This window comes from Vibrio injensis (assembly GCF_001895205.1).
GTDB lineage: Bacteria > Pseudomonadota > Gammaproteobacteria > Enterobacterales > Vibrionaceae > Vibrio > Vibrio injensis.
This window is the reverse complement of the sequence record NZ_BDJF01000029.1, coordinates 1-46117: the sequence shown is the minus strand read 5'-3', so window position 1 is coordinate 46117 and position 46117 is coordinate 1. Positions and strand designations below refer to the sequence as shown.

The window sequence follows — 46117 nt, the reverse complement described above, 5'->3', positions numbered from 1 at the left end:
TGGCCGTACAGTAGGCGCTGGTGTTGTAGCTAAAGTTATCGCTTAATCACAGTTTCTGTGAAGAATGATTTGACTATCCAGTAGCAAAAAGGGCATCATTTGATGCCCTTTTTCTACGCAATTAGTCACTTTGTTTGTTTTATCATCAAGCGCTAGCATGAAATTTAGGGGCCGAGACTATTTCTTGGTCAAAATCAGTATATCAGCCGTGTAGCTGATGAAATGGATTTGCCCTGCAACAGCGGGGCTGTTGTCGTCTATAGTAAGACTTGTGACAGGTTGGTTTATGAAAGCTAATAATGCTGAAACTCCTGATAGCTCAAATGCGCTAGATACGGTGAAGTGGGTCATCACTTTCGTATTGCTGGCCGCTGCTGTTGTAGGTAATTACCTGTATGGTGAGTGGTCTGTAGTCGCACGTGCTGCAGGTGTCATTGTGTTAATTGCCGGCGCTCTTGGCGTCGCGGCAACCACAGTAAAAGGTCAAGCTGCGATTGTTTTTGCACGCGAATCTCGGATGGAAGTTCGTAAAGTGGTATGGCCTACGCGTCAAGAAACCATGCAAACAACATTAATCGTGTTAGCTGTAAGTATTGTAATGGCTTTAGCACTTTGGGGCATTGATGGAATTATGGTCCGTCTAGTGTCTTTTGTGACTGGAGTATAGAGGGTTTAATACATGAGTGAAGCTCCAAAAAAACGCTGGTATGTCGTTCAAGCCTTTTCTGGGTTTGAAGGTCGTGTCGCTCAATCGCTTCGTGAGCATATAAAAATGCATGCGATGGAAGAACACTTTGGTGAAGTGCTTGTTCCAACGGAAGAAGTGGTTGAGATGCGCGCAGGCCAACGTCGTAAGAGCGAACGTAAATTCTTCCCAGGTTACGTGCTGGTACAAATGGTTATGAATGACGAGTCATGGCATTTGGTACGTAGTGTTCCTCGTGTAATGGGCTTCATTGGTGGCACTTCGGATAGACCTGCACCCATTACTGATAAAGAAGCCGATGCGATCTTGAACCGTTTAGAAAAAGCGAGTGAAGCGCCACGTCCGAAAACGATGTTTGAGGTGGGTGAAGTGGTTCGCGTTACAGAAGGTCCGTTTGCTGACTTCAATGGTACGGTAGAAGAGACTGATTACGATAAAAGTCGCCTGAAAGTTTCTGTATCTATCTTCGGTCGTGCAACGCCTGTTGAACTCGAATTTGGTCAAGTCGAAAAACTTGACTAAAATAGCATCTATTTTAGTCTTGTGAAAAGCGTGAGATAAGATTATAATTTCGCGCCTTTTTGTGGGCATTATGTGAAACTGGGGAGCTGATAAATTTATTAGCGTTTGCACCCAATTATTAGGAAATATCATGGCTAAGAAAGTTGAAGCTTATATCAAGTTGCAAGTTGCAGCTGGTATGGCGAACCCAAGTCCACCAGTTGGTCCTGCGCTAGGTCAAAAAGGTGTTAACATCATGGAATTCTGTAAAGCGTTTAACGCAAAAACAGAATCAATGGAGAAAGGTCTACCGACTCCTGTTGTTATCACCGTATATAGCGACCGTTCTTTCACGTTCATCACTAAGACTCCTCCTGCAGCTGTTCTACTTAAGAAAGCGGCTGGCCTTAAGTCTGGTTCTGGTCGTCCAAACACTGAAAAAGTGGGCACGATCACTGACGCACAAATCCAAGAAATCGCAGAACTAAAAGCTGCTGATATGACTGGTGCTGATATTGAAGCGATGAAACGTTCTATTGCGGGTACTGCTCGTTCAATGGGCCTAGTGGTAGAGGGTTAAGATCATGGCAAAATTAACTAAGCGCATGCGTACAATTCGTGAAAAAGTTGACGCAACTAAAGAGTACGAAATCAACGAAGCCGTTGCACTTCTTAAAGAACTAGCAACTGCTAAATTTGTTGAGTCAGTTGATGTTGCAGTAAACCTTGGTATCGATGCTCGTAAATCTGATCAAAACGTACGTGGTGCAACTGTACTACCTCACGGTACTGGTCGTGATGTTCGCGTTGCAGTATTCACTCAAGGTGCTAATGCTGAAGCGGCTAAAGCTGCTGGTGCAGACCTAGTGGGTATGGAAGATCTTGCTGAGCAAGTGAAAAAAGGCGAAATGAACTTCGACGTTGTGATTGCTTCTCCAGATGCAATGCGTGTTGTTGGTCAATTGGGTACCATTCTTGGTCCTCGTGGCCTAATGCCAAACCCGAAAGTTGGCACTGTAACCCCTAACGTTGCTGAAGCAGTGAAAAATGCTAAAGCAGGTCAGGTTCGTTACCGTAACGACAAGAACGGCATCATCCACAGCACTATCGGCAAAGTAACTTTCGAAGCTAACCAACTGCAAGAGAACTTAGAAGCTCTGCTTGTTGCGCTTAAGAAAGCAAAACCATCATCAGCAAAAGGTACTTACGTGAAGAAAGTAAGCATCTCTACGACGATGGGTGCAGGTGTTGCTGTTGATCAGCTAACGCTGAACACTAAAATATAATTCCTTTGCTTAGGCGCGAAATTTATGTATAATTTTGCGCCTAATATTTGTGGTTGGGGCTGAACTTTGGTTCTTTGAACTATGACACAGTCTCCGTCCAAGACCGTAGGCGTTATCAATCAGATAACTTAATAAAACCTACGTAGATGGTGCCCGAACTGACAGAAAGCTCTAATTTTTATAAGTTACCTTTCTTCTGGGACTGCACCTAATAATCTCTCACTGTTGTGATAATAGTGAGTGGTGTAACGACAACCAGGAGCAATCCAAGATGGCTTTAAATCTTCAAGACAAAAAAGCAATTGTTGCTGAAGTCAACGAAGCGGCCAGTGGTGCACTTTCTGCAGTTGTTGCTGACTCTCGCGGCGTTCAAGTAGGCGCGATGACTTCTCTACGTAAACAAGCGCGTGAAGCGGGTGTTTACCTGAGAGTTGTTCGTAATACTCTAGCACGTCGCGCTGTAGAAGGCACAGCTTACGAATGTCTGAAAGACGTATTCGTAGGTCCTACTTTGATCGGTTTCTCTAACGAGCACCCAGGTGCTGCAGCGCGTCTTTTTAAAGACTTCGCTAAAGAGAATAAAGCTTTCGAGATCAAAGCAGCTGCATTTGAAGGTGTAATTACTGACGCTGAAGTACTAGCGACACTACCAACTTACGACGAAGCAATTGCACGCCTAATGATGTGCATGAAAGAAGCTTCTGCTGGCAAGCTGGCGCGTACTATCGCTGCAATCCGCGATCAAAAAGAAGCTACAGCGGCTTAATTGCCTTGCACTTCATTGGTTGCTAAATAAACTTATTGTTGACTTAAAAGAGAATTGTTATGTCTATTACTAACGAGCAAATCCTAGACGCTATTGCAGAAATGTCTGTAATGCAAGTTGTTGAACTTATCTCTGCTATGGAAGAGAAGTTCGGTGTTTCTGCTGCAGCTGCAGTAGTTTCTGGCGGCGCTGCTGCTGCTGAAGTTGAAGAGCAAACTGAATTCGACGTAATTCTAGCTGCTGCTGGCGCGAACAAAGTTGCTGTTATCAAAGCAGTACGTGGCGCAACTGGTCTTGGCCTAAAAGAAGCTAAAGCACTAGTTGACGGCGCTCCAGCACCTCTTAAAGAAGGCATCGACAAAGCTGAAGCTGAAGCTCTTAAAGCTCAGCTAGAAGAAGCTGGTGCAACTGTTGAAGTTAAGTAATTATTACTTAATTCCTTAGCCGAAAGGCTAATGGCTGGTGGTTTATTGACCACCAGCCTTTTTGCGCTGTAGGGTATGGGCGAATTTTCCCGCTGTTTAAGCGTTCCATATTCTTGCAAAAAGCATCTAAATCATAACGATACGAGATGCCACTACAGTAAACAGCGATTTAGTCACTGTCCTACCCCTTTATTAATTAAAGGCGGGCAGTTTGGGTCACTTATCAGCGAGCTGAGGAACCCCATGGTTTACTCTTATACCGAGAAAAAGCGCATCCGTAAGGACTTTGGTACTCGTCCACAAGTATTGGACATTCCATACCTGCTATCGATCCAGCTTGATTCGTTCGAAAAATTTATCGAACAGGATCCAGAAGGGCAATACGGTCTTGAAGCTGCTTTTCGTTCTGTATTTCCAATCCAGAGCTACAACGGCAATTCAGAGCTGCAATACGTTAGCTACCGTCTTGGTGAGCCAGTTTTTGACGTTAAAGAATGTCAAATCCGTGGTGTAACTTATTCTAAACCTCTACGCGTAAAACTACGCTTAGTGATCTTTGACAAAGACGCGCCGGCAGGCACGGTTAAAGATATTAAAGAACAAGAAGTCTACATGGGTGAAATTCCACTCATGACAGATAATGGTACCTTTGTCATTAATGGTACTGAGCGGGTTATCGTATCCCAGCTGCACCGAAGCCCAGGCGTGTTCTTCGACAGCGATAAGGGTAAAACCCACTCTTCTGGTAAAGTGCTTTATAACGCACGCGTGATCCCTTACCGTGGTTCATGGCTCGACTTTGAGTTCGATCCTAAAGATAACCTATACGTACGTATTGACCGTCGTCGTAAGCTACCTGCGTCAATTATTTTGCGTGCGCTAGGTAAAACCACAGAACAAGTTCTAGACATTTTCTTTGACAAAGTGAAGTTTGAAGTCAAAGACCAAACTCTGATGATGGAGTTGGTGCCTGAACGTTTACGTGGTGAAACGGCAACGTTTGATATTGAATCTAATGGTAAGGTTTATGTCGAAAAAGGTCGTCGTGTTACTGCGCGTCACATTCGTCAGCTAGAAAAAGATGAAGTGAGCTTTATTGAAGTCCCTGTTGACTATATTGTCGGCAAGATTTCAGCGAAAGACTACATCAACGAAGCAACGGGTGAAGTGATCCTTGCAGCTAACCAAGAAGTTACTTTGGAAGTACTCGCGAATTTATCTCAAGCGGGATACAAAAAGCTGGAAGTTCTCTTTACTAACGATCTCGATAACGGTCCGTTCATGTCTGAAACACTACGTGTTGACAGTACTTCTGACCGAATTTCAGCGTTAGTTGAAATCTACCGCATGATGCGCCCTGGCGAGCCGCCAACGAAAGAAGCGGCTGAAGCGCTATTTGAAAGTTTATTCTTCTCTCCTGAACGTTATGACTTATCAACGGTAGGTCGTATGAAGTTCAATAGTTCTATTGAACGTACAGACGCAGAAGAGCAAGGCACACTCGATGAAACTGATATCATTGAAGTGATGAAAAAGCTGATCGCGATCCGTAACGGTAAAGGGGAGGTTGATGATATTGACCACCTAGGTAACCGTCGTATTCGTAGTGTTGGCGAAATGGCAGAAAACCAATTCCGTGTTGGTTTAGTACGTGTTGAACGCGCAGTAAAAGAACGCCTAAGCTTAGGCGATCTCGATAACGTGATGCCACAAGACTTAATCAATGCGAAACCAATTTCTGCTGCTGTAAAAGAATTCTTTGGTTCTTCACAGCTGTCTCAGTTTATGGATCAGAACAACCCGTTATCAGAAGTTACGCATAAACGCCGTATTTCTGCTTTAGGTCCGGGTGGTTTGACTCGTGAACGTGCTGGTTTTGAAGTTCGTGACGTACACGTGACCCACTATGGCCGTTTATGTCCGATCGAAACACCTGAAGGTCCAAACATCGGTCTGATCAACTCTTTGTCGGCTTTTGCTCGTTGTAATGAATATGGCTTCCTTGAGACACCATACCGTCGAGTTGTTGATGGCATTGTGACTGATGAAGTCGATTATTTATCAGCGATTGAAGAAGGCCAATTTGTTATCGCTCAGGCAAACGCCAAGCTTACCGATGATAGCCGTTTTGCTGATGAACTGATCACTGCTCGTCAGAAAGGTGAATCTGGTCTTCACCCGCGTGAACATGTTGATTACATGGACGTTGCGACTAACCAAGTAGTATCGATAGCAGCCTCTTTGATTCCGTTCCTAGAACACGATGACGCGAACCGTGCTTTGATGGGTGCAAACATGCAACGTCAAGCAGTACCAACATTACGTGCTGAAAAGCCATTTGTCGGTACCGGTATTGAGCGCAACGTAGCCGTTGACTCAGGCGTAACCGTTGTCGCTAGCCGTGGCGGTATCATTCAGTCGGTTGATGCTTCTCGTATCGTGGTTAAGGTTAATGAAGAAGAGTTAATCCCTGGCGAAGCTGGTATTGATATCTATAACTTAACGAAATATACCCGTTCGAACCAAAACACCTGTATTAACCAGCGTCCTTGCGTGATGCCTGGTGAACCTGTGGGACGTGGCGATGTATTGGCAGATGGTCCATCTACGGATTTAGGTGAGCTAGCACTAGGCCAGAACATGCGTATCGCGTTCATGCCTTGGAACGGTTATAACTTCGAAGACTCAATCTTAGTTTCAGAGCGCGTTGTGCAAGATGACCGCTTTACCACTATCCACATTCAAGAACTGTCTTGTGTGGCTCGTGATACTAAGCTTGGTGCTGAAGAGATCACTGCAGATATTCCAAACGTTGGTGAAGCGGCATTATCTAAGCTTGATGAGTCAGGTATCGTTTATATCGGTGCAGAAGTTAAGGGTGGCGACATCCTTGTGGGTAAAGTAACACCAAAAGGTGAAACTCAGCTTACTCCAGAAGAGAAGCTATTACGCGCTATCTTTGGTGAGAAAGCTTCTGACGTTAAAGATACTTCATTACGTGTACCTAACTCGGTGGCTGGTACGGTTATTGACGTGCAAGTTTTCACTCGTGACGGTGTCGAGAAAGATAAGCGTGCGCTTGAAATTGAGCACATGCAATTGAAAGAAGCTAAAAAAGATCTGACTGAAGAATTCCAGATTCTTGAAGGTGGTCTATTAGCTCGTGTTCGCTCTGTATTGTTAGCCGGTGGTTACTCAGATGCGAGACTGGATTCTATTGAACGCAAGAAATGGTTAGAGCAAACCTTGGAAGACGAGGAGCTACAAAACCAACTTGAACAGCTTGCTGAACAGTGGGATGAGTTAAAAGCCGACTTTGATAAGAAGTTTGAAACTAAACGTCGTAAGATCACTCAAGGTGATGATTTAGCACCTGGTGTTCTTAAGATCGTGAAAGTTTACTTAGCGGTTAAGCGTCGTATCCAGCCGGGTGATAAGATGGCGGGTCGTCATGGTAACAAAGGTGTTATCTCGAAGATCAACCCTGTGGAAGACATGCCGTATGATGAGAATGGTCAGCCAGTCGATATCGTACTGAACCCACTAGGTGTACCATCGCGGATGAACATCGGTCAGATCTTAGAAGTTCACTTAGGTCTCGCGGCCAAAGGTATCGGCGATAAGATCAACCAGATGATCAAGGAACAACAAGAGCTAGCGAAGCTGCGTGAGTTCCTACAAAAGGTTTACGACCTTGGCGATACTCGTCAGTCGGTTGACATCGCAACGTTATCTGATGATGAAGTACGTACTTTAGCTAATAACCTACGCAATGGCCTAACGGTTGCAACTCCAGTCTTTGATGGTGCGAATGAAGCTTCCATTAAAGAGATGTTGCAATTGGCTGACCTGCCGACTTCTGGACAGTTAACTCTGTTTGATGGCCGCACGGGAGATGCCTTTGAGCGTCCGGTTACTGTTGGTTATATGTACATGCTGAAATTGAACCACTTAGTGGACGATAAGATGCATGCTCGTTCAACAGGTTCTTATAGCTTGGTGACTCAGCAACCTCTGGGTGGTAAAGCACAGTTCGGTGGTCAGCGTTTTGGTGAGATGGAAGTGTGGGCACTAGAAGCCTACGGTGCCGCTTACACGTTACAAGAAATGCTCACCGTTAAGTCTGATGACGTTAACGGCCGTACTAAGATGTATAAGAACATTGTAGACGGTAACCACGCGATGGAACCTGGTATGCCTGAATCGTTCAACGTATTGTTGAAAGAGATTCGCTCGCTAGGTATTAACATCGAGCTAGAAGACGAAGAGTAAACCTTAAGGTTCCCCTTTCGGGGAGCCTAACTGGTTTTCTGGTAGGAAGGTGCTCGTTACATTAAGCAGCGGGCCCTTTTAACTCCTTACAGGAGCTGATTGTGAAAGACTTATTAAACTTTCTAAAAGCACAGCATAAGACCGAAGAATTTGATGCAATCAAAATCGGTCTATCTTCTCCAGATATGATCCGTTCATGGTCATTTGGTGAAGTGAAAAAACCTGAGACCATCAACTATCGTACGTTCAAACCTGAGCGTGATGGTCTATTCTGTGCGCGTATTTTTGGTCCGGTAAAAGACTACGAGTGTCTTTGTGGCAAATATAAGCGTCTGAAACACCGTGGTGTGATTTGTGAGAAGTGTGGCGTTGAAGTAACCCAGACTAAAGTTCGTCGTGACCGTATGGGCCATATCGAACTTGCTTCTCCTGTTGCACACATCTGGTTCTTAAAATCACTACCGTCTCGTATCGGTTTGTTGATGGATATGCCATTGCGTGATATCGAACGTGTTCTTTACTTCGAAATGTACGTAGTGACTGAGCCAGGTATGACCGATCTTGAAAGAGGACAAATGCTCACTGAAGAAGAGTATTTGGATCGTCTTGAAGAGTGGGGTGATGAATTTACCGCTAAGATGGGTGCAGAAGCGATCAAAGATCTTTTGTCTTCAATGGATCTTCAGGTTGAAACTGAGCAAATGCGTGAAGAGTTAGAAACCACTAACTCTGAAACCAAGCGTAAGAAACTGACTAAACGTTTGAAGCTAGTTGAAGCCTTCCTTTCTTCAGGCAATAAGCCTGAATGGATGATCTTAACTGTTTTGCCTGTACTGCCGCCGGATCTTCGTCCTCTGGTTCCACTTGACGGTGGACGTTTTGCTACGTCGGATCTGAACGATCTGTATCGTCGAGTGATCAACCGTAACAACCGTTTGAAGCGCCTACTTGAGCTTGCTGCACCAGATATCATCGTACGTAACGAAAAACGTATGTTACAAGAGTCGGTGGATGCACTATTAGATAACGGTCGTCGTGGTCGCGCTATTACTGGTTCTAACAAGCGTCCTTTGAAATCTCTTGCTGATATGATCAAGGGTAAGCAAGGTCGTTTCCGTCAGAACCTACTGGGTAAACGTGTCGATTACTCTGGCCGTTCGGTTATTACCGTAGGTCCATACTTGCGTCTACACCAGTGTGGTCTTCCTAAGAAGATGGCACTTGAACTATTTAAACCATTTATCTACAGCAAACTTGAGACTCGTGGCCTAGCAACGACGATCAAAGCTGCGAAGAAAATGGTTGAGCGTGAAGAAGCGGTTGTTTGGGATATTTTGGATGAAGTGATCCGTGAACATCCAGTATTGCTTAACCGTGCACCAACACTGCACCGTTTAGGTATTCAAGCTTTTGAACCGGTTCTGATTGAAGGTAAGGCGATTCAGTTGCATCCACTCGTGTGTGCGGCGTATAACGCGGACTTCGATGGTGACCAAATGGCGGTACACGTGCCTCTAACTCTAGAAGCACAGCTTGAAGCACGTACGCTGATGATGTCGACCAACAACATTCTGTCACCTGCATCGGGTGATCCGATCATCGTTCCTTCTCAGGACGTTGTATTGGGTCTGTACTACATGACTCGTGAAAAGATCAATGCAAAAGGTGAAGGTATGTACCTTGCTGGCCCAGAAGAGGCTGAAAAGGCATACCGCACTAAAAATGCTGAATTGCATGCACGTGTTAAAGTACGTATTACCGAAACGGTAGTGGATGAAGATGGTCACAGCACCACTAATACCCAATTGGTCGATACAACGATTGGTCGTGCTATGTTGTGGCAGATCGTACCGACAGGTTTACCTTACAGCATCGTTAACCAAAAATTAGGTAAGAAACAAATTTCTAACCTACTTAACGAGGCATATCGTAAGCTGGGTCTGAAAGACACGGTTATTTTTGCTGACCAAATCATGTACACCGGCTTTGCTTATGCAGCACTCTCTGGCGTATCGGTTGGTATCGACGATATGGTCGTTCCTGCAGCTAAGTACACTGAAATTGCTGATGCAGAAGAAGAAGTGCGAGAAATTCAAGAGCAGTTCCAATCTGGTCTAGTTACTGCTGGTGAACGTTACAACAAAGTGATCGATATTTGGGCGTCAACCAATGATCGCGTTGCGAAAGCGATGATGGAAAACCTCTCTTCTGAGTTAGTCATTAACCGTGATGGTGAAGAAGAGCGTCAAGAGTCTTTCAACAGTATTTACATGATGGCCGACTCAGGTGCTCGTGGTTCTGCGGCTCAGATTCGTCAGTTAGCGGGTATGCGTGGTCTAATGGCTCGTCCAGATGGTTCGATCATTGAAACGCCAATCACCGCGAACTTTAAAGAAGGTCTGAACGTACTCCAGTACTTTATCTCAACCCACGGTGCGCGTAAGGGTCTAGCCGATACCGCATTGAAAACGGCAAACTCAGGTTATTTGACTCGTCGTTTGGTTGACGTAGCACAAGACGTTGTGGTTACAGAACACGACTGTGGCACCCATGAAGGCGTTGATATGATGCCTCATATCGAGGGTGGTGACGTTAAAGTTGCTCTGACTGAGTTAGCACTTGGACGTGTTGTTGCAGAAGATATTGTTAAGCCTGGTACTGAAGAAGTCTTGATTCCACGTAATACTTTACTGGATGAAAAATGGTGTCAGATCATTAACGATAACTCGGTTGACCGTATCCGCGTTCGTTCGGTAGTAACTTGTGATGCTGACTTTGGTTGTTGTGCATTGTGTTATGGCCGTGATTTGGCTCGTGGTCACTTGGTTAACCAAGGTGAAGCAGTCGGCGTTATTGCTGCTCAATCTATCGGTGAGCCAGGAACACAGTTAACGATGCGTACTTTCCACATCGGTGGTGCAGCATCAACAGCGGCAGCAGAGAACAGTATTCAAGCGAAGAATAAAGGTTCTGTGAAACTGCATAACGCTAAATTCGTAATCAATAAAGATCGTAAACTGGTGATCACTTCACGTGCATCAGAGATGACGATTATTGATGAATTTGGTCGCACCAAAGAGAAGCACAAACTGCCTTACGGTTCGTTATTAAGCAAAGCCGATGGCGATGCAGTTGACGCCGGTGAAGTGATTGCTAACTGGGAAGCGCATACACTGCCTATCATTACTGAAGTGGCTGGTCGTATCCAGTTCGTGGATATGATTGATGGTGTAACCGTTTCTCGTCAAACTGATGATCTAACGGGTCTATCTTCAAGTGAAGTGACTGATGCCGCCGCTCGTCCAGCTGCAGGTAAAGATATGCGTCCTGCGATTAAACTGGTTGATGCGAAAGGTAAAGATGTCTTGATCCCTGGTACTGATATGCCAGCGCAATACTTCTTACCTGGCAAGGCGATTGTAAACATCGAAGATGGAGCAGAAGTAAACATCGGTGACACGTTAGCACGTATTCCACAAAAATCTGGCGGTAACCGAGATATCACAGGTGGTCTACCACGCGTAGCTGATTTGTTTGAAGCGCGTAAGCCAAAAGAGCCAGCGATTCTTGCTGAGCACACGGGTACCGTTTCATTCGGTAAAGAGACTAAAGGTAAGCGTCGTCTACTGATCACTCGCGATAGCGGTGATGTGTATGAAGAGATGATTCCTAAGCATCGTCAGCTCAACGTGTTCGAAGGTGAGCGAATTGAACGTGGTGATGTCATTGCTGATGGCCCAGAGTCACCGCATGACATTCTGCGTCTACGTGGTATCCACGCCGTGACTTCATACATTGCTAACGAAGTTCAGGAAGTTTACCGTCTACAAGGCGTTAAGATAAACGATAAGCATATTGAAACGATTGTTCGTCAGATGCTACGTAAGTGTACCATCACCCATTCAGGTGATTCGGAATTCTTACCTGGTGAGCAAATTGAGTACGCTCAAGTTAAGATTGCTAACCGTTTATTGGAAGCTGATGGTAAAGAACCTGCTCGTTTCGAACGCGAACTATTAGGTATTACCAAAGCCTCTCTGGCAACCGAATCGTTTATTTCAGCGGCGTCGTTCCAAGAAACAACACGCGTACTGACAGAAGCGGCGGTATCGGGCAAACGCGATGATTTACGTGGTCTAAAAGAGAACGTAATCGTAGGTCGTTTGATCCCTGCCGGTACGGGTTTTGCGTATCATCAAGATCGTCAAGCGAAGCGTCTAGCTCAACAAGAAGGTACGTCAGCAGAACAAGCGACGGACAACCTTGCAGCGCTACTAAATGCTGGTTTTTCATCGGACGAGTAATCGTATCGCATGAGCAAAAAAGGCACCCTAGGGTGCCTTTTTTTAACGGTATTTTTTATGTCAGATTGCTTTTAAGTTGCTAATTTTGCAATAAAGAGCGAATGGTTATTTAAGCGCCTGGTGGAATAGCAAGGCTATCTGCAATTAACTGAATCAAGTAATCTTCAGACGCAAAGCGAGACTCAAGTACCTCACCCACCGTCGATAAATCATTATCGAGGTTTTCTAGGTCATCGTCGTCAGCTACGGTGGCGTAATTATCGGCAAAATCTAATAAGGCATCATTCGTGTTGACGATTTTGCCATAGGTTTGATTAATATCGTCCGTTGCTTTAAAACCGGTCGCTTGCCATTTTTGCATAACCATATCATAAATTTTGAAATGGCCTTCGGAGATATAATCAACCAGCTCCTGACTAAAGCGGTGCAATGCTTTTGGCGAGGGTAACTCATTCAGTGAGGACTCGGGAGTCAAAGGCTGTAGTGCTGCAAGCTTGCAGTACTCAATAATTAGGTGTTGACGGTTATCTAACCAGTGATCGATGACTTCGCTGGATCCGCCCCACTGCTCTTGTGTTTTCTTTAATTTATTTAGCATGACCATGCCCTCATGATCTCATCATCTTTTATCGATGATTTTCCTTGCACGCCCATTGTAGTGCTTTACTACAACCTGTTGTCCTAACGAGAATTTATAGGTTTGAAAATCAAATGACTACAAACTCTGGTATGAATTTAGATTGCCAGTAAAATGGTCGAACTGCAAGCAATCAGGAGTGAGTATGTTAGAAAACAGTGACACAAAAGCCGCTTATTGGTGTGTTGTTTCAGGAAGTGAGATCTGGACCATTGATGGGGATATCCCTTTTGGTTGTGCGCAGCAATGGCAATTACCGACGGAGCATGCGGTATTGATTGGTGATTACCATCAAGCGCCCGTTTATTGGATTAATGCTCAAGAGATAGACCATGACTTAGCGATGACAAATTTACGTACGCTATTATCGATAGATTCGGTGCTATTTTTACTCGCCAGTAAAGCCGTTCAATATGGATACATGAGTCAGACTCAGCGCTTTTGTTCACAATGTGGGGGGCGTAATCGGCTCAATCATCATCAGTTAGCAATGCAATGTCAGGAGTGTCGCACTTTACATTACCCGCGTATTTTTCCATGCATTATTGTTGCTGTTCGTAAAGAGGATCAGATTTTACTTGCCCAACATCCTCGTCATCGTGGTGGGATGTACACGGTGATTGCGGGTTTTTTAGAGGTAGGAGAAACCCTTGAGCAATGCGTCGCGCGTGAGGTGCAAGAGGAAACGGGGATTGCTATCGACAATATTCGTTATATTGGCAGCCAACCTTGGGCGTTTCCTTCTAGTATGATGATGGGTTTTTTAGCCGACTATGCCGGTGGTGAGCTAAAGCCTGATTACTCAGAACTGACCGATGCGCAGTGGTTTAGTGAACCTCATTTACCTGAGCTTGCTCCACACGGAACGATAGCACGAGCGTTGATTGAGCAAACTTTAGCCAATATACGAATCGGGCAAAGCACTATCGATTAGTGCAATAACCATAAAAAAACCCTCCGCAAGGGAGGGGGTAAGTAAGATGTCGTTATGAGATGCTAGACATTAAATGCCTAGCTATTATTATCGTTTTCGCTAGCGAATAAATTTGTAACAGTTAATGCTTTTGCACGCAATTTAAGCATTGATTTAAAAGTTAATAACTTGATCTCGGTTGCAAAGCACTCTGCGATGCTTGGTCAATCAATGTTAGAATGAGCGATTGATTACCGCTTGATAAAAATGGGAATAAGCCATGACTGAATTAAAAAATGACCGCTATTTGCGAGCATTGCTCAAGCAACCTGTCGATTGCACGCCAGTATGGATGATGCGTCAAGCGGGACGCTACCTACCAGAATACCGAGCGACACGTGCACAAGCGGGCGATTTTATGTCGTTATGCAAAAATGCCGAGCTGGCTTCTGAAGTCACATTGCAGCCGCTGCGCCGTTTTTCACTCGATGCCGCGATTTTGTTTTCCGATATCTTAACCATTCCCGATGCCATGGGCTTAGGTTTGTATTTTGAAGCTGGTGAAGGGCCAAAGTTCGAGCGTCCCATCACCTGTAAAGCGGATGTCGATAAAATTGGTGTACCGGATCCAGAAGGCGAGCTGCAATATGTCATGAATGCAGTGCGCCAAATTCGTAAAGATTTGCAAGGTGAGGTGCCTTTGATTGGCTTTTCTGGCAGCCCTTGGACCTTAGCAACTTATATGGTGGAAGGCGGAAGCTCAAAAGCTTTCACTAAGATCAAAAAGATGATGTATGCCGAACCTGCTTTATTGCATCGGTTACTCGATAAATTGGCAAACAGTGTCATTGAGTATTTGAATGCACAGATTAAAGCTGGAGCGCAATCAGTGATGGTTTTCGATACTTGGGGCGGCGTATTAACGCCAAGAGATTATCAGTCGTTTTCACTGCATTACATGCATAAAATTGTTGATGGATTGATCCGTGAGCACCAAGGCATACGAGTCCCCGTGACATTATTTACCAAAAATGGTGGTATGTGGCTTGAGTCGATTGCGGCTACGGGATGTGATGCGATTGGACTGGATTGGACTATCAATATTGCTGATGCTAAAGCGCGAGTGGGGGATAAAGTTGCGCTACAAGGTAATATGGATCCTTCAATGCTTTATGCTAATCCAGAACGAATTCGCCAAGAAGTCGCGAGCATTTTAGAAGGTTTTGGTCATGGTAGTGGGCATGTATTTAATTTAGGTCATGGTATCCATTTAGACGTTCCGCCTGAAAATGCCGGAGTGTTTGTCGATGCTGTCCATGAGCTATCAATGCCTTATCATCGATAAAAATATTCAGTATTGAGCCTGCTTTCATTTGAATCGCGAAGAGGTGGCCCTGTCTGCCTCTTTATTTTGTTTGGTATATACTGAGATAAATTCACCACTTAAGCTTATGGTTCGACAATGAAAACCAGAGACCGAATAATTCATGCTGCGTTAACTTTGTTTAATGAGCATGGTGAAAGACCGATCACCACCAACCATATTGCGGCTCATATCGAAATTAGCCCCGGTAATCTCTATTATCATTTCCGCAATAAACAAGAGATTGTGCGTGAAATCTTTGCTTGGTACTCGGCAGAACTTATTGAGCGTTTTAGTCCTTGGCAGGGTCAATATGAAAGCTTAACACTGCTGAAACATTATTTAGATTCTATTTTTAATTTGATGTGGAAATATCGATTTTTCTACGCCAATTTGCCCGAAATTTTGCAACGTGATCCTGAGCTGCATCAATCGTATATTCAAGTTCAAGATAAACTCCAAGTGAATTTGATTAACATTATGCAAGTGTTTATTGATATGCAGCTCTTGGCCATGGATGAACAAGAGATGAAAAAGCTAGTCACGACTTTGCATTTGATTGCTTCAAGCTGGTTAGCGTATCAATCTGCCATGTCGGCTAACGCGTCCATTACCGAGCATGTTATCCATCAAGGGATGCTACAAATTATCTCAGTGATGAAACCTAATGCAACAGCACAAGGATTAGAGCAATTGCAACTGTTGGAAGAAGGTGTCAGGGCCATGCACGCTACTACCATCATTGGCTAGGATGCTCTGAATAGTGATGAGCTGGTGTTGGCATTTGCGGTTGTTATCGATGCGCTGGGTAATAAGTTTGGAGATATAACGTTTTTATCTTACCCATTATTGTTCGATTTAGATAAAGTGTGCTTATGTCCGATGGATCCTCGTGTAAATAACCATGCACTATGATGTTTTTAATGGTGATGCTGATGGCATCATCGCGCTATTACAACTGCGTTTAGCCGAGCCTATCGAAAGTCAGCTAGTGACTGGTGTGAAGCGAGATATACAGTTACTCAGAAAACTAACGGTTAATCCCGGTGACTCTGTGGTCGTGCTCGATATCTCGATGGCAAAGAATACGCTTGATTTACAGCGCCTTCTCAACGAAGGGGCAAGAGTGTTTTATGCGGATCATCATCAGTCCGGTGATGTTCCTTACCACGCTAATTTAACCACTCACATTGATTTAAACGCCAATATTTGTACAGGTTTGATCATTGATCGATTACTGGCGGGCCGTTTTCATCATTGGGCGATTGCCGCTGCTTATGGTGATAATTTGATCGCGACCGCCAATCAGCTTGCGTCACAAGCTGGACTAACGACGTCTCAAACGAACCAGTTGCAATCAATCGGAACTTTACTCAATTACAACGGCTATGGGCAAAGGTTACAAGATCTGCATTTCCATCCCGCAGAACTGCTGCGAAGTTTATTGCATTATCCTTGCCCTTTTATGCTCATCGACGATCAGCTTTCTCCCTACTATCGCCTCAAGCAAGCCTATCAACAAGATATAGCGCAGGTGCAAGATCTGAAGGCATATTATCAAAGTCAGGTTTTGCGAGTGTTTATTTTACCCGATCAACCGGCCTCACATCGCGTCAGTGGAGTATTAGGAAATCTACTGGCTAATCAGCAACCGAATCACGCCCACTTGGTGCTCACTGAAGCCGACAGTGAAAGCTATACTGTGTCGTTGCGTGCTCCTTTAGCGAATAAACAAGGCGCAGGCGCTATTTGTGCTCAGTTTGTTACTGGTGGTGGGCGAGAAGCGGCGGGAGGCATAAATCGTCTAGTTAAGTCGCAATTAAATCAACTGATTGAGATGGTTGATATTTATTATCGATCTTCATTATAGTTGACACGCATGATTGGTTTAGCGAGTCAGCCATTGGCGTGGGTTTTCTGCCCGGCTATTACGACGAATTTCAAAGTACAACGCGGGACGAGATTGTCCTCCTGTATCACCGGCTAAGGCCAGTGTGTCCCCGGCGACGACCTTATCGCCCTCTTTTTTCATGAGTGATTGGTTATAACCGTACAAGGTCATATCACCTTTACCGTGATCGAGTAAAATTACTAATCCATAACCACGTAAGTATTCAGCAAACACAACGGTTCCTGGATAGACTGCTTTGACAGCTTGGCCATAATTGGCGCTGATCACCATGCCTTTCCAATCGACTTGACCGGTTTGTTTCTCTCCAAACTGATGTAACACGTTACCTTGCAGTGGCCAAGGTAGCTTACCCCGTTGCTGAGTCAGCCCATCCATCGGTACCGCATTACGTTTGGCTGCTTTGGCGATTTCTGCTTTTAAGCGAGTTTCATTGCGTTGCAGTTCGGCAAGATAAACTTGATCACCCGAGATACTTTGCTGAATGGTATTGACGGTCTTACGTCGTTCTGCCTGAGTACTAGCTAACTTATCGCGTTTATCCGTTTGCTGCTGTAATAAGACGGCAATTTGATCGCGCTCGCGTTGCAGTTGTCTTTCACTTTCGTTGAGCGCTTGATGAGTCGTTTGTAAACTGCGTAAGGTTTCCGTACGCGCTTTGGCCAAATGTTGATAATACTGACTAATTCTGTCTTGCTCGACGCCACTTTTGAGGAGATCGCCGCTGGCCAGTGCTCGTTGAGTCACATAGTAAGTCTGTAACAGTTGGGTGAGCTTTTCGGTCTGTTGCTGGCGCTGCTGTTCTAATTCAAGTCGGTTTTTTTGAATGTTGGCGAGATTGTCATTAGCGGTCATTAAATCGCGCTGGGTATTTTTAATTTGATTTTCTAGCTGAGAAATAGACAGCTCTTGCTGTCTGAGCGAACGCTGTAATTGATCCAGCTCTTTTTGTCGTTGACTTAGTGATTGCTGCTGACGAGAGATTTCGTTTTTGACACCAGACAGCTCTTGTGGCGAAGCGGCGTGAGCCGCACCCGATGAAATGGTGATCGCTAAGTATATCGAGAATAATCGTACAGCAAGTTTTAAAATAGACAACGTCATGTTTGAGCAATCATTACCATTAAAATTGTTGAATGCTCAGTATACTCAAAGTCACCTATCAGGCGAGCAGCATAATGTAAACTTTGTGCGGTTTTTTGTCATACTGCTCATTTGTTGTTAACGAACGCTGGTTTAGCGCGATGATTTTGATTGAAACTGTTTAACACTGCGTTTTTGAGCACTCCGTCGATTGGCTTGCTTATCTCGTGGTTGACGTTTTGGCGCAGCAGTAGCGGGTTGATCAGTAACGGGAAAATCGGCCAACGTCTGCAACACAAGGGGGCGTTGAGTGAGCTGGCGAATCGCATCGAGAGTGACACTTTCATTATGGCAGACTAAAGATATCGCAAGGCCGGCTTTACCTGCCCGTGCGGTTCGTCCAACACGGTGAATATACACTGCCGGACTTGGCGGTAAATCAAAGTTGATAACGACAGGAAGTTGCTCAATATGAATGCCTCTTGCCAATACATCGGTTGCGATTAATACCTCAATTTTCTGTTGTTTAAATTGAGCTAAGATTTGTTCACGTTCCGTTTGAACTTTATTGCCATGGAGTGCAGCAACACGAATCCCCGCTTTAAGCAGCTTTTTAGCTAGTGCCTCTGCATTGTCTCGAGCGCTAATAAAGACCAAGGCTTGAGGCCAATGATGTTGTTTGAGTAACCCAATCAAGACTTGAGCCTTACTGCCTTTATTGACTAAGTACAGTTGCTCATCAATCTCGGGCACCGTTTGATTAGGTAGGCTAGCACTAATTTTTATTGGCTCTTTTAATGGTTGCAGAGCTTTCTCTTCAAGGTCTGGCAATAAGGTAGCAGAGAATAGCAGAGTCTGTTTTTGAGTCGGTAAATGGTTAATGATCCGCTGTACATCGGGCCAAAATCCCATCTCTAATAGTCGATCGGCCTCATCCAGTACCAGATATTGTAGCGATGATAGGTTGATGATCTGTTGCTCAATAAGATCCAATAATCGTCCAGGCGTAGCAACGATGATCTGGGGGTTTTGTATCAATCGTTCTTGTTGTGATTGTTGGTCTACACCTCCACAAAGTGCGCAGACATCAATGTTCATCGGTGTTGCCACCAAGCTAAGTTGTTGACTGACTTGGCTTGCCAGTTCACGAGTAGGGACGATGATCAATGTTTGAATGTAGGCTGTTGTTGGGAGTGTTTTCTGTAATAACGGTAAGCCATAAGCGAAGGTTTTACCGCTGCCCGTTTGAGCGAGAGCGAGCAGATCACGACCAGACAAAATAACAGGAATCGCCAACTGTTGGATTGTGGTCGGAGTCTGTAACTCAGCGGGTAGGGCACCAAGTAGAGAAGAATCCAAGTTAAGCTCAGAAAAGGTCATAAATACATCATGGATGAGAGAAGCGGTAGTTTGAGTCTAAAGCTATTCATCGTTGGCGACAACTCACGATGATAGTGATGCTAAGTAAGAAATTGTTAGGTAAAAGTCATCGATAAAAAATCCCCTTAAATGGTGAATTTAAGGGGATCAATGCGTTAAAAATTGTATATTAGGAATAAGCGTTATGAATAAAGCACTTTACCTGACATATCAGCAGGAATTTCCATGTCAGTTAGCGCCAACATGGTTGGTGCGAGATCCGACAGTTTACCTCCCTCTTTAAGAGTAATTGACTTATTACCGACATAAATCAGTGGGACGGGTAAGCTGGTATGTGCGGTATGTACGCCACCGGTTTCTGGGTTAATCATCATTTCAGCGTTACCGTGGTCTGCAGTAATGAGCAACTGACCATCGACTTCTTTAATTGCTTCAACTACTCGGCCAATACATTCATCGACCGCTTCACAAGCTTTAACCGCCGCTTCATAAACACCAGTATGACCGACCATATCACCATTTGGATAGTTACAAACGATCGCATCGTATTTACCGGATTTGATTGCCGCAACCAGTTTATCCGTGAGTTCTTTAGAGCTCATTTCTGGCTGCAGATCGTAAGTCGCGACTTTTGGAGAGGCGACTAGCTGGCGCTCTTCACCAGGAAACTCGTTTTCTGCGCCACCGTTAAAGAAGAAAGTCACGTGGGCGTATTTCTCAGTTTCGGAAATGCGCAGTTGGGTTTTACCGGCTTTAGATAGCCATTCGCCATAGGTATTATCCAGTGACGCTGGTGGAAAAGCTGTTGCTAGTGGAATGTCTGCCGCGTATTGCGTTAGCATTACGAAGTTGACTTTAGGGAATACTTGACGAGTGAAGCCATCAAAATCGGCGACAAAGGTACGAGTAATTTCACGAGCACGGTCAGCACGATAGTTCAAAAATAGTACCGCATCACCGTCTTGCATAGCTGCTGATTCTTGATCTGCACTGCGGATTTCTGTTGCTTTTACGAACTCATCGTTTTCTTCACGTGCGTAAGCCGCGGTAAGACCAGCGACGGCAGAGTCGTAAGTGAACTCTGCTTTTGCTTGAGTAAGCAGATCGTAAGCCTTCTCAACGCGATCCCAGTTATTATCACGGTCCATAGCATAATAACGACCAATCAGAGAAGCGATACGTCCTTTACCGAGCTTGCTAAAGAGGTCTTGGAAGCGTGCCAGTGAACCTTCTGCACTGCGTGGCGGAGTATCGCGTCCATCAAGGAAGCAGTGGAGATAAATCTTTTCAGCACCACGAGCAGCTGCCAGTTCCACGGCGGCATAGATATGATCTTCGTGAGAGTGAACACCGCCTGGCGACATCAATCCCATGAGATGAACCGCTTTACCTTCAGCAACCGCTTTATCAATCGCATTGACAATCGCTTCGTTGTGTTGGAATTCTCCATCAGCAATTGATTTTGTGATTCGAGTTAAGTCTTGATAAACGATACGACCAGCGCCGATATTGGTATGACCAACCTCAGAGTTTCCCATTTGACCATCAGGTAAGCCAACATCCATGCCTGAGGCAGAAATAAGCGTATGAGGATTATTTGCCATTAATCCATCAAGTACAGGTGTGTGCGCATTGTTGATCGCATTGCTGGCGTTATCTTCACGGTAGCCCCAACCGTCAAGGATCACTAGAGCCATTGGCTTCTTAGCAGACATAATTATAACCTCGTCAAATTCATGGTAATGAGAAATAAAAAACTAGCGTAATTTTACTACACTTTTTCCTCTTTGCAGTAGGTTAAGATCAATGATTCTCCCTATCAATAAGAAGAATGTTGTCTATGGATCAACATTGGTTACCTTCGTTGTTTTACTACTGCCATCGGTTGACGTTACGCTCCCATTGCATCAATTTAATGCCCAAGTGGCGATGTATACAATACATAATCCGACCAATCCAAGAATTAGTCCGGTTTTGGCCATATCTTTACTTTCAATCAGGCCTGTTGAATAAGCCAATGAGTTGGGTGGCGTCGAGACGGGAAGAATCATGCCCAAGGATGCCGAGAACGCGACGACCACTAATAACCCTTGTAGACCGCCTACTTCAGTTAAACTAGACATAGACACACCAATGGCTGCTGCAATTGGCATTAACAAGTTCGCTGTTGCTGTATTAGACATGAAGTTTGCCATCAACCAGCAGACCACTGAAAGTGAAATGACGATAAACATCGGAGATAAGCTTTCATAATCAATGGCATGAGCCAAAGCAACCGCAAGGCCGGTATGCTCTAGTCCAATACCGATCGCAATGCCACCTGCAACTAACCAAAGGACATCCCAGTTTATTTGTTTAAGCTCTTCTTTGCCCATGATCCCTGTTAGCGTAAATACGGCCAGTGGAATAATTGAGACAACATAAGTATTCATGCCATGTAGAGTGGTACTCATCCACAGTAAAATCGTTGTGGCAAAAGTGATATACACAACGATGGCTCGCCAAGATCGTTGGAAGGTTCCTTGTAATTTTAACGTCATTTGTTGCTGAGATGAGGGAAATAGATATTGCAATAAAAACCAAGCAATCGTTAATTGAACGATGACAAAGGGTAAGCCCATCATCATCCAAGAAAGAAAATCAATGCTATTTTCTCCCGTTAAATATTGTAGCGCTATCGCATTCGGAGGCGTTCCTATTGGTGTTGCTATCCCCCCAGTATTAGCAGCTATGGGAATGGATAACACTAAGGCTTTAATGCCCAGCTCACCTTTTGGAGCTGAGGCGACAATGGGACCAAGCAGAGCTAACATCATCACTGTCGTCGCCGTGTTCGACATAAACATTGAGAATACCGAGGTGATGAGCATCAGTCCAAGCATAATAAATTTGGGCTGATGACCAAAAGGACGTAGTAATACACGTGCTAAGTTGTTATCCAGTTGGTATTTCGACGCTGCGATCGCTAAGGCGAATCCCCCCATAAACAGAATGATGATCGGTGAAGAAAAGGCGCCAAGAATGTCGGTGTAAGGAATTAAATATCCCACTTCATGTTGTTCAATCGGAGAGCGGAACCAATGTAACCCTTTGTCTGAAATCATAATTAATAATAGAGCAATGATCAGAATCGAAGTAGCAAAAACAGGGACCGGTTCTAAAACCCAGAGTAGGGCGGCAAGTAAAAAAATGGCCAATAAGCGATGCTGAACGAGCGTTAATTCATCAATAGGAATGATGTCGATGGGGAGTAAGAGTACGCCGACAGGAATAAAAAAACAGATCGCTAGCCGAGTCAGTAACCCGGTCGATAACGTTGACATAAGAGCGTCCTTTGCAAAAATATCCGAATGTTATCTAGGGTAAAGCATTGCTATGAAAAGATCGTAATGGCGAGTGAAAAATTGTTAGCTTAGACACAGTTCGTCAGTAGAAAGATCAAGCTCACCGTCAGCATAAGCTCCACTCTTATTGTGCAAGAATGGAGCTCAGACTTATTGTAAAGCGTTTGGGAAAGGGGACGGGACTTGATTAGGCTTTATGGGCGTAGGCAGATCCGAGTAACGTTGGCGTATTTAATTGCATGCTACTATCGAAGCGAATCTGTTGTTTCGCAAATAAATTAATAACGGTTGATCCTAACTTAAATCGACCCATTTCTTGGCCTTTTTTCAAATGGATAGCATTAACACCTTCGGCTGGGTAATCCCAACGATACACCGTATTACCGCGCGGCGGAGTCATGGTTCCTGCCCATACCATCTCGATACTGCCAACAATGGTTGCACCGACCAGTACTTGAGCCAGTGGGCCAAACTCGGTATCAAAAATACAGACAACGCGTTCGTTACGGGCAAACAAATTGGGGACATTTTCTGCTGTTAGCGGATTAACAGAAAACAGATCGCCGGGCACGTAGATCATTTGTTTCAATGTACCGTCACATGGCATATGTACTCGATGGTAATCTCGTGGTGATAGGTAGAGAGTGGCAAACTCACCATCACGAAACTCTTCAGCCAGTTTAGCATCACCGCCAAGTAGAGCTTGAGCGGAGTAATGATGACCTTTTGCTTGAATTAATTGTCCGTCAGTTATTGGACCAAATTGACTAACGCAGGCATCTGCTGGGTGAACTAATGTCGTTTCGTCTTCTACTACCGGGCGCAGGCCTGGTTTTAACTCACGGACAAAAAATTCATTAAATGTCGCAAAGTGCTTCGGATCGGAATGTAACGCTTCACTCATGTTGACATTATATTGTTTAATAAACCAGCGAATGATGGCGGTGGTTAGACTGCCTGCCTTCGCTGACGCGAGTTTACCGACTAAACGGGTTAAAGCATGTTGTGGCAGCCAATATTGCAGCCTAACTTTAAATTTATCCATCGTATGTTATTTCCAATCTATCATCTTTGTTTTGGCGCGAAATGGTACTGAAAAATGATCAGCGTGTCATCAGACTCTGTTCACTCGTTGACATTCTATTGTTGGTCGGCTTTTTTATTACGAGAATACTGTCGATTGGCTTTATTTTCCGACATGCTCTCAATAATACGGTGATAGTTATCAAAGCGTTGTGCACTGATTTTACCGCTTTCGACGGCTTCTCTTAGCAAACAACCTGGGTCATCACCATGTTTACAGTCACGAAATTTACATCCACCTAAATAGGGACGAAATTCTATATAGGCTTTGGTCACTTCCTCTGCGGCTAAGTGCCATAAACCAAACTCACGAATACCCGGAGAGTCAATCAAATCACCACCCGATGGGATGTGATATAAGCGAGCTGCGGTAGTCGTATGCTGTCCAAGCCCTGAGTTCTCAGAGATTTTACCTTCTTCGGCAATAATACCGAGTTGAGGCATCAAGGCATTGACTAAGCTTGATTTACCTACACCGGATTGACCGACAAAAATATTAATTTTATGACTTAATTTGCTCTCCAATAATGCTATATTTTCGCTACTTTCTTTACTGACAAAAATAACGTCATAGCCAATATCTTGGTAAGCCGCCAGTTGTTGTTGATAATCTGTCCGCTGCGCCTCACTGAGCAAATCAACTTTATTGAGAACGATGACCGGAGCTATCGATAGAGTTTCTGCAGCAATCAAATAACGATCAATGATATTTAGCGATAACTCAGGTAAGACAGAAGAGACAATGATCATTTGTTCAACATTAGCGGCGACGGGTTTTAGACCGTCATAATAATCTGGGCGAGTCAGAACCGAACTGCGAGGTTCTACGGCTTCGACTACGCCTGAAATTCCAGCTAGCGTTTCTACGCCGGGGCGCCAAATTACCTGATCTCCGCACACTAAACTCTCGATCCCTCGACGTAAATTACATCGATGAATGATCTTGGTGTCGGGATCTTCAATATCCGCATGTTGACCAAATCGTGTGATCACTAGACCAGACTTAGCATTTTCCAGCATCGATTCGTCCCATTGTACGGACTCTTCTTGTTTTAACTTGCGGTGCTGATTATTTCTAACTCGGCGCACTTGACCTTTAGTGAGTTTTTTTTTCTTTGTCACAGTTTTTCACTTTAAGTTTTTTAACTTAGTACGGTGCCCCACTCAATTTATCACTGCGCGCTGCACGGCGGTATCTTGGTGAGGGGAATTTAGGTTATAGTACCTTTTTTATTGGCAAACCCCTATAGGCACTTAATTATATGTCTTTTAGTGATCAAAACTTGATTTGGATTGATCTGGAGATGACCGGGTTAGACCCTGATGTCCATAAGATCATCGAAATTGCAACTATTGTTACCGATAGTCAACTCAATATATTGGCAGAAGGCCCTGTATTAGCTATCCATCAATCGGATACTGAGTTACAGAAAATGGATGAGTGGTGCACTCGTACGCACACTAATAGCGGTTTGGTCGAACGGGTTCGTCATAGTGCAATCAATGAAGCTCAAGCAATAGAACAGACGATTGATTTCCTAAAACACTGGGTGCCTTCTGGTGCCTCACCGATTTGTGGTAATAGTGTTGGTCAGGACCGACGTTTTCTTTATCGACATATGCCAGATCTAGAAGTGTATTTCCATTATCGTTGTATTGATGTGAGTACGATTAAAGAACTTACTCGCCGTTGGCAGCCAGACATTGCTGCCGGATTCAGTAAACAAGGAACTCATCTTGCCTTAGACGATATTCGCGAATCCATCGCAGAACTGAAATTTTATCGATCTCACGTTTTTAAAATCTGAAAATCGTCGCTGTCGAAGGAAGAATGAAGCTATGGTTGCCTTATCTCCCTAAATCGAGTGGCTGCAGTTTAATCTAGATTTGTGTGTTTTTTGATTAAGTGGTTTTTTTTATCGCCATACGAAAAGAAATATGATTTTTTTTACTTTAACTACTTGCATCACAAAAAAATGCACTTATAATTCGCAGCCCTGAACAGCGCAAAACGTTGTTGATGCGACACTAGCTCAGTTGGTAGAGCGCAACCTTGCCAAGGTTGAGGTCACGAGTTCGAACCTCGTGTGTCGCTCCAGATTAGTTTTTATTGCTGATAGCGATAAAACGGTAAAGTTACAAAGCTTACATCGTGCTTAACGATGAGCAATACGGACGCGGGGTGGAGCAGCCTGGTAGCTCGTCGGGCTCATAACCCGAAGGTCGTCGGTTCAAATCCGGCCCCCGCAACCAAATAAATAGCCTTTATCGTGCTTAACGATGACATGCGACACTAGCTCAGTTGGTAGAGCGCAACCTTGCCAAGGTTGAGGTCACGAGTTCGAACCTCGTGTGTCGCTCCAGTTTCAAGCCTACATCGTGCTTAACGATGAGCAATACGGACGCGGGGTGGAGCAGCCTGGTAGCTCGTCGGGCTCATAACCCGAAGGTCGTCGGTTCAAATCCGGCCCCCGCAACCAAATAAGTAGCTTTTATCGTGCTTAACGATGACATGCGACACTAGCTCAGTTGGTAGAGCGCAACCTTGCCAAGGTTGAGGTCACGAGTTCGAACCTCGTGTGTCGCTCCAGATTTAAAGCTGACATCGTGCTTAACGATGAGCAATACAGACGCGGGGTGGAGCAGCCTGGTAGCTCGTCGGGCTCATAACCCGAAGGTCGTCGGTTCAAATCCGGCCCCCGCAACCAAATAAATAGCTTTTATCGTGCTTAACGATGACATGCGACACTAGCTCAGTTGGTAGAGCGCAACCTTGCCAAGGTTGAGGTCACGAGTTCGAACCTCGTGTGTCGCTCCAATTTCAAGCTTTCGTTGCGCTTAGCAATGAGATGCGACATTCGCTCAGTTGATAGAGCGCAACCTTGCCAAGGTTGAGGTCACGCTTTTTTGTTTAAAGAGAGTGAACCTCGTGTGTCGATTCAGATTCAAGCTTTCATTGCGTTTAGCAGTGACAGGCGGCAGTCACTCAGTTTCAAAGCTTACATCGTGCTTAACGATGAGCAATACGGACGCGGGGTGGAGCAGCCTGGTAGCTCGTCGGGCTCATAACCCGAAGGTCGTCGGTTCAAATCCGGCCCCCGCAACCAATTTAAAAACAAAAAACTGCGCCATGGCGTGGTTTTTTCTGTCTATTCTTAAAAATTGACAATATCTCAACGCTCTTTATCATGCTGTGAAGCATAACCCATCAAGATAATCGTCTTATTTTCTGCCAAGAAAATGTTGGCCAGAAATCGCATTAGAAATATGACCGAAAGTAGAGTCTACCGCTGCTGTAATCAGGCCTTATTTTATCTGTACACAGAGTTATCCACATTTTTATTTTGTGGATAACTTGGTGTGTAACGTGTTTTTAGCTTGAGCTCAGGGAGTTATAAAAACGATCTTTTGGCTATTGGTTAGGCGTATTATAGCTAAGTATTCTCTGTTAAGTTGATGATTTTAATTGTAATTATTGTGCTCTCCCTGTCCATTTAGAACGTTGTGAACGATCATTAACTGTATTTTCATTGATCCTTGTCATTTTCTGCTAATGTGATTAACTTTTTTGAAGTTTAGCAAACGCTGTCTTATTTAATATTTTTTCCACACCTAAGAATTTGCGAAGTGCGTCAAAGAATGTACATCAATAGGGTTGTGCCATTTCATGCTCACGCATCTCTCGGTAAGCCTTTTTCAATAATTCGAATCAACCTTTGCTGTTTATTAGTAACGCTGGCTAACTGCTCCCGCTGCTGCGTTAATGCCCATGCGATATGTTCATCTAACAGCTCACTTTCCCCTATTTTTTGCTCCAAAGTATCGATGATCCTTTGTGAGTAAGGTGCATTACCCATCGCAATAATTAAGTTACGTTGCCATTGTTGGTGACCAATACGACGAATGGCAGAACCTTGCATATGGTGTAAAAAGGTTTTCTCATCCCATGAAAACAAAGTAACAAGATCGGCATTATTTAACACGGCTCGTCGATGGAAGTCCTCTTCTTGGGTGAGATCAGCAAAACGATTCCAAGGGCAGACGAGTTGGCAGTCGTCACAGCCATAGATACGATTACCTATTGCTGTTCGAAATTCTTCAGGGATCACGCCAGAATATTCAATGGTTAAATAAGAAATACAGCGTCGAGCATCGACGACTCCTTCTGCCACGATAGCGCCAGTTGGGCATGAGGTTATACATGCGCGACACTGTCCACATTGATTCGCTGAAGGTGTATCGACTGGCAGAGGAATATCAACAAGCAATTCCCCTAAAAAGAACCATGACCCTGCCTCTTTATCGAGAATTAAAGAATGTTTTCCCGTCCAGCCCAGCCCCGCTTTTTGTGCCAGAGGTCTTTCTAAAATAGGTGCAGAATCAACAAAGGGGCGATAACCCAATTGGCCGACTTCTTGCTCGATTTTATCGGCTAATTTTTTAAGTTGATTACGAACCAGTTTATGATAATCACGTCCAAGTGCATAACGACTGATATAAGCTTGGGTCGGATCCGATAAATTTGCAGCAAATTGCGCTTGTGGTGGAAGGTAGTTGATGCGGACACTGATCACTCTAAGTGTGCCGGGTAACAGTTCTGCTGGACGGGCACGTAACATGCCATGGCGAGCCATCCACTCCATCTCACCATGATATCCGGCATCTAACCATGCTTGTAAGGCGGCTTCATGTTGACTTAAATCGACGTCGCAGATCCCTGCTTTATCAAAGCCGAGTTCTTTCGCCCATTGTTTGATTTGTTCGGCTAGTGAATGGAGATCCATTATCAGTATTGGTCATCGTTATTGGGCGGCGGATCTTAACGGATCTCGTCCTATTGATCCAGCCAGTGAGAGGCTAGCGATAATGATATTCGATTTAATATAAAGATTTTTCTGTTTACTTACAGAACAGAGCTTGTCTCTTAAAACTAACCCAGTTTACTATTCGTTCTCTTTTTATTTTTATATAGTGCTAGCTAGACGCTTTAGAGATCCGATTCATGAGCATAAAAACCTTTACTTTAAAAGATGAACAACAGACGGTAATGCTAGGAATGCGCTTAGCTCAATTATGTACCCAGCAGACGACAATTTATCTTTACGGTGATTTAGGCGCAGGAAAAACCACCTTAAGTCGCGGTTTCATTCGAGCGTTAGGCCATGAAGGAAATGTGAAAAGCCCGACTTATACGTTAGTTGAGCCATATCAGTTAGCGGATTGGCAGGTTTATCATTTTGATCTTTATCGATTGGCGGATCCTGAAGAACTCGAATTTATGGGAATTCGTGATTATTTTACCGAGGATGCTATTTGCTTGGTGGAGTGGCCTGAAAAAGGTCAAGGTTTATTGCCAACACCAGATTTAACGATATCGCTTCGCTACGAGGGTGAGCAACGTCAGGCGACTGTGAGCGCAAATAGCGAGTATGGATGCACCTTATTGAGTCAGTTGGAGTTATGTTGAGCATTAATTACGGTCGTTTTTTGCGTTATTGGTGGCTATTGGTCGCATTATTATTCTGTATGAGTAGCGTTCAGGCTAATGTATTAGAAGGGGTCAGAGTTTGGCCTTCACCTGATGCTACTCGCGTAGTGATCGATTTAAAGTCTGAAGCTGACTTTAGTTATTTCACATTAAGTAGCCCAGAACGTTTGGTCGTTGATTTAAAGCGGACTTCATTAAGCGCGGCTTTACCCGTTACAGTCTCTGATAGTGCTATATTGAAACGGATTCGTGCTAGCTCTCCTCCAGAACAAACTACCTTTCGTTTAGTGCTTGAATTAGCGAATAAATCGACGCCCAACATTTTTAAATTACCTCCAACGCCAGGTGGGCAATATGGCCATCGTTTAGTCATTGATTTGCCTCATTCACAGGCACCTGCTGCAGCCACCTCAAGTCCGCCCGCTCGTTCGCCAAGTGTTGTGAGCCGCGATGCGTCCCAGTTAGTCGGTACTGCAGATATTATTGTTGCTATTGACGCGGGCCATGGTGGTGAAGACCCAGGCTCTATTGGTCCAACTCGTAAATTTGAAAAAGATGCTACATTGAGTGTGTCTAAAAAATTGGCAGATCAAATTAATGCGGTTCCGGGTATGAAAGCCGTATTGACACGAACGGGTGACTATTATGTAAGCTTGAATAATCGGACTGAAATTGCCCGTCGTAATCGCGCTCATCTATTGGTTTCGGTCCATGCCGACGCTTTTCATACTCCACAGCCAAGAGGGGCCTCGGTCTTTGTGCTTAATACTCGGCGAGCCAATACTGAAATTGCGCGTTGGGTTGAAAATCATGAGCAGCAATCGGAGTTACTCGGAGGTGCCGGTGAAGTTTTGGCGCGGACGAATAACGACCGCAATGTCAGTCAAACGCTCTTGGACTTGCAGTTTAGCCATTCGCAAAAAGAAGGTCATAAAGTGGCTACCAATCTTTTACAAGAGCTAGGTAAAGTTGCCCACTTACATAAAGCTGAACCGGTAAATGCCAGTTTGGCGGTATTGAAATCGCCTGATATTCCCTCGGTATTAGTGGAGATTGGTTTTATTTCGAACCCTATCGAAGAGCGATTGATTTTCCAACGTAGTCATCAAGATAAGCTTGCTCGAGCAATGGGTAAGGCGTTGGTACAATACTTTGAGGAAAATCCTCCAGAGGGCACCCTATTTGCTAACCGAGGTAAAACTCAGCAACATCAGGTACAACGAGGTGAGTCGTTGTCCGTGATTGCCCAAAAATATGGAGCAACCGTTTCTGGGATCATGCAAGCAAATAAATTAAAAGATTCTCGCTTAACGGTGGGTCAGCGGTTAACGATCCCGGGCGGAGAGCGGGGGCCGATTCCTGTGCCTGTAGTCAATAATCCCGTGGAAACTGAAACCATTACCCATGTGGTTAAATCGGGAGAGTTTTTAGGCCGTTTAGCGGCAAATTATAAAGTCTCTATCGATGCGATACGCAGAGAAAATAACCTTAAGTCTGACACGTTATTTGTTGGTCAAAAGCTTAACATTACCGTGAGCTTGAAAGATAAGCCTTTGCGTAAACACACGGTGCAGAGCGGTGAGTTTCTTGGTCGAATCGCCAATCAGTACAATGTGACGGTACAAAGTATTCGTGAGGCTAATCAATTGCGCTCAGATCAATTGGCGGTAGGCCAAGTGCTGATTATTCCCAACCGATAAGATAGGCAGGTTATGACGATTCGTATTCTACCCGCCCGTTTGGCTAACCAAATTGCTGCGGGGGAGGTGGTTGAAAGACCCGCTTCAGTAGTGAAAGAGCTGGTAGAAAATAGCTTGGATTCAGGGGCTACCCGCATTGACATTGATATTGAAAAAGGTGGCGCTAAGTTAATTCGAGTTCGTGATAATGGATCAGGAATTGATAAAGATGAGCTTGGCTTAGCCTTAAGTCGTCATGCGACATCAAAAATACAGACACTGGACGATCTTGAAGCGATCCTCAGTTTAGGATTTCGTGGAGAGGCGCTAGCCAGTATTAGCTCGGTTTCTCGCTTAACCATCACTTCTCGTCCGGCGACTCAAGAAGAAGCATGGTCGGCGTACAGTGAAGGGCGCGATATGGCTGTCAAACTGCAGCCTAGTGCTCATCCAGTAGGGACCACAGTTGAAGTCTTAGATCTGTTTTTCAATACACCAGCAAGACGCAAATTTTTACGTACAGAAAAAACAGAGTTTACCCATATTGATGAACTCTTAAAACGTATTGCTTTGAGCCGTTTTGATGTCAGTTTGACGCTGCGCCATAATGGAAAAATTATCCGTCAGTACCGCGCAGCGAGTAGTGAACGGCAAGAAGAAAATCGTCTGACTGCGGTATGTGGTGCGTCTTTTGTTAAGCATATGCTGAAAATAGAGTTAGCCCATCAAGGGTTAAGATTGCATGGCTGGATAACAACGCCACAAGGCGCTCGTCAGCAAAGTGATCTGCAGTATTGTTATGTCAACGGACGTATGATGCGTGACAAGCTGATCAATCATGCGATTCGACAAAGTTATGAGAGCAGTTTAAAACCAGATCAATTTGCAACTTATGTGCTGTTTATTGAACTTGATCCCCATTTGGTTGATGTCAATGTACACCCTGCGAAACATGAAGTTCGTTTTCATCAAGCCCGTTTAGTGCATGATTTTATTTATCAAGCACTAAGCGGTGCTCTTGCCGATAGCCAAATTATTGAAACTCCCGAGCTTAACCAAGCCGCTTTTTCTGCTCCAGTATCGACCCGCATGTTGAATGAGCCGTTAGCGAAGCCAGACCAACTAGCTCGTACTACGAATAACACGCAAGCCTATTCTCGTCCGTACTCAACGACAGATCATTCATCACAATCGGTCATTCAAGAAGCAAAAGCTTCTCTCTCGTGGAACCGTCCGACAACGGCTCAGCCTCGTTTATCTTCACCTATCATGAGTGAGCAAAGCCAAGCTTATCAGCAGTTAATGCGAGTTAAGGAAACACCAGTTTCGATAGAAAACCATTCATCAACTACTGAAAAACCGTCAACGCTGTCAGTGGCGATGACTAAATTAGGTAAGGCAGTCGCTGTCGTTGAGGGACAATATCTGCTGATGACGACCGATCAAGGATGTGTATTAGTGGCGCTAATGAAAGCGTACGAATGGAGAGTTCGTGGGCAATTAAATAGTCAAGAAGGGCCATTAAAGAGTCAGCCGCTATTAGTACCTTTGAGTATAAAAACCTCTAACGAAGAGATTCGTAATGTCGAGTTGCACCGTGAGTTACTTGAACGTTTAGGGATTCATCTGGAGACACGCCCTAATCAGACGGTGATGGTGATGGGGGTTCCCCAACCATTAAGACAGCAAAATCTACAGCTTTTGATTCCGGATCTGTTATCTTACCTTGTGTTACACGACGCTTCAGGATTGTTGACGTTAAGTGTCGACAATATCGTCACGTGGCTTAGTCAGCGTGTCTTGATAGAAAAAAGCGACTACACTTTGTCAGAAGCTATTCAATTAATTGCTGAACTTGAGCAATTATGGCAAGGAAAATTACCATTACATGATGGCCATTTTATTCAACCCGTCGATTTTTCGGCAACCATTGCAGCATTAAATTAATGATCAAACCACTACCATTAGCTTTATTTTTAATGGGCCCAACTGCCTCCGGTAAAACCGAGTTAGCCATTCGTTTACGTCAGAAGTATCCTGTCGAGATTATCAGTGTTGATTCAGCCTTGATCTACAAAGGAATGGATATCGGTACAGCAAAGCCTAATACCGAAGAATTGGCTTTGGCTCCTCATCGTCTCATTGATATTTTAGACCCTAGTGAAGCTTATTCAGCCGCTGATTTTCGCCAAGATGCGTTACGAGAAATGCAGGAAATCGCCAGTGAAGGGAAAATTCCGTTACTGGTTGGTGGAACCATGCTTTATTACAAAGCCTTATTGGAGGGCTTATCACCTTTACCTGCCGCCAATCCGGTTATTCGCCAGCAAATTGAGTCGCAAGCTCAAGAGCAAGGCTGGGCGGCTCTGCATGCTCAATTGCAACAAATTGATCCAATTTCAGCGGCAAGAATTCATCCAAATGATCCACAAAGATTGTCGAGAGCATTGGAAGTTTATCAAATTTCAGGTAAAACTCTTACTGAACTGACACAAACGAAAGGAGAATCAATCCCTTTTCGAGTTAAACAGTTCGCCATCGCGCCCATGGATAGGGCAGAACTCCACCGTCGAATTGAACTCCGCTTCGAGATGATGGTCAAATCAGGTTTTGAAGAAGAAGTTAAAGCGCTCTATGATCGTAATGATCTTCACGCTGATCTGCCTTCAATACGTTGCGTTGGTTATCGACAGATGTGGGATTACTTTGATGGAAATAGCACACTTGATGAGGCTATTTATCGTGGTATTTGTGCCACCCGTCAATTAGCCAAGCGTCAGCTCACCTGGTTACGCAGCTGGGATGAGTTAACTTGGTTGGATAGTGAGAACATTGAACTTGCAGTAGAAACTCTTGCAAATGCCATAGCATCTGATTGAGTTAGCTGTGTATAATGTGATCGCTTTTGCGTGATGTACCCTGTAAAGGATCCGTCACTTATCGATCAATATTGTGTTGATTGCTCAGTGATATAGGGTGTTTTTATCGTTTAGCTCAGATGTAAAGGCCGCACCAACTTATGTGCACCACTAGCTAAATAACTACAACAAAATACAAATAAGGAAAATAAAATGGCTAAGGGGCAATCTCTACAAGACCCATTCTTAAATGCACTACGCCGCGAGCGTATTCCTGTTTTTATCTATTTGGTAAACGGCATTAAACTACAAGGTCAGATTGAATCATTTGATCAATTCGTGATCTTGTTAAAAAACACCGTAAATCAGATGGTTTATAAGCATGCTATTTCTACCGTTGTACCTGCGCGTCCAGTTAGCCACCATACTGGTGACCGACCTGCAGGTGAGCGTGCGACAGAGAAATCAGACGATTAATTACTTGACGTCATATTATTATTCATTAAGGAGTTGAACGCTTGTTTGACCGTTATGAAGCCGGTGAGCGAGCGGTACTTGTTCATATCAACTTTACGCAAAAGGGTGAGTGGGAAGATCTCAAAGAATGCGAAATGTTGGTCTCTTCTGCTGGAGTATCAACTCTGCAGGTAGTGACTGGTAGTCGCCAATCTCCTCACCCTAAATATTTCGTTGGAGAGGGTAAAGCTCAAGAGATTGCGCAAGCTGTGCAATCAACGGAAGCTGATGTGGTTATTTTTAACCATTCCCTTTCTCCTGCCCAAGAGCGAAACTTAGAACAACTTTGCCAATGTCGAGTGATTGATAGAACGGGTCTTATTCTGGATATCTTTGCTCAGCGAGCCCGTACTCACGAAGGTAAGTTGCAAGTTGAATTAGCTCAATTGCGTCATATTTCGACCCGTTTAGTTCGGGGTTGGACCCACTTAGAAAGACAAAAAGGTGGGATTGGCTTGCGTGGACCAGGAGAAACTCAGTTAGAAACAGACCGACGTTTATTGCGTGAGCGAATTAAAGCGATCTTACGCCGTTTAGAGAAAGTGGCAAAACAGCGTGAACAAGGACGCCGAGCGAGAAACCGTGCAGAAATCCCAACGATTTCACTGGTTGGTTACACCAACGCCGGTAAATCGACACTGTTTAATCAAATTACCTCCGCTGGAGTGTATGCTGCTGATCAACTCTTCGCGACGCTAGACCCGACATTGCGGAAGATCGAACTACTGGATGTAGGGCCTGCTATTTTGGCTGATACGGTAGGATTTATTCGTCATTTACCCCACGACTTAGTGGCGGCATTCAAAGCAACGTTACAAGAAACTCAGCAAGCTGACATTTTGTTACATGTTGTGGATGCCAGTGACGACCGCTTTCGTGAGAATATCCAAGCTGTGGATGACGTTCTACTAGAAATTGAGGCACATGAAGTGCCAAGTTTACTGGTTATGAACAAAATCGATAATCTAGAAGGCCAATATCCTCGTATAGAAAGAGATGATGAAGGTGTTCCTAGGGCTGTTTGGGTCTCGGCGATGGATGGACTGGGGATGGATTTGCTGTTTACGGCTCTGACCGACCGGCTTGCCAGTAAAATTGTCCAGTATTGTTTATGTGTTCCTCCTGAGCACCAAGGTCGAATTCGAAGCACTTTCTTCCAAATGAACTGCATTGAAAAGGAAGAGTATGATCCTGAGGGCAATCTGCTAATATCAGTTCGTATGCAACAAGTGGATTGGTCTAGACTAGAGAAAAGAGAAGAGGCAGTTTTACGTGACTTTATCGTCACTTAAAGGACTGCTAGAGTATAACGTCATATCAAATGATGGAGCTTTCTAATGGCGTGGAATGAGCCCGGAAATAACAACGGCAACAACGGCCGCGATAATGACCCTTGGGGAAATAATAATCGCGGTAACAAAGGTGGTCGTGATCAAGGTCCGCCAGATTTAGACGAAGTGTTTAATAAACTGAGTCAGAAGCTGGGCGGAAAGTTTGGCAAAGGAGGCAATGGTCCTTCGTTTGCCGGTGGTGGAGCAATGGGTTTTGGCGTTATTGCCGTACTTGCTGTTGCCATTTGGTTTTTCTCAGGCTTCTATACAATTGGAGAAGCCGAACGAGGCGTTGTCTTAAGATTGGGTCAATACGATCGTGTAGTTAATCCTGGTTTGAACTGGCGCCCTCGTTTTATTGATGAAGTAACGCCCGTCAATATTCAAGCGATTCGCTCGTTGAGTGCCTCGGGTATCATGTTGACCAAAGATGAAAACGTCGTCAACGTGGCGATGGATGTCCAATATCGTATCGTTGACCCATACAAGTATTTGTATCGAGTGGTTAATCCTGATGATAGTTTGCATCAAGCCACCGATTCAGCGTTGCGTGCGGTGATTGGTGACTCCTTGATGGATAGTATCTTGACCGTGGGTCGTCAACAAATTCGTCAAAGCACTCAACAAACACTTAACCAAATCATCGATGATTATGATATGGGTTTATTAGTGGTTGGCGTTAACTTCCAGTCATCGCGTCCGCCAGAGCAAGTTAAAGATGCGTTTGATGACGCGATTGCTGCTCGAGAAGATGAAGAGCGTTTCATTCGTGAAGCTGAGGCGTACATGAATGAGATCTTACCTCAAGCCACAGGTCGTGCTGAACGGGTTAAACGAGAAGCATTAGGTTACAGCGAGCGAATCATTAATGAAGCATTTGGTCAGGTTGCTCAATTTGAGAAACTGTTACCTGAGTATCAAGCCGCCCCAGACGTTACTCGTAATCGTATGTATCTTGAAACCATGGAACAAGTGTATACCAATAGCTCGAAGATTTTGATCGATTCAGAATCGAGTGGCAATTTGCTCTATTTGCCGATCGATAAGCTCGCAGGTCAAGAAGGTGCTGCACCGTCTCGCCAAACTCGATCTTTATCAGCACAAGATGAAGCTGGACTACAGTCACAGCGTCAGGATCCAAGTAGCAACACGGTTCCTCGTTCAATTAACACTCGTCAAGGGAGAAACTAAGCATGCGTAAGTTAATGATCCCGGTCGTTGTGGTCTTTTTAGCATTGCTCTTGATGTCGATGTTTGTTGTTCCAGAGGGAGAACGAGGCATCGTAATTCGTTTTGGACGAGTGATTCAAGATGACAATGAAATGTCTAAAATCTATGAACCAGGCTTGCATTTTAAAATGCCTATTTTTGATCGAGTACACACACTGAATGCTCGTATTCAAACCATGGATGGACGTTCAGACCGTTTTGTAACTTCTGAGCAAAAAGACGTTATTATCGATACCTACGTTAAGTGGCGAATTGAAGATTTTGGTCAATTTTACTTAGCGACTGGCGGTGGTAATATTTTCACAGCACAAGCGTTACTTGAACGTCGTGTTACCGACGTTCTCAGGGCAGAGATCGGTTCTCGAGACATTAAGCAAATTGTTTCTGGTCCACGTAATGAAGCGGTACTTCCTGATAGTGCTGATGATGAAATAGTCACCACTGAAGCTGCAAGACAAGCTTTAGAAGTTGATGGGCAACGTGATCAGATCATGGCCAATGTTCTGAAAGAGACCCGAGTAAACGCGAGCAAAGACTTGGGTGTTTACGTTGTTGATTTCAGAATGAAGAAGATCAACCTTCCGGATGAAATCAGTGAATCGATTTATCGTCGTATGCGTGCTGAACGTGAAGCGGTTGCTCGTCGTCACCGTTCACAAGGCCGTGAGAGAGCAGAAGTAATTCGTGCTCAAGCGGATCTTGAAGTGGCGACGATTTTAGCTGAAGCCGATAGAACTGCACGGATAACGCGTGGTCAAGCGGATGCGACATCAGCTAAAGTTTACGCTGACGCTTATAGTAAAGATCCTGAGTTCTTCAGTTTCTTACGTTCTTTGCAAGCGTATGAAAACTCATTTAGCCAGAAAAGTGATATCTTAGTCTTGGATCCAAAGAGTGACTTCTTCCAATACATGAATAGTGCTAGAGGCTCATCAGCAAAATAATCGCACGATGCCTATTCTAAATGGTTTGATGCCATTATAGAGATGATAACAAACGGATTATTTGAATATTATTCAGAAAGGCTCCTCAGGAGCCTTTCTTTTTTTAGTGAGGTAGAAATGACCACATCATTATGGATTGCAGTAGGATTGTTGCTTGTTGTTGAAGGGGTTGGTCCGCTGATTGCGCCTCAAGGATGGCGCAATATGATGCAGCAGCTTGCACAGCAAGAGGATAATCAATTGCGACGTATAGGAGGATGCTTAGTTGTCACTGGAATGGTGATAGTTTACTTCTTCATCGTTTGAATAAGCCGTGATTGTTGAGTTCATCAAGACTATTAATAGTGTGGTGGCGTTTCATTGGCTGGATCCGCTAAGTTTGATGTATCCATATTTTTCATTTTTCCGACCACATATTTCATTTGATCTTGCATTTTATTAATCAAGAGTTGTTGTTGGGTCAGAGCTGAATTGAGTTCGTCAATGGTCTGCTCTTGAAAAGCCAGCTTACACTCTAAATCATCAATACGTTGCTGTAGCTGTTGTTCTGCTGCGTTTTGTATGATCACGGATTGAACTCCCAAGCTTGAGCGATTCCTGCAGACGTGCCAGAAATAACGCTGTATTGTGGATTGAAAACCGCATCATACACCACAGCCCTTGGGGGGCGCGCATCTTTTTGTGGTTTAGCTTCAAAGCGGGCGAGTTTTTTACCATTAGTTGCTGACCATATTTCGATACGACTAGATGGCGTTCCAGTGAGTAGATAGCGTCCATCATCTGAAAATCGTGCGCTAGAGAAAATAAGCTGTCTAGAAAGACTACGTAGTTTGGCTTGTTTTTCACCCGTATGTAAATTCCAAATAATCGATTGATTACCACCATCAGAAGTGAAAGCTAACTGACCATCACGCTGTAAAGCAACCCGGTTAACCCGTTGTTCATGCTCAAAAGTATAGATAATCTGCCCACTCTGAGTATCCCACAGATAAGCGGTATAATCATTTCCACCAGTTAAGGCATAACGACCGTTAGGTGATAAAGCCACAGAATTGACTTTTTCCTGATGAGCAAGGAACTCAAGCCGTCGTCCAGTGACTAAGTCAACGTAGATGGCTTTACCATTGGACACCCCTAGCAAAACTTGTTGCCCATCGTTACTCAGAGCGACATCCATGATTAAACCATCAGAGATAGACCATAACCCTTGGGCTTGGGTCCAACTTAAGTCCCACACGGCAAAATTGATTTGTGTGGCTGTTATCGCATAACGGCCATTATCAGTAATACGAATGTACGAGACCGGGTTGGCTTCAGGGTCTTGCGCGCCTAGCTCCGCTAGAATTTGACGTTGTGCTAAATCCCATAAAACCAATTGGTGTTCTTGGGAGTAAATTAATGCAAAACGCCCATCACGGCTTAGACCAAATCCGGTTGAGCCATTGGGTTCTAAAATCCAGCGGTCAGTCTCTTGATTAAAGAAGAAACAGCCATTTAACAGAAAAATGACAACCGTCGGTACTATGAAATGAGAAATTATCCGCAGCACAATTAATTATCCGTTGAGTAGTAAAGACAATTACCAAACATACCGTTATATTGGTACAACATACTATTGTGCACCAGTTTAATCCGTCGGTTTGTGCTCAATAACAGAAAGGTTTACCTACAAAGTTGGAGAATTGAATGAAATCGTTTTTTAAAGTGTCATTGCTTGCCGCTACGGTTGCGCTAGCAGCCGGTTGTCAAAAAGAAGAGACAACGGCTACCCCAAATGCCTCTGTTGCCGTTCAAAGTGTCACTTTTAAGTCAGAGGATGATAAAGCGGCTTACGCGATTGGTGTCTCTTTTGCTAATTATTTAACCAGCAGTATCGAAAAGCCTAATGAAATTGGAATCGATCTTAACAAAGACATGGTGTTAAGAGGCATTGAGCATGTTTTTGCTGGTGCTGCGCAAATGGATGAACAGCAGACTCGTGAAGCATTAGAAGCGTTGGATAAGCGTGTTGCTGCGTCAATGCAAGCACAAGCGGCTGAAAAAGCCGCCACCAACAAGCAAGCCGGAGACGCGTTCCGCGCTGAATTTGAGAAGCAAGAAGGGGTGAAAAAAACCGAATCTGGATTGCTTTATCAAGTCTTAACTGAAGCACAAGGTGAATCACCAAAAGAGACCGATACGGTACAAGTGCATTACAAAGGCACTCTGACCGATGGTACTCAGTTTGATAGCTCTTACGATCGTGGTGAGCCTGCGACTTTCCCGCTAAACCGTGTGATCCCTGGTTGGACAGAAGGCGTGCAATTGATGCAAGTAGGTTCTAAATACAAGTTCGTCATTCCGCCAGAATTGGCTTATGGTGAGCAAGATACACCAACCATTCCTGCAAACTCTACCTTGGTTTTTGAAGTTGAGTTGTTGAAAGTAGAAAATGGCGACGCAGCGCAATAAATAAGAGATAGCGATTCATCCTTTATTAAAAGTATCAAAGGCCTGAAGATTCAGGCCTTTTTTATAAGTAAAACCAACTTTTTAACCAATTTTTTATCATCCCTTGTCAAATGGTAAAAGTACTGATGCTTTGCTAGGGAGATATTCATCGTATAATTTGTTCTACATCACTGCATTGCAAGATAGCCTAGTCCACGTTTAAAATTTTCTGATAAACTTACATCAATTTGTTGATTTTACGTTCTAAGGTCAAAGTACAGTGACAACGACAGAAAGCATTAACGCCGATATGCTGATGGATATGGAATTTGTGCATGTAAAACCATTTACAGAGCACGATAAAGTGATTTTGCGTTCCTATGAAGCAATGGTCGATGGTCTAGCAAGCTTAATCGGTCCCTTTTGTGAGATTGTTTTGCATTCGTTAGAAGACCTGAATACTTCGGCGATAAAAATCGCCAATGGTGAGAACACGGGTCGTCAAGTAGGGTCACCGATCACCGATTTAGCGTTAAAAATGCTGCGCGATATTGAAGGCTCCGAACGTAACTTTTCTCGCTCGTATTTTACCAGAGCAAAAGGTGGCGTATTGATGAAGTCTATTACGGTCGCCATTCGTAATGGAGAACATCGAGTGATTGGTTTGTTATGCATTAACGTCAACCTTGACGCCCCTTTTTCACAGGTGTTGCACTCTTTTATGCCGACACCTGAAGCGCAAGAAGCTGCAGCGCCAGTTAACTTTGCCAGTGATGTGGTCGAGTTGGTCGATCAAACCGTTGAACGCACCATTGAAGAAATTAATGCCGATAAATCAGTCTCGAACAATACTAAAAATCGCCAGATTGTGATGGCGTTGTACGATAAGGGAATTTTTGATATCAAAGATGCGATCAATCGTGTGGCAGATCGGTTGAATATATCCAAACATACGGTTTATCTGTATATCCGCCAACGTAAAACAGAGGATGAGTGTTCGTGAGTCAACAAAGCATACCGTTGACTTATACGCTATTGGTGACAGGCCCTGCTTATGGAACTCAGTCTGCGCGCAATGCTTATCTTTTTGCTCAATCGGCACTCAAGAAAGGCCATAGTATTAAGCGTATTTTCTTCTATCAAGAAGGTGTGCTGAATGGCTCGGGATTAACCGTTCCTGCTAATGATGAGTTTGATCTTGTGAAAGCATGGCAAACCATGGCGAAGAAGCATCAAATTCGCTTAGAAACTTGCGTTGCTGCAGCATTACGACGCGGTATTATCAGTCAAAGCGAAGCCGAACAGCATCAATTACCAGTATCAAGTTTAGCGATGGACTTTTCACAAGCAGGGCTAGGGGCCTTAGCCGAGGCGTTATTAACTGAGGATAGAGTGGTACAATTTTGAAAAAAATCGCCTTTGTGTTTCATTCTCCTCCCCACGCTACCAGTACAGGGCGTGAAGGACTCGATGCCGTGCTTGCGGCCTCGGCTTACAGTGACGATTTAGCCGTTTTTTTTGTTGGTGAAGGAGTCTTGCAATTGGTCACCGGGCAAGATCCTAGCGTTATTTTAAGTCGCGATTACATTAGCGCATTCAAATTGCTCGATTTGTATGATGTTGAACAGCGCTATATCTGTGAGCAAAGTCTTGCCGAATGGGGGTTAACGGATGAACCATTAATCATTGATGCTTTGCCTATTGCGCCTCAAACGATTGGGGTGATGTGGCAATCTTTTGACCACATTGTGACTTTTTGATACCACGGGATAAACGAGTGCTGCACATTATTAAACATCCTCAACAGCTAAAATTAGTTCGTCGTTATTTTCAAGCTCACGATCGACTATTGTTGATCGAAAATGCCGTTTATCTCACTAGCCCACAGAGCCCTTATTTTAGCGATTTACAGGCTATTGAGTCAGTTTATGCACTGCGTGAGGATCTTTTGGCTAGAGGATGGTTAGAAAAGTGCTCAAGTTCTATTGAGCAAATAACGATGAATGATTTTGTTGAAATGACAGTAAGTGAAGAGAAATCAATAAGTTGGTGTTAATTTTTATCGAGTGTTCGCTAAAGTATCCACTACGCTGATGTTGCTGGATAAAAAAGATCTGTATATTTCTTGACACACCTCTCACTGCTGCATAGAATTTTGCGTCCCTATTTGTGCAAATCACAATCAGGGCTAGATTTTTCATAAAGCTTACGTTAAGTAAATTCAGGAGCTAGCTAATGGCAACTATTAACCAGTTGGTACGCAAGCCACGTGTGAAGCAAGTTGCAAAAAACAACGTGCCTGCACTCGAAGCGTGCCCACAAAAACGTGGTGTATGTACTCGCGTATATACTACTACACCAAAAAAACCTAACTCAGCACTACGTAAAGTATGTCGTGTTCGTCTAACCAATGGTTACGAAGTGACTTCATACATCGGCGGTGAAGGTCACAACCTACAAGAGCACAGCGTTGTTCTTATCCGTGGCGGTCGTGTAAAAGACCTTCCGGGTGTTCGTTACCACACTGTTCGTGGTGCGCTTGACTGTTCAGGCGTTAACGACCGTAAACAAGGTCGTTCTAAGTACGGTGTGAAGCGTCCTAAGTCTTAATGGATTCCGTTAAGTAAGGCCAAACACTAAATTAATTTGTTATTTTGAAAAAACTGTATAGTTTTGGAAAAAACCTGAAGAAGACAACGGAGAATATTCCATGCCACGTCGTCGCGTTATTGGTCAGCGTAAGATCCTTCCAGATCCAAAGTTCAAATCTGAACTGCTGGCAAAATTCGTTAACATCCTTATGGTTGACGGTAAAAAATCTACTGCAGAGAAAATTGTTTACACTGCACTAGACACTATGGCTGAGAAATCTGGTAAAGATCACTTGGCTGTTTTTGAACAAGCTCTTGAAAATGTACGTCCTGCGGTAGAAGTTAAATCTCGCCGTGTGGGTGGTTCAACTTACCAAGTGCCAGTAGAAGTACGTCCGGTTCGCCGTAACGCACTTGCTATGCGTTGGTTGGTTGAAGCTGCGCGTAAGCGTGGTGAAAAATCTATGGCTGGTCGCTTAGCAGCTGAAATGCTAGATGCGTCAGAAAACAAAGGTACTGCTGTTAAGAAACGTGAAGACGTTCACCGTATGGCAGAAGCGAACAAAGCCTTCGCTCATTACCGCTGGTAATACCTTCTGTGCTGCGAGGTTCTCTCGCAGCACATTTCTATTTTCTAAGGTTTCCCTTAGTAAGAGGATACAATCGTGGCTCGTAAAACTCCTATTGAGCGCTACCGTAATATCGGTATCTGTGCTCACGTAGACGCAGGAAAAACAACCACTACTGAGCGTATTCTGTTCTATACCGGCCTTTCTCACAAACTTGGCGAAGTTCACGATGGTGCTGCCACCATGGACTGGATGGAGCAGGAGCAGGAGCGTGGTATCACCATTACCTCTGCTGCAACAACTGCCTTCTGGCGTGGTATGGATGCACAATTCCAAGATCATCGCATTAACATCATTGACACTCCTGGACACGTTGACTTCACTATCGAAGTAGAGCGTTCACTGCGTGTGCTTGATGGAGCTGTGGTTGTCTTTTGTGGTTCATCTGGTGTTGAACCTCAGTCTGAAACCGTGTGGCGTCAAGCAGATAAATACCATGTTCCACGCATTGTGTTTGTTAATAAGATGGACCGTACTGGTGCAGACTTCCTACGCGTAGTAGATCAAATTAAACATCGTCTTGGTGCAACTCCGGTTCCTATCCAATTAAATATTGGTGCTGAAGAGGATTTTCGCGGTGTCATCGACCTTATCAAGATGAAAGCCATCAACTGGAATGAAGCCGATCAAGGCATGAGCTTTACCTATGAAGCGATTCCGGATGATATGCTCGAGCTGGCTGAAGAGTGGCACAACAACTTAGTTGAAGTCGCTGCGGAAGCGAGCGAAGAATTGATGGATAAATACCTTGAAGACGGCGTACTTACTGAAGCTGAAATCAAACAAGCGCTCCGTCAGCGCACACTGAACAACGAAATCGTTCTTGCCACTTGTGGTAGCGCGTTTAAAAATAAAGGTGTGCAAGCTGTTTTGGATGCAGTGGTTGAATTTTTGCCATCACCAGTAGAAGTACCGGCGATCAAAGGTATTGATGAGAACGAGAATGAAGTTGAGCGTCACGCCGACGATAATGAACCGTTTTCTGCTTTAGCATTTAAAATTGCTACCGACCCATTTGTTGGTACTTTGACGTTTATTCGTGTCTATTCTGGAGTGGTTAACTCTGGTGATGCGGTTTATAACTCCGTCAAACAAAAGAAAGAACGTTTTGGTCGTATTGTTCAAATGCATGCCAATAAACGTGAAGAAATTAAAGAAGTTCGTGCTGGCGATATCGCCGCCGCTATTGGCTTGAAAGATGTCACTACCGGTGACACGCTCTGTCATCAAGATCATAAAGTGATTCTTGAGCGTATGGAGTTTCCTGAGCCTGTTATCCAAATCGCGGTTGAGCCTCGCTCAAAAGCGGATCAGGAACGAATGGGGATTGCGCTAGGTAAATTAGCGGCTGAAGACCCGTCATTCCGAGTCGAAACGGATAAGGAAACAGGACAAACGCTAATTTCTGGTATGGGCGAGCTTCACTTAGACATCATCGTTGACCGTATGAAACGTGAGTTCAGCGTTGATTGCAACGTGGGTAAACCTCAGGTTGCGTATCGTGAAACCATTCGTGGTCAAGCGGAAGTGGAAGGCAAGTTTGTTCGCCAGTCTGGTGGCCGTGGTCAATACGGTCACGTATGGTTGAAAGTTGAACCTGCAGAGTTAGGACAAGGCTTTGTCTTTGTTGACGCCATCGTGGGCGGTGCAATTCCTAAAGAGTTCATCAACCCGGTAGCGAAAGGGATCGAGGAGCAAATGAACAATGGTGTGTTAGCGGGCTATCCTATTTTGGATGTCAAAGCAACACTCTTCGACGGTTCATTCCACGATGTCGACTCAAGTGAAATGGCGTTTAAAATCGCCGGCTCAATGGCATTCAAGAAGGGCGCGCTAGAAGCAAACCCAGTGATTCTTGAACCGCTAATGAAAGTTGAAATAACCACACCTGAAGATTGGATGGGTGATGTAGTCGGCGATTTAAATCGTCGTCGTGGCATCATTGAAGGCATGGATGATGGCAATGCTGGCCTCAAAATTATCCGTGCTCGAGTTCCACTTTCAGAGATGTTTGGTTACGCAACAGATCTACGTTCTGCGACCCAAGGCCGTGCTTCTTACTCAATGGAGTTTGCTGAGTACGCTGAGGTGCCGAAAAATGTTGCTGATGCAATCATTGCTGAACGTGGGTAGTTGTTATTTGATTAATAACGAATCTATTGCGCTAACGAGCGTTGGCGCATAAAATAGCAATTTCTGGCGCGCTTTGAGTGCACTTGACTTAAGGCGAATCATAACTAGGAAGGAACACGATCGTGTCTAAAGCAAAATTTGAACGTACGAAACCGCACGTAAACGTTGGTACTATCGGCCACGTTGACCACGGTAAAACCACTCTAACAGCAGCTATCTGTACTGTACTTGCAAAAGTATACGGCGGTGAAGCGAAAGACTTCGCGTCGATCGACAATGCTCCAGAAGAGCGTGAGCGCGGTATTACTATTTCTAC

General features: G+C 44.3%; 41 protein-coding genes and 8 tRNA genes. 39 read left to right on the top strand and 10 right to left on the bottom strand.

Annotation, left to right across the window (positions count from 1 at the left end; translation table 11 throughout):
- Positions 1–286 precede the first annotated feature (286 nt).
- The 8 genes from secE (at position 287) to rpoC (ending at position 12260) form a co-directional block, all read left to right on the top strand.
- On the top strand, positions 287–667 hold the full coding sequence (gene secE / locus BSR11_RS15695; protein WP_072671279.1) for a preprotein translocase subunit SecE: 381 nt from the start codon (positions 287–289) through the stop codon (positions 665–667).
- Between the two features lie 12 nt (positions 668–679).
- A complete protein-coding gene (nusG, locus tag BSR11_RS15690) occupies positions 680–1228 on the top strand; it encodes a transcription termination/antitermination protein NusG (protein WP_004397649.1) in 549 nt (182 codons plus the stop codon).
- Positions 1229–1358: 130 nt separating this feature from the next.
- Positions 1359–1787, top strand: a complete 429-nt coding sequence (rplK, locus tag BSR11_RS15685; RefSeq protein WP_004397648.1) for a 50S ribosomal protein L11 — start codon at positions 1359–1361, stop codon at positions 1785–1787.
- 4 nt (positions 1788–1791) lie between these two features.
- Positions 1792–2493: a 50S ribosomal protein L1 gene (rplA, locus tag BSR11_RS15680; protein ID WP_004397647.1), complete on the top strand. Its 702-nt coding sequence runs from the start codon at positions 1792–1794 to the stop codon at positions 2491–2493.
- Between the two features lie 271 nt (positions 2494–2764).
- Positions 2765–3259, top strand: coding sequence for a 50S ribosomal protein L10 (rplJ, locus tag BSR11_RS15675; RefSeq protein WP_072671278.1), 495 nt, complete (start codon positions 2765–2767; stop codon positions 3257–3259).
- 59 nt (positions 3260–3318) lie between these two features.
- Entirely contained in the window at positions 3319–3684 is a 366-nt protein-coding gene (gene rplL / locus BSR11_RS15670; RefSeq protein WP_072671277.1) for a 50S ribosomal protein L7/L12, read from the top strand.
- A gap of 243 nt (positions 3685–3927) precedes the next feature.
- Positions 3928–7956, top strand: a complete 4029-nt coding sequence (rpoB, locus tag BSR11_RS15665) for a DNA-directed RNA polymerase subunit beta (RefSeq protein WP_072671276.1) — start codon at positions 3928–3930, stop codon at positions 7954–7956.
- A 101-nt stretch (positions 7957–8057) separates the two neighbouring features.
- Positions 8058–12260, top strand: a complete 4203-nt coding sequence (gene rpoC / locus BSR11_RS15660; protein WP_072671275.1) for a DNA-directed RNA polymerase subunit beta' — start codon at positions 8058–8060, stop codon at positions 12258–12260.
- A 109-nt stretch (positions 12261–12369) separates the two neighbouring features.
- Here rpoC and rsd read toward each other — a convergent pair whose 3' ends face one another.
- Positions 12370–12858: a sigma D regulator gene (gene rsd / locus BSR11_RS15655; RefSeq protein WP_208604792.1), complete on the bottom strand. Its 489-nt coding sequence runs from the start codon at positions 12856–12858 to the stop codon at positions 12370–12372.
- Between the two features lie 184 nt (positions 12859–13042).
- Between rsd and nudC the strand changes: the two genes are divergently transcribed.
- The 4 genes from nudC (at position 13043) to BSR11_RS15635 (ending at position 17043) form a co-directional block, all read left to right on the top strand.
- Positions 13043–13831 carry an NAD(+) diphosphatase gene (gene nudC, locus BSR11_RS15650; RefSeq protein WP_072671273.1) on the top strand — a complete coding sequence of 263 codons (789 nt, stop codon included), beginning with the start codon at positions 13043–13045 and terminating at the stop codon, positions 13829–13831.
- A gap of 259 nt (positions 13832–14090) precedes the next feature.
- Positions 14091–15155 carry a uroporphyrinogen decarboxylase gene (hemE, locus tag BSR11_RS15645; RefSeq protein WP_072671272.1) on the top strand — a complete coding sequence of 355 codons (1065 nt, stop codon included), beginning with the start codon at positions 14091–14093 and terminating at the stop codon, positions 15153–15155.
- Between the two features lie 117 nt (positions 15156–15272).
- The gene (locus tag BSR11_RS15640; protein ID WP_072671271.1) at positions 15273–15923 is read left to right on the top strand and encodes a TetR/AcrR family transcriptional regulator; all 651 of its coding nucleotides are present in this window, start codon (positions 15273–15275) and stop codon (positions 15921–15923) included.
- A gap of 154 nt (positions 15924–16077) precedes the next feature.
- Entirely contained in the window at positions 16078–17043 is a 966-nt protein-coding gene (locus BSR11_RS15635) for an acetyltransferase (RefSeq protein WP_072671270.1), read from the top strand.
- Between the two features lie 18 nt (positions 17044–17061).
- On the opposite strand, the gene BSR11_RS15630 is transcribed toward BSR11_RS15635, so the two are convergent.
- The 6 genes from BSR11_RS15630 to rsgA all read right to left on the bottom strand — a co-directional run bounded on the left by BSR11_RS15630 (position 17062) and on the right by rsgA (position 25094).
- Positions 17062–18186, bottom strand: a complete 1125-nt coding sequence (locus tag BSR11_RS15630) for a murein hydrolase activator EnvC family protein (RefSeq protein ID WP_072671269.1) — start codon at positions 18184–18186, stop codon at positions 17062–17064.
- A gap of 132 nt (positions 18187–18318) precedes the next feature.
- Positions 18319–19545: a DEAD/DEAH box helicase gene (locus BSR11_RS15625; RefSeq protein WP_072671268.1), complete on the bottom strand. Its 1227-nt coding sequence runs from the start codon at positions 19543–19545 to the stop codon at positions 18319–18321.
- 182 nt (positions 19546–19727) lie between these two features.
- Positions 19728–21260, bottom strand: a complete 1533-nt coding sequence (gpmM, locus tag BSR11_RS15620) for a 2,3-bisphosphoglycerate-independent phosphoglycerate mutase (RefSeq protein ID WP_072671267.1) — start codon at positions 21258–21260, stop codon at positions 19728–19730.
- 192 nt (positions 21261–21452) lie between these two features.
- On the bottom strand, positions 21453–22868 hold the full coding sequence (locus BSR11_RS15615) for an SLC13 family permease (RefSeq protein WP_072671266.1): 1416 nt from the start codon (positions 22866–22868) through the stop codon (positions 21453–21455).
- 208 nt (positions 22869–23076) lie between these two features.
- Positions 23077–23934 carry an archaetidylserine decarboxylase gene (gene asd, locus BSR11_RS15610; RefSeq protein WP_072671265.1) on the bottom strand — a complete coding sequence of 286 codons (858 nt, stop codon included), beginning with the start codon at positions 23932–23934 and terminating at the stop codon, positions 23077–23079.
- A gap of 95 nt (positions 23935–24029) precedes the next feature.
- The gene (gene rsgA, locus BSR11_RS15605) at positions 24030–25094 is read right to left on the bottom strand and encodes a small ribosomal subunit biogenesis GTPase RsgA (protein WP_072671264.1); all 1065 of its coding nucleotides are present in this window, start codon (positions 25092–25094) and stop codon (positions 24030–24032) included.
- A 140-nt stretch (positions 25095–25234) separates the two neighbouring features.
- Here rsgA and orn point away from each other — a divergent pair, with 140 nt between their 5' ends.
- The 9 genes from orn (at position 25235) to BSR11_RS15560 (ending at position 27079) form a co-directional block, all read left to right on the top strand.
- Positions 25235–25780, top strand: coding sequence for an oligoribonuclease (orn, locus tag BSR11_RS15600; protein WP_072671263.1), 546 nt, complete (start codon positions 25235–25237; stop codon positions 25778–25780).
- A gap of 214 nt (positions 25781–25994) precedes the next feature.
- Positions 25995–26070, top strand: a tRNA-Gly gene (locus BSR11_RS15595).
- Positions 26071–26148: 78 nt separating this feature from the next.
- Positions 26149–26225, top strand: a tRNA-Met gene (locus tag BSR11_RS15590).
- A gap of 34 nt (positions 26226–26259) precedes the next feature.
- A tRNA-Gly gene (locus BSR11_RS15585) sits at positions 26260–26335 on the top strand.
- Between the two features lie 40 nt (positions 26336–26375).
- Positions 26376–26452: transfer RNA gene (locus BSR11_RS15580), tRNA-Met, on the top strand.
- Between the two features lie 34 nt (positions 26453–26486).
- A tRNA-Gly gene (locus BSR11_RS15575) sits at positions 26487–26562 on the top strand.
- Positions 26563–26603: 41 nt separating this feature from the next.
- Positions 26604–26680, top strand: a tRNA-Met gene (locus tag BSR11_RS15570).
- Between the two features lie 34 nt (positions 26681–26714).
- A tRNA-Gly gene (locus BSR11_RS15565) sits at positions 26715–26790 on the top strand.
- Positions 26791–27002: 212 nt separating this feature from the next.
- A tRNA-Met gene (locus BSR11_RS15560) sits at positions 27003–27079 on the top strand.
- Positions 27080–27643: 564 nt separating this feature from the next.
- Here BSR11_RS15560 and queG read toward each other — a convergent pair.
- Positions 27644–28756: a tRNA epoxyqueuosine(34) reductase QueG gene (gene queG, locus BSR11_RS15555; protein WP_072671262.1), complete on the bottom strand. Its 1113-nt coding sequence runs from the start codon at positions 28754–28756 to the stop codon at positions 27644–27646.
- Positions 28757–28974: 218 nt separating this feature from the next.
- On the opposite strand from queG, the gene tsaE reads away from it, so the two are divergent.
- The 9 genes from tsaE (at position 28975) to BSR11_RS15510 (ending at position 38324) form a co-directional block, all read left to right on the top strand.
- Positions 28975–29439 (top strand): tRNA (adenosine(37)-N6)-threonylcarbamoyltransferase complex ATPase subunit type 1 TsaE, encoded by a 465-nt coding sequence (gene tsaE, locus BSR11_RS15550; protein WP_072671261.1) that lies wholly within the window; start codon positions 28975–28977, stop codon positions 29437–29439.
- Between the two features lie 59 nt (positions 29440–29498).
- A complete protein-coding gene (locus BSR11_RS15545; RefSeq protein WP_375152964.1) occupies positions 29499–31160 on the top strand; it encodes a LysM peptidoglycan-binding domain-containing protein in 1662 nt (553 codons plus the stop codon).
- A gap of 12 nt (positions 31161–31172) precedes the next feature.
- Entirely contained in the window at positions 31173–33086 is a 1914-nt protein-coding gene (gene mutL, locus BSR11_RS15540) for a DNA mismatch repair endonuclease MutL (RefSeq protein WP_072671259.1), read from the top strand.
- The gene (miaA, locus tag BSR11_RS15535; protein WP_072671258.1) at positions 33086–34018 is read left to right on the top strand and encodes a tRNA (adenosine(37)-N6)-dimethylallyltransferase MiaA; all 933 of its coding nucleotides are present in this window, start codon (positions 33086–33088) and stop codon (positions 34016–34018) included. The genes mutL and miaA overlap by 1 nt, the downstream gene beginning before the upstream one ends.
- Before the next feature lie 192 nt (positions 34019–34210).
- Positions 34211–34474 (top strand): RNA chaperone Hfq, encoded by a 264-nt coding sequence (gene hfq / locus BSR11_RS15530; protein WP_072671257.1) that lies wholly within the window; start codon positions 34211–34213, stop codon positions 34472–34474.
- Positions 34475–34515: 41 nt separating this feature from the next.
- Complete coding sequence (gene hflX / locus BSR11_RS15525; protein WP_072671256.1) at positions 34516–35805, top strand: ribosome rescue GTPase HflX; 1290 nt, start codon at positions 34516–34518, stop codon at positions 35803–35805.
- Between the two features lie 45 nt (positions 35806–35850).
- Entirely contained in the window at positions 35851–37035 is a 1185-nt protein-coding gene (gene hflK, locus BSR11_RS15520) for an FtsH protease activity modulator HflK (RefSeq protein WP_072671255.1), read from the top strand.
- Positions 37036–37037: 2 nt separating this feature from the next.
- Complete coding sequence (hflC, locus tag BSR11_RS15515; RefSeq protein ID WP_072671254.1) at positions 37038–38018, top strand: protease modulator HflC; 981 nt, start codon at positions 37038–37040, stop codon at positions 38016–38018.
- A 117-nt stretch (positions 38019–38135) separates the two neighbouring features.
- Positions 38136–38324: a DUF2065 domain-containing protein gene (locus BSR11_RS15510; RefSeq protein ID WP_072671253.1), complete on the top strand. Its 189-nt coding sequence runs from the start codon at positions 38136–38138 to the stop codon at positions 38322–38324.
- A gap of 32 nt (positions 38325–38356) precedes the next feature.
- Here BSR11_RS15510 and BSR11_RS15505 read toward each other — a convergent pair whose 3' ends face one another.
- Both BSR11_RS15505 and BSR11_RS15500 read right to left on the bottom strand, forming a co-directional pair.
- Positions 38357–38587 carry a SlyX family protein gene (locus BSR11_RS15505; protein WP_072671252.1) on the bottom strand — a complete coding sequence of 77 codons (231 nt, stop codon included), beginning with the start codon at positions 38585–38587 and terminating at the stop codon, positions 38357–38359.
- Entirely contained in the window at positions 38584–39564 is a 981-nt protein-coding gene (locus BSR11_RS15500; protein ID WP_072671281.1) for a WD40 repeat domain-containing protein, read from the bottom strand. Before BSR11_RS15500 ends, BSR11_RS15505 begins: the two co-directional genes overlap by 4 nt.
- Before the next feature lie 140 nt (positions 39565–39704).
- Between BSR11_RS15500 and fkpA the strand changes: the two genes are divergently transcribed.
- The 9 genes from fkpA to BSR11_RS15455 all read left to right on the top strand — a co-directional run.
- A complete protein-coding gene (gene fkpA / locus BSR11_RS15495) occupies positions 39705–40469 on the top strand; it encodes an FKBP-type peptidyl-prolyl cis-trans isomerase (protein ID WP_004397621.1) in 765 nt (254 codons plus the stop codon).
- 259 nt (positions 40470–40728) lie between these two features.
- Positions 40729–41451: a helix-turn-helix transcriptional regulator gene (locus tag BSR11_RS15490; protein ID WP_072671251.1), complete on the top strand. Its 723-nt coding sequence runs from the start codon at positions 40729–40731 to the stop codon at positions 41449–41451.
- The gene (gene tusD, locus BSR11_RS15485; RefSeq protein WP_110168405.1) at positions 41448–41855 is read left to right on the top strand and encodes a sulfurtransferase complex subunit TusD; all 408 of its coding nucleotides are present in this window, start codon (positions 41448–41450) and stop codon (positions 41853–41855) included. Before BSR11_RS15490 ends, tusD begins: the two co-directional genes overlap by 4 nt.
- Positions 41852–42208: a sulfurtransferase complex subunit TusC gene (gene tusC, locus BSR11_RS15480; RefSeq protein ID WP_072671250.1), complete on the top strand. Its 357-nt coding sequence runs from the start codon at positions 41852–41854 to the stop codon at positions 42206–42208. The genes tusD and tusC overlap by 4 nt, the downstream gene beginning before the upstream one ends.
- A gap of 17 nt (positions 42209–42225) precedes the next feature.
- Entirely contained in the window at positions 42226–42504 is a 279-nt protein-coding gene (gene tusB / locus BSR11_RS15475; RefSeq protein WP_072671249.1) for a sulfurtransferase complex subunit TusB, read from the top strand.
- 179 nt (positions 42505–42683) lie between these two features.
- Entirely contained in the window at positions 42684–43058 is a 375-nt protein-coding gene (gene rpsL, locus BSR11_RS15470; RefSeq protein WP_004397617.1) for a 30S ribosomal protein S12, read from the top strand.
- A gap of 100 nt (positions 43059–43158) precedes the next feature.
- On the top strand, positions 43159–43629 hold the full coding sequence (gene rpsG / locus BSR11_RS15465) for a 30S ribosomal protein S7 (protein ID WP_004397616.1): 471 nt from the start codon (positions 43159–43161) through the stop codon (positions 43627–43629).
- Positions 43630–43704: 75 nt separating this feature from the next.
- The gene (gene fusA / locus BSR11_RS15460) at positions 43705–45801 is read left to right on the top strand and encodes an elongation factor G (protein ID WP_004397615.1); all 2097 of its coding nucleotides are present in this window, start codon (positions 43705–43707) and stop codon (positions 45799–45801) included.
- A gap of 122 nt (positions 45802–45923) precedes the next feature.
- Positions 45924–46117 (top strand): GTP-binding protein (locus BSR11_RS15455; protein ID WP_240004084.1); only part of this gene is annotated, 194 nt, incomplete at its 3' end.

What these genes read in the sequence shown, in the direction of transcription:
- secE (WP_072671279.1), top strand. Translation starts at nt 287, where the DNA reads ATGAAAGCTAATAATGCTGAAACTCCTGATAGCTCAAATGCGCTAGAT.
- nusG (WP_004397649.1), top strand. Translation starts at nt 680, where the DNA reads ATGAGTGAAGCTCCAAAAAAACGCTGGTATGTCGTTCAAGCCTTTTCT.
- rplK (WP_004397648.1), top strand. Translation starts at nt 1,359, where the DNA reads ATGGCTAAGAAAGTTGAAGCTTATATCAAGTTGCAAGTTGCAGCTGGT.
- rplA (WP_004397647.1), top strand. Translation starts at nt 1,792, where the DNA reads ATGGCAAAATTAACTAAGCGCATGCGTACAATTCGTGAAAAAGTTGAC.
- rplJ (WP_072671278.1), top strand. Translation starts at nt 2,765, where the DNA reads ATGGCTTTAAATCTTCAAGACAAAAAAGCAATTGTTGCTGAAGTCAAC.
- rplL (WP_072671277.1), top strand. Translation starts at nt 3,319, where the DNA reads ATGTCTATTACTAACGAGCAAATCCTAGACGCTATTGCAGAAATGTCT.
- rpoB (WP_072671276.1), top strand. Translation starts at nt 3,928, where the DNA reads ATGGTTTACTCTTATACCGAGAAAAAGCGCATCCGTAAGGACTTTGGT.
- rsd (WP_208604792.1), bottom strand. Translation starts at nt 12,858, where the DNA reads ATGCTAAATAAATTAAAGAAAACACAAGAGCAGTGGGGCGGATCCAGC.
- nudC (WP_072671273.1), top strand. Translation starts at nt 13,043, where the DNA reads ATGTTAGAAAACAGTGACACAAAAGCCGCTTATTGGTGTGTTGTTTCA.
- hemE (WP_072671272.1), top strand. Translation starts at nt 14,091, where the DNA reads ATGACTGAATTAAAAAATGACCGCTATTTGCGAGCATTGCTCAAGCAA.
- BSR11_RS15640 (WP_072671271.1), top strand. Translation starts at nt 15,273, where the DNA reads ATGAAAACCAGAGACCGAATAATTCATGCTGCGTTAACTTTGTTTAAT.
- BSR11_RS15635 (WP_072671270.1), top strand. Translation starts at nt 16,078, where the DNA reads ATGCACTATGATGTTTTTAATGGTGATGCTGATGGCATCATCGCGCTA.
- BSR11_RS15630 (WP_072671269.1), bottom strand. Translation starts at nt 18,186, where the DNA reads ATGACGTTGTCTATTTTAAAACTTGCTGTACGATTATTCTCGATATAC.
- BSR11_RS15625 (WP_072671268.1), bottom strand. Translation starts at nt 19,545, where the DNA reads ATGACCTTTTCTGAGCTTAACTTGGATTCTTCTCTACTTGGTGCCCTA.
- gpmM (WP_072671267.1), bottom strand. Translation starts at nt 21,260, where the DNA reads ATGTCTGCTAAGAAGCCAATGGCTCTAGTGATCCTTGACGGTTGGGGC.
- BSR11_RS15615 (WP_072671266.1), bottom strand. Translation starts at nt 22,868, where the DNA reads ATGTCAACGTTATCGACCGGGTTACTGACTCGGCTAGCGATCTGTTTT.
- asd (WP_072671265.1), bottom strand. Translation starts at nt 23,934, where the DNA reads ATGGATAAATTTAAAGTTAGGCTGCAATATTGGCTGCCACAACATGCT.
- orn (WP_072671263.1), top strand. Translation starts at nt 25,235, where the DNA reads ATGTCTTTTAGTGATCAAAACTTGATTTGGATTGATCTGGAGATGACC.
- queG (WP_072671262.1), bottom strand. Translation starts at nt 28,756, where the DNA reads ATGGATCTCCATTCACTAGCCGAACAAATCAAACAATGGGCGAAAGAA.
- tsaE (WP_072671261.1), top strand. Translation starts at nt 28,975, where the DNA reads ATGAGCATAAAAACCTTTACTTTAAAAGATGAACAACAGACGGTAATG.
- BSR11_RS15545 (WP_375152964.1), top strand. Translation starts at nt 29,499, where the DNA reads ATGAGTAGCGTTCAGGCTAATGTATTAGAAGGGGTCAGAGTTTGGCCT.
- mutL (WP_072671259.1), top strand. Translation starts at nt 31,173, where the DNA reads ATGACGATTCGTATTCTACCCGCCCGTTTGGCTAACCAAATTGCTGCG.
- miaA (WP_072671258.1), top strand. Translation starts at nt 33,086, where the DNA reads ATGATCAAACCACTACCATTAGCTTTATTTTTAATGGGCCCAACTGCC.
- hfq (WP_072671257.1), top strand. Translation starts at nt 34,211, where the DNA reads ATGGCTAAGGGGCAATCTCTACAAGACCCATTCTTAAATGCACTACGC.
- hflK (WP_072671255.1), top strand. Translation starts at nt 35,851, where the DNA reads ATGGCGTGGAATGAGCCCGGAAATAACAACGGCAACAACGGCCGCGAT.
- hflC (WP_072671254.1), top strand. Translation starts at nt 37,038, where the DNA reads ATGCGTAAGTTAATGATCCCGGTCGTTGTGGTCTTTTTAGCATTGCTC.
- BSR11_RS15510 (WP_072671253.1), top strand. Translation starts at nt 38,136, where the DNA reads ATGACCACATCATTATGGATTGCAGTAGGATTGTTGCTTGTTGTTGAA.
- fkpA (WP_004397621.1), top strand. Translation starts at nt 39,705, where the DNA reads ATGAAATCGTTTTTTAAAGTGTCATTGCTTGCCGCTACGGTTGCGCTA.
- rpsL (WP_004397617.1), top strand. Translation starts at nt 42,684, where the DNA reads ATGGCAACTATTAACCAGTTGGTACGCAAGCCACGTGTGAAGCAAGTT.
- rpsG (WP_004397616.1), top strand. Translation starts at nt 43,159, where the DNA reads ATGCCACGTCGTCGCGTTATTGGTCAGCGTAAGATCCTTCCAGATCCA.